Source organism: Luteibacter sp. HAY1-4A, from assembly GCF_056755355.1.
In genome coordinates, this window is sequence record NZ_JBNDHZ010000004.1 from 1 (window position 1) to 57,671 (window position 57,671).

45 protein-coding genes (1 of these 45 running past the window's edge) are annotated in these 57,671 nt (G+C 65.1%); 31 read left to right on the top strand and 14 right to left on the bottom strand.

Translation table 11 applies throughout. From position 1 onward, the window contains the following. Positions 1 to 88: 88 nt before the first annotated feature. Positions 89 to 3,106 (top strand): hypothetical protein, encoded by a 3,018-nt coding sequence (locus ACPYOD_RS01900; RefSeq protein WP_481300134.1) that lies wholly within the window; start codon positions 89 to 91, stop codon positions 3,104 to 3,106. 69 nt (positions 3,107 to 3,175) lie between these two features. On the opposite strand, the gene ACPYOD_RS01905 is transcribed toward ACPYOD_RS01900, so the two are convergent. Beyond that, on the bottom strand, positions 3,176 to 3,574 hold the full coding sequence (locus ACPYOD_RS01905) for a hypothetical protein (protein ID WP_481300032.1): 399 nt from the start codon (positions 3,572 to 3,574) through the stop codon (positions 3,176 to 3,178). 642 nt (positions 3,575 to 4,216) lie between these two features. On the opposite strand from ACPYOD_RS01905, the gene ACPYOD_RS01910 reads away from it, so the two are divergent. Both ACPYOD_RS01910 and ACPYOD_RS01915 read left to right on the top strand, forming a co-directional pair. Then, positions 4,217 to 4,972 (top strand): histidine phosphatase family protein, encoded by a 756-nt coding sequence (locus ACPYOD_RS01910; RefSeq protein WP_481300033.1) that lies wholly within the window; start codon positions 4,217 to 4,219, stop codon positions 4,970 to 4,972. Further along, positions 4,972 to 5,817 (top strand): NAD(P)H-hydrate dehydratase, encoded by an 846-nt coding sequence (locus ACPYOD_RS01915; RefSeq protein WP_481300135.1) that lies wholly within the window; start codon positions 4,972 to 4,974, stop codon positions 5,815 to 5,817. The genes ACPYOD_RS01910 and ACPYOD_RS01915 overlap by 1 nt, the downstream gene beginning before the upstream one ends. A gap of 148 nt (positions 5,818 to 5,965) precedes the next feature. On the opposite strand, the gene ACPYOD_RS01920 is transcribed toward ACPYOD_RS01915, so the two are convergent. Beyond that, positions 5,966 to 6,859 carry a LysR family transcriptional regulator gene (locus tag ACPYOD_RS01920; RefSeq protein WP_481300034.1) on the bottom strand — a complete coding sequence of 298 codons (894 nt, stop codon included), beginning with the start codon at positions 6,857 to 6,859 and terminating at the stop codon, positions 5,966 to 5,968. Between the two features lie 123 nt (positions 6,860 to 6,982). Between ACPYOD_RS01920 and ACPYOD_RS01925 the strand changes: the two genes are divergently transcribed. From ACPYOD_RS01925 to ACPYOD_RS01955, 7 genes are all read left to right on the top strand, one after another. Next, on the top strand, positions 6,983 to 7,411 hold the full coding sequence (locus tag ACPYOD_RS01925) for a (R)-mandelonitrile lyase (protein ID WP_481300035.1): 429 nt from the start codon (positions 6,983 to 6,985) through the stop codon (positions 7,409 to 7,411). Beyond that, complete coding sequence (locus ACPYOD_RS01930) at positions 7,408 to 8,115, top strand: carboxymuconolactone decarboxylase family protein (RefSeq protein ID WP_481300036.1); 708 nt, start codon at positions 7,408 to 7,410, stop codon at positions 8,113 to 8,115. The genes ACPYOD_RS01925 and ACPYOD_RS01930 overlap by 4 nt, the downstream gene beginning before the upstream one ends. 94 nt (positions 8,116 to 8,209) lie before the next feature. After that, entirely contained in the window at positions 8,210 to 8,713 is a 504-nt protein-coding gene (locus tag ACPYOD_RS01935; RefSeq protein ID WP_481300037.1) for a sigma-70 family RNA polymerase sigma factor, read from the top strand. A gap of 7 nt (positions 8,714 to 8,720) precedes the next feature. Further along, a complete protein-coding gene (locus tag ACPYOD_RS01940) occupies positions 8,721 to 9,698 on the top strand; it encodes a FecR domain-containing protein (protein WP_481300038.1) in 978 nt (325 codons plus the stop codon). An 83-nt stretch (positions 9,699 to 9,781) separates the two neighbouring features. Further along, a complete protein-coding gene (locus ACPYOD_RS01945; protein WP_481300039.1) occupies positions 9,782 to 12,208 on the top strand; it encodes a TonB-dependent siderophore receptor in 2,427 nt (808 codons plus the stop codon). Next, positions 12,202 to 13,317, top strand: a complete 1,116-nt coding sequence (locus tag ACPYOD_RS01950) for a PepSY-associated TM helix domain-containing protein (RefSeq protein WP_481300040.1) — start codon at positions 12,202 to 12,204, stop codon at positions 13,315 to 13,317. Before ACPYOD_RS01945 ends, ACPYOD_RS01950 begins: the two co-directional genes overlap by 7 nt. Then, positions 13,314 to 13,499, top strand: a complete 186-nt coding sequence (locus ACPYOD_RS01955; RefSeq protein WP_481300041.1) for a hypothetical protein — start codon at positions 13,314 to 13,316, stop codon at positions 13,497 to 13,499. The genes ACPYOD_RS01950 and ACPYOD_RS01955 overlap by 4 nt, the downstream gene beginning before the upstream one ends. A gap of 11 nt (positions 13,500 to 13,510) precedes the next feature. Here ACPYOD_RS01955 and ACPYOD_RS01960 read toward each other — a convergent pair whose 3' ends face one another. Beyond that, positions 13,511 to 15,802, bottom strand: coding sequence for a glycosyl hydrolase family 95 catalytic domain-containing protein (locus ACPYOD_RS01960; protein WP_481300042.1), 2,292 nt, complete (start codon positions 15,800 to 15,802; stop codon positions 13,511 to 13,513). Positions 15,803 to 16,127: 325 nt separating this feature from the next. Here ACPYOD_RS01960 and ACPYOD_RS01965 point away from each other — a divergent pair, with 325 nt between their 5' ends. The 4 genes from ACPYOD_RS01965 (at position 16,128) to ACPYOD_RS01980 (ending at position 20,932) form a co-directional block, all read left to right on the top strand. Beyond that, entirely contained in the window at positions 16,128 to 17,678 is a 1,551-nt protein-coding gene (locus ACPYOD_RS01965; protein ID WP_481300043.1) for a methyl-accepting chemotaxis protein, read from the top strand. Positions 17,679 to 17,780: 102 nt separating this feature from the next. Next, on the top strand, positions 17,781 to 18,287 hold the full coding sequence (locus tag ACPYOD_RS01970) for an SRPBCC family protein (protein ID WP_481300044.1): 507 nt from the start codon (positions 17,781 to 17,783) through the stop codon (positions 18,285 to 18,287). 15 nt (positions 18,288 to 18,302) lie between these two features. After that, positions 18,303 to 18,767, top strand: a complete 465-nt coding sequence (locus tag ACPYOD_RS01975; protein WP_481300045.1) for a (2Fe-2S)-binding protein — start codon at positions 18,303 to 18,305, stop codon at positions 18,765 to 18,767. Continuing rightward, positions 18,764 to 20,932: a xanthine dehydrogenase family protein molybdopterin-binding subunit gene (locus ACPYOD_RS01980; RefSeq protein ID WP_481300046.1), complete on the top strand. Its 2,169-nt coding sequence runs from the start codon at positions 18,764 to 18,766 to the stop codon at positions 20,930 to 20,932. The genes ACPYOD_RS01975 and ACPYOD_RS01980 overlap by 4 nt, the downstream gene beginning before the upstream one ends. Positions 20,933 to 20,935: 3 nt before the next feature. On the opposite strand, the gene ACPYOD_RS01985 is transcribed toward ACPYOD_RS01980, so the two are convergent. Continuing rightward, positions 20,936 to 21,919: a LysR family transcriptional regulator gene (locus ACPYOD_RS01985; RefSeq protein ID WP_481300047.1), complete on the bottom strand. Its 984-nt coding sequence runs from the start codon at positions 21,917 to 21,919 to the stop codon at positions 20,936 to 20,938. A gap of 166 nt (positions 21,920 to 22,085) precedes the next feature. On the opposite strand from ACPYOD_RS01985, the gene ACPYOD_RS01990 reads away from it, so the two are divergent. From ACPYOD_RS01990 to ACPYOD_RS02000, 3 genes are all read left to right on the top strand, one after another. Then, positions 22,086 to 22,952 carry a class II fructose-bisphosphate aldolase gene (locus ACPYOD_RS01990; RefSeq protein WP_481300048.1) on the top strand — a complete coding sequence of 289 codons (867 nt, stop codon included), beginning with the start codon at positions 22,086 to 22,088 and terminating at the stop codon, positions 22,950 to 22,952. 406 nt (positions 22,953 to 23,358) lie between these two features. After that, the gene (locus ACPYOD_RS01995; protein ID WP_481300049.1) at positions 23,359 to 26,235 is read left to right on the top strand and encodes a TonB-dependent receptor; all 2,877 of its coding nucleotides are present in this window, start codon (positions 23,359 to 23,361) and stop codon (positions 26,233 to 26,235) included. A 26-nt stretch (positions 26,236 to 26,261) separates the two neighbouring features. Then, positions 26,262 to 27,464, top strand: a complete 1,203-nt coding sequence (locus ACPYOD_RS02000; protein WP_481300050.1) for a glycoside hydrolase family 27 protein — start codon at positions 26,262 to 26,264, stop codon at positions 27,462 to 27,464. A 92-nt stretch (positions 27,465 to 27,556) separates the two neighbouring features. Here ACPYOD_RS02000 and ACPYOD_RS02005 read toward each other — a convergent pair whose 3' ends face one another. Continuing rightward, positions 27,557 to 28,342, bottom strand: a complete 786-nt coding sequence (locus ACPYOD_RS02005; RefSeq protein ID WP_481300051.1) for a CPBP family intramembrane glutamic endopeptidase — start codon at positions 28,340 to 28,342, stop codon at positions 27,557 to 27,559. A gap of 32 nt (positions 28,343 to 28,374) precedes the next feature. Then, positions 28,375 to 29,427, bottom strand: coding sequence for an alpha/beta hydrolase (locus tag ACPYOD_RS02010; protein WP_481300052.1), 1,053 nt, complete (start codon positions 29,425 to 29,427; stop codon positions 28,375 to 28,377). 123 nt (positions 29,428 to 29,550) lie between these two features. Between ACPYOD_RS02010 and ACPYOD_RS02015 the strand changes: the two genes are divergently transcribed. The 10 genes from ACPYOD_RS02015 to ACPYOD_RS02060 all read left to right on the top strand — a co-directional run bounded on the left by ACPYOD_RS02015 (position 29,551) and on the right by ACPYOD_RS02060 (position 40,452). Continuing rightward, positions 29,551 to 30,219 (top strand): MOSC domain-containing protein, encoded by a 669-nt coding sequence (locus ACPYOD_RS02015; protein ID WP_481300053.1) that lies wholly within the window; start codon positions 29,551 to 29,553, stop codon positions 30,217 to 30,219. Between the two features lie 175 nt (positions 30,220 to 30,394). Continuing rightward, the gene (gene gntA / locus ACPYOD_RS02020; protein ID WP_481300054.1) at positions 30,395 to 31,078 is read left to right on the top strand and encodes a guanitoxin biosynthesis heme-dependent pre-guanitoxin N-hydroxylase GntA; all 684 of its coding nucleotides are present in this window, start codon (positions 30,395 to 30,397) and stop codon (positions 31,076 to 31,078) included. Next, the gene (locus tag ACPYOD_RS02025) at positions 31,075 to 31,659 is read left to right on the top strand and encodes a DUF1989 domain-containing protein (RefSeq protein ID WP_481300055.1); all 585 of its coding nucleotides are present in this window, start codon (positions 31,075 to 31,077) and stop codon (positions 31,657 to 31,659) included. The genes gntA and ACPYOD_RS02025 overlap by 4 nt, the downstream gene beginning before the upstream one ends. Positions 31,660 to 31,736: 77 nt before the next feature. Next, positions 31,737 to 32,492, top strand: coding sequence for an EAL domain-containing protein (locus tag ACPYOD_RS02030; RefSeq protein ID WP_481300056.1), 756 nt, complete (start codon positions 31,737 to 31,739; stop codon positions 32,490 to 32,492). A gap of 61 nt (positions 32,493 to 32,553) precedes the next feature. Beyond that, positions 32,554 to 33,942 (top strand): cation:proton antiporter, encoded by a 1,389-nt coding sequence (locus ACPYOD_RS02035; RefSeq protein WP_481300057.1) that lies wholly within the window; start codon positions 32,554 to 32,556, stop codon positions 33,940 to 33,942. Positions 33,943 to 34,142: 200 nt separating this feature from the next. Next, positions 34,143 to 35,138 carry an SGNH/GDSL hydrolase family protein gene (locus tag ACPYOD_RS02040; protein WP_481300058.1) on the top strand — a complete coding sequence of 332 codons (996 nt, stop codon included), beginning with the start codon at positions 34,143 to 34,145 and terminating at the stop codon, positions 35,136 to 35,138. Positions 35,139 to 35,332: 194 nt separating this feature from the next. Continuing rightward, positions 35,333 to 35,995, top strand: coding sequence for an ABC transporter ATP-binding protein (locus ACPYOD_RS02045; RefSeq protein WP_481300059.1), 663 nt, complete (start codon positions 35,333 to 35,335; stop codon positions 35,993 to 35,995). After that, positions 35,988 to 38,501 (top strand): FtsX-like permease family protein, encoded by a 2,514-nt coding sequence (locus tag ACPYOD_RS02050; RefSeq protein ID WP_481300060.1) that lies wholly within the window; start codon positions 35,988 to 35,990, stop codon positions 38,499 to 38,501. Before ACPYOD_RS02045 ends, ACPYOD_RS02050 begins: the two co-directional genes overlap by 8 nt. Beyond that, positions 38,501 to 39,568, top strand: coding sequence for a lipocalin-like domain-containing protein (locus ACPYOD_RS02055; protein ID WP_481300061.1), 1,068 nt, complete (start codon positions 38,501 to 38,503; stop codon positions 39,566 to 39,568). Before ACPYOD_RS02050 ends, ACPYOD_RS02055 begins: the two co-directional genes overlap by 1 nt. Positions 39,569 to 39,678: 110 nt before the next feature. Then, positions 39,679 to 40,452, top strand: a complete 774-nt coding sequence (locus tag ACPYOD_RS02060) for a YkgJ family cysteine cluster protein (protein WP_481300062.1) — start codon at positions 39,679 to 39,681, stop codon at positions 40,450 to 40,452. 139 nt (positions 40,453 to 40,591) lie between these two features. On the opposite strand, the gene cydB is transcribed toward ACPYOD_RS02060, so the two are convergent. Together cydB and ACPYOD_RS02070 are read right to left on the bottom strand one after the other, a co-directional pair. Further along, the gene (cydB, locus tag ACPYOD_RS02065; protein WP_481300063.1) at positions 40,592 to 41,599 is read right to left on the bottom strand and encodes a cytochrome d ubiquinol oxidase subunit II; all 1,008 of its coding nucleotides are present in this window, start codon (positions 41,597 to 41,599) and stop codon (positions 40,592 to 40,594) included. A gap of 7 nt (positions 41,600 to 41,606) precedes the next feature. Further along, positions 41,607 to 43,025, bottom strand: a complete 1,419-nt coding sequence (locus ACPYOD_RS02070; protein WP_481300064.1) for a cytochrome ubiquinol oxidase subunit I — start codon at positions 43,023 to 43,025, stop codon at positions 41,607 to 41,609. 174 nt (positions 43,026 to 43,199) lie between these two features. Between ACPYOD_RS02070 and ACPYOD_RS02075 the strand changes: the two genes are divergently transcribed. Next, positions 43,200 to 44,297: a calcium:cation antiporter gene (locus ACPYOD_RS02075; RefSeq protein WP_481300065.1), complete on the top strand. Its 1,098-nt coding sequence runs from the start codon at positions 43,200 to 43,202 to the stop codon at positions 44,295 to 44,297. Positions 44,298 to 44,322: 25 nt separating this feature from the next. Here the strand turns inward: ACPYOD_RS02075 and ACPYOD_RS02080 are convergent, their stop codons facing one another. The 6 genes from ACPYOD_RS02080 to ACPYOD_RS02105 all read right to left on the bottom strand — a co-directional run bounded on the left by ACPYOD_RS02080 (position 44,323) and on the right by ACPYOD_RS02105 (position 52,027). Continuing rightward, complete coding sequence (locus tag ACPYOD_RS02080) at positions 44,323 to 45,450, bottom strand: histidine-type phosphatase (protein ID WP_481300066.1); 1,128 nt, start codon at positions 45,448 to 45,450, stop codon at positions 44,323 to 44,325. An 89-nt stretch (positions 45,451 to 45,539) separates the two neighbouring features. Beyond that, positions 45,540 to 48,014 (bottom strand): TonB-dependent receptor, encoded by a 2,475-nt coding sequence (locus tag ACPYOD_RS02085; protein ID WP_481300067.1) that lies wholly within the window; start codon positions 48,012 to 48,014, stop codon positions 45,540 to 45,542. A 108-nt stretch (positions 48,015 to 48,122) separates the two neighbouring features. Further along, the gene (locus ACPYOD_RS02090; protein ID WP_481300068.1) at positions 48,123 to 49,208 is read right to left on the bottom strand and encodes a FecR family protein; all 1,086 of its coding nucleotides are present in this window, start codon (positions 49,206 to 49,208) and stop codon (positions 48,123 to 48,125) included. Next, positions 49,201 to 49,719, bottom strand: coding sequence for an RNA polymerase sigma factor (locus ACPYOD_RS02095; RefSeq protein ID WP_481300069.1), 519 nt, complete (start codon positions 49,717 to 49,719; stop codon positions 49,201 to 49,203). The genes ACPYOD_RS02090 and ACPYOD_RS02095 overlap by 8 nt, the downstream gene beginning before the upstream one ends. A 160-nt stretch (positions 49,720 to 49,879) precedes the next feature. Continuing rightward, positions 49,880 to 51,169, bottom strand: a complete 1,290-nt coding sequence (locus tag ACPYOD_RS02100; RefSeq protein WP_481300070.1) for a carbohydrate-binding protein — start codon at positions 51,167 to 51,169, stop codon at positions 49,880 to 49,882. A 159-nt stretch (positions 51,170 to 51,328) separates the two neighbouring features. After that, the gene (locus ACPYOD_RS02105) at positions 51,329 to 52,027 is read right to left on the bottom strand and encodes a TetR/AcrR family transcriptional regulator (protein WP_481300071.1); all 699 of its coding nucleotides are present in this window, start codon (positions 52,025 to 52,027) and stop codon (positions 51,329 to 51,331) included. Between the two features lie 154 nt (positions 52,028 to 52,181). Here ACPYOD_RS02105 and ACPYOD_RS02110 point away from each other — a divergent pair, with 154 nt between their 5' ends. The 3 genes in view from ACPYOD_RS02110 to ACPYOD_RS02120 are tightly spaced (at most 28 nt apart) and all read left to right on the top strand, a layout consistent with a single transcriptional unit that may run on beyond the window. Beyond that, positions 52,182 to 54,350 carry a TonB-dependent receptor gene (locus tag ACPYOD_RS02110; protein WP_481300072.1) on the top strand — a complete coding sequence of 723 codons (2,169 nt, stop codon included), beginning with the start codon at positions 52,182 to 52,184 and terminating at the stop codon, positions 54,348 to 54,350. Positions 54,351 to 54,378: 28 nt separating this feature from the next. Continuing rightward, positions 54,379 to 56,607: a GH92 family glycosyl hydrolase gene (locus ACPYOD_RS02115; protein ID WP_481300073.1), complete on the top strand. Its 2,229-nt coding sequence runs from the start codon at positions 54,379 to 54,381 to the stop codon at positions 56,605 to 56,607. 20 nt (positions 56,608 to 56,627) lie between these two features. Continuing rightward, a protein-coding gene (locus tag ACPYOD_RS02120; protein ID WP_481300074.1) for a phosphatidylinositol-specific phospholipase C1-like protein crosses the window boundary here: on the top strand, positions 56,628 to 57,671 show its 5' portion. 84 nt of this gene lie beyond the right edge of the window; the window shows 1,044 of its 1,128 coding nt (coding positions 1–1,044); the start codon lies at positions 56,628 to 56,630; its stop codon lies beyond the right edge, outside the window.

A 57,671-nucleotide genomic window follows, 5' to 3' on the forward strand; every position in this document is an offset into this window, starting at 1 on the left:
CGACGAGGCGGAGCGAGGCATCAGCGGCCGGCACTGGCGCAAGACAGTGAATGAAGGTGACCGCAGTCAGGTGACTTACTTGGACGCCATGTTCCATCCGGTTTTGACCGAAACCTACCGGACCTCGGATGGGGGCCTGTTTGCGTCGACTGCGACGCGGTATGACTGGAAGGGCCGCACAACCTTCCGAGCCAACGCGCTCGACGGTGCACACGACGTATCCGGGTTCACCGACGGCGTATATACCGACTATGACGTCCTCGGGCGGGTCACGGCCACCAGGGAGCGGGCCGGGAATGCCGAATACACGACTACTCATGCGTACCTTGGCGGAGGCCGGGTCAAATCGACGGACCCCAATCTTGTCTCCACCACGAAGGCCTACCAGTCGTTTGAAGAGCCGTCCTTTGAGAATGCCGTTGAGGTTGATGCCCCGGAGGGCGTAACGCAACTCATTAAGCGCGACACCTACGGCCAGCCGCGGTGGATTTCCCAGGGTGGCATCCGAAAGGACATTTATTACGACGCGAACCACCGTGTATGCCGTACCCAGTCGCCGGAGGTAGGCAGCAACGTCGTAGCGTATGACGCTGAGGGGAACGTCGACTGGAGTGCATCGGGTGTTTCCATCACGGGAAGTGGCTGCGGCCTCGAGCAGGTTCCGGCCTCTGCAAGGACCACGCACCAGTACGACGAGCTCGGGCGGGTCACAACCAGCATCTATCCGGGGGTTACCGACTCGAGTTCACTGGTCTACGACAAGCAGGGCAATATTCAGTCCGAGTCGACATCGGGCCTGGTGGGTTGGACATTCGGCCGGAACCGGCACGGCCTGCTTACCACTGAACAACTTTCGGTCGACGGATGGGTCTGGACAATACGGTATGCCTATGACGCCAATGGTGCTTTGAGCAAAGTGACCTATCCGGATGGTGAGGAGGTCGCTTACGCGCCGGACGCCCTGGGCCGGCCGACGGCCGCCGGCCCATACGCCAGCGCGGTGAGCTACGCGCCGAATGGCGAGGTGGCGTCGTTCGGCCTCGGCAGCGGTGCGACGTACCTTGCTTCCCAGAACGACCGGAAGCAGCTCCGGAACTTCACCTTCGGCCGTGCAGGCGTGCCCGCCATCAGCGAGGATTACAGCTACGATGGCAACGGCAACGTCTTGGGAACCATTGATCAGTCAGGCTCGACTCGCAGAACGAAGGTGTTCACGTATGACGGACTGAACCGCCTCTCGACGGCGACTGCCAGCAACGCCTGGGGCACAGAGCAGTACGAGTACGACTCGCTCAACAACATACGGTCAGTTACACGCGGCACCGCAAAAAGCATCTACAACTTCGACGTAGCTAACCGTCTGGCGTCAATCGTCGCACCCGACGGGTCGCAACTTCACACCTTCGGTTATGACGAGCGGGGCAACACGACCGCGCGCGACACATCAACCCTGGTTTTCGACGGCGCCGATCGCCTTACATCCATCCAGGGGAAGGAGTCGTATGTCTATGACGCGGCGGGACGGCGAGTTAAGCGCGTCGTTGCGGGGGGCGCCACCACGTACTATGCCTACAACGCGGCAGGTCAGCTCCTGTGGCAGTACGATGCGGGAACGACCCAGGCGACCAACTATGTCTACCTCGGTTCGCGCCTGATTGCGAGTTCGCGAGGGTCGGCATCCGCCATTATCGGTTCGGTTGATGCCATCACATCCGGTGTCAACGCCGTGCTCACCGGTTGGGCTTGCGCGACAGGTATTCCCGCATCGATTGATGTCCACGTCTATGCAGGCGGGCCGGCAGGCACTGGAACCTTCGTAGGCGCTTATCACGCCAACGTGGCGAATGCGGAACGGCAGGCTGAACTTCAGGCCCAGTGCCACGCTGCCGGGTCTGCGTATCGGTTCTCGATTGGTTTTACCGATGCCGACCGAATCGCGTTTGGCGGCAAGACCCTGTATGTCCATGGGATCTCACCCGTCGGGAGTGCCAATCTGCTTCTCGGCGCGTCGGGGACCTACGCGATGCCGCCTTCGGTTTCGGCACCATTGGCACCGTCCACGGTGACCGCAACCATTTCAGGCGATTTGTCGACGTTGAACGTTTCGTGGTCCGCGAGTCCCAATACGACCTCCTACACCGTGGAACGTTCGCATAACGGTGAAAACTGGCCACAGGTCTATTCGGGAAGCGCGACAAGCGGAAGTTTCGGATCGGTCGGCGACGGCACGTATGCCTACAGGGTCAAGGCATGCAACGCGAATGGTTGCAGTGTCGCCACACAAAGCAGCACCGTCTCGTTGTGGCATACGCCTGGTGCGCCGGCATCCATCGCTGTGCAAAACCCGAGCACCGGTTCTGTAGCCATCAGCTGGCCCGGTGTAACTTACGCACAACAATATGTCCTGCAGCGGAGCACCGACAACGCAAACTTCAGTGACGTATGGATCGGTGCGGCCACGTCCACGACCCAGTCGTTTGGTGCGAGCGGAACGTACTGGTTTAGGGTCCGGGGTTGTAACAGCACGAATGGCACGATATGCGGTCAGAACAGCCCAAGTGCCGGCACGGTCGTCACCATCCCGCCGTCGCAAGCGCCGTCGATTTCCGTGCCCGCGACGAGTTCGAACGGCTGCTACAACGTGACGTGGGGTGGGGTCGCAGGGGCGACCTCCTACTCGATGCAGGAGCAGTTTAACGGTGGGGGCTGGACCAGTGTCGCCAACAACGGGTCCGGAACGCTTGCCATATGCGGCAAGGGAAATGGATCATACGGCTACCACGTTCAAGGCTGCAACGCGGGTGGGTGTGGACCGTTCAGTGGTACGGCGACCGTTACGGTGGCCCTCGCGCCACCGGCACCGTCGGGCGTCCAGACCATCAAGACAACAGCTAGTCCAAACATCTACCGCTTCCTTGGCGTCTGGGGTACGGTGACCGGGGCGACGCGATACGAAGTCCTGAGTGGCACCACGACCGTATACAGCGGGACAACTAATTCATATACGTTGCAAAGTGGCACGACAAGCTACCTGATGGGAACATATTATGTCAGGGCATGTAATGCATCGGGTTGTTCCGCATACGTGCGGTTTCCGTCGGCATGACCCGGCCGGAAATCTTTGGATCTACGGTTGCAGTTACTCCTAGCGAATGTCAGTTGTGCGTCACAAAGATCAGAGGCCCCGAATGGGGTGGAGCATGGCTTTCGCCAGAGCCTTTCCTAAGTAAAGGCGCTTGGTGCGGCAGACGTCGAACCCGGTGATCGTCAATGGCGCCATCCCGCGGTAAGTGACCGAGAGGTCTTCCTTGCATGCCTCTGTGTCACCGAAACGGACGGCGGCCTGGCCGCTTCTTCCACCGATCAATGGGCCACCTAGATCAAGGGCATGCCAACGGTGTATCCCTGAGGAAGCGGCCTCGATGGACGTCACCGTCCGGTCCGAATCGTTGATGAAAGTGACGAAGTGCGGCACTGCCTGCACGGACGTGACAAACAGCACGCCCAGGAACAGGAAGCTCGGTTGCGCCCATGAGCGCGTGCGGTAGCGGCGCGTACGATCGTGCTGGTCCATCGATATGACCTCCCTCTATGGTGTCACGCGGCGGCATGACGATGTGTTTGAGCGACGAGCGCCGTCGAGCAGGTGCGCGTCCTCGGCAGACCTGCAAGCTAGGGGTCGCGGATGGCGGTTTTGAGGCGGCTAACTGGCGGGGCAGCGACGCCGTGTGTCTGTCGTCTGCGCACTCACTGGCTACAGGCCTCCACGCACGGCAGGCTTCGCACGTGTCACTATCCACCGGGGGTAAAGGCATGACGACAAGGCAGTCTTTGCAAGCGGCATTTCTCTGTGTTCTATCGATCACCTCCTTGGCCGCGTGCGACTCAGCTCCTCCCGGCGTCGTTGACGACAGAAACAAGGTCTCGACAATTGAGTTCGAGATAGCGGGAGATTCTGTTCCGGCGCCGCGCTCGTTAGCTCTGATGAAACGACGATGACGTACCGGGTCTGGACCCTGATGCAACCGTATCTGGCAGCCGGGAAGTCAGCAGGCCCAAGGAGGCGGTGGACGCCATCCGATGCGATGGCGGAATCCATCCCGGCCTACCGTCCGGCCTCACCTGACCGTCATCAATGCGTCGGCGCATGCCACCCGATGCCGAACACAGACTTCACACCGCACCCGCAATCCTCCACCAAACAGTGGAGGCATCGATGGCGAAATCACCAGAGATCCACGGCAAGCTCTACGTTGTCCGGCACGGGCAGAGCGCCGGCAATGTACTTCGCGACCACGCCGAGGCGCATGGTGAGGATCTCATTGCCCTCAACAACCGGGACGCCGACACACCGCTGTCGCCCCTGGGCAAGGCGCAGGCCGACGCCTTGGGAGAGTGGCTTGCAGCCTTGCCCGATAGTGTCCGTCCGGACACCATCCTGTCCTCACCGTTTGTCCGCGCTCACGAGACGGCGGCCATCCTCGCAAATCGGCTCGGTATGGCCGATGCAGCTATCGAGGTCGACGAGCGGTTGCGGGAAAAGGAATTCGGCATCCTCGACCGCTATACCCGGAAGGGCATCGAGAACAAATACCCGGAGCTCGCTGCGCAGCGCTCGATGGTCGGCAAGTTCTACTTCCGTCCCCCAGGCGGGGAGAGTTGGTGTGATGTCATTCTCCGCCTTCGCAGCGTCATTGACGGCATCCGGCTGACCAAGCCGGACTGCCGGGTCCTGGTCGTTGGCCATCAGGTCATCGTCAACTGCTTCCGCTACCTTCTGGAAAACATGCGCGAAGACGACATCCTCGCGATCGACGCCGAAGGCGACTTCCCCAACTGCGGCTATGCCGAGTACGACGTCCAAAAAGGCCCGCCCGTGACATTCACCCTCCGTCATGGCCGGTTCGTGCCTCCGACTCTGGAAGCAGTGGATGTCACGACGGAGAGCGATGTACCGGCGGGGCCACGATGATGGAGGGCATCCGTGTCACACGCTCGCTGCTCCGTGGATGGCCACTTCCCGGGCCCGGAACCAGCAAGGAGGACCGGGGCCGGATCATCGTGGTGGGCGGCTCCCGCCAGGTGCCCGGTGCGCCCCTGTTGTCGGGCGAGGCCGCACTCCGGGCGGGTGCCGGAAAACTGATGCTTATGACCGGGGCACCGTGGGCGCTCCAGACCGGCCTGGCCATGCCTGAGGCTGGCGTTACAGGGGTAGAGGTTGGCGAGGATGGAGAACTTGGCGCGCTTGAGGCCGGCATGGTCGAGCTGGTGCGGCAGGCGGGTGCGGTGCTTGTTGGACCGGGTATGGCGACCGGCGCGTCCCCGGCCTCTTTCCAGATTGCTCGTGCCGCGCCCTTACTGGTTGCCGACGCCGGCAGCCTTCATGAGGACGCGTTACGGCCGGCTGCGGGCCGGCTGGTCATTACCCCTCATATTCCGGAAATGGCCGACCTCCTCGGCCTGCGTCCCGAAGAGGTGAGTCGGCGTCCGGCCGACATAGCCATTGACGCGGCGGCCCACTTCGAAGCCGTCGTCGTGCTCAAGGGACCGACGACGTGGATTGCGGCGCCCGATGGACGCCTGTGGGTTCATGAGGTCGATGCGCCGGGTCTTGGCACCTCGGGTTCGGGCGATGTACTTGCCGGTATCCTCACCGGTCTGCTCGCGCGCGGCGCCGATCTGGTCCAGGCGTCCGTATGGGCGGTCGCCGTCCATGGCAGGGCCGGCAGGATGGCGGCACGGCACGTCGGGCGCCTTGGTTTCCTGGCGCGCGAGACGCTTGGGCATATCCCGCGCATCCTCGACGGTCTCTCGTGACCGGAGACCTTCGCCGACGATGGCCTGGTGATGCTGACGGACGGTCGCATCGACGTGGGTGCTAAAGGGCGCTTGCTGTTACGGAATATCGCCATGTGCTTCGATGCGTATGCTCCGGCGGTCAACAGCAGCTCGCGCCTGATCTGATTCACCTGGTGAAACGCAAAGCCTCTACTACCACCCTGAACGCCGGACTCAATTGCCGCCGGCTAGGGTAATAAAGGTGATACCCGTCGAACGGCGGCAGCCACGCCTCCAGCACTGAAACCAGCGCGCCCGATTCGACCCATGGCTGCACCTGCTGAGTCGTGAGATAAGCCAACCCGAATCCGTCGAGTGCCGCCTGCAGCATGGGACGGATGCTGTTGAAGATCAGCTGCCCGTCGACGCGCACCCGCATCTCCTTGCCATCCTGTTCGAATTCCCAGGCATACAGGCCGCCATGGGTCGGCAGGCGGAGGTTGATGCACGCGTGCTCGATCAGGTCTTGCGGACGGGTGGGCGTGCCTCGTTGGGCCAGGTATGCAGGAGAGCCGACGACGGCCATGCGCATCGGTGGGCCGATGGGCAGGGCGATCATGTCCTTCGCCACGATGCCGCCGAAACGTACGCCGGCGTCGAACCGCTCGGCGACGATGTCGGTCAGGCCGTAGTCGGTGACGATTTCCACGTGGACATCGGGGTAGCTGGGCAGCACCCGGCGTAACGCCGGCCATAGCACGGCATCTTGCGCATGCTCGTCGGCCGTGAGGCGAACCATGCCGCTGGGCCGGTCGCGCAGCTCGCCCAGCGCAGCCAGCTGTGCATCGATGTCCTCGAACAACGGACCCAAACCCAGGAGCAGCCGCTCGCCGGCTTCCGTCGGCGTGACCGATCGGGTGGTGCGTGCCAGCAACCGCACGCCGAGGCGCTGTTCGAGGCCCCGCAGGGTGTGGCTCAGCGCGGACGGGGTAACTCCTAGCTGGGCCGCGGCTCGGGTAAAGCTGCGCGCGCGAGCCACGGCAACGAAGGCGGCAAGGTCGTTGAGGTTCGGGGCGGCCATGAGAGAGGCTCCGGGCGAGATTGCTGAGGCTACCTCACAAGAGCTTCAAGTAAACGGGGTCTTATTCATCAGCCGGACGGCGACTATCGTTGTGGTGTCCTTCTTTCGTCGAGCGAGGCCGCCATGCAACACATCATCCGAAACGGCGCCAAGGCCGCCATCCAGGGTCCCGCCACCTCCTTCACGGGCGCGGTGCGCATCGACTCGATCGTGCAGGCAAATGCCCCCGGACGCGCCGGCGTGGGCCTGGTCACCTTCGAACCCGGCGCCCGGAGCCATTGGCATACCCATCCGCTGGGCCAGCTGCTCATCGTGGTTTCCGGCAAGGGCTGGACGCAGTGCGAGGGTGGTCCCAAGCAGGAGATCCGCGCCGGCGACATCGTGTCCTGCAGCTGCCATCTGCGGCACTGGCACGGCGCGACCGACACGACCGCCATGTCCCATTACGCCGTCACCGAGTCGCTCGACGGAAGCAACGTCAACTGGCTCGAGCCGGTCACCGACGACGTGTTCCTTGCCCCGGTGGCGAACGACGGAGGATCGTCGGTATGACTTCGACGACTGCCATCGGCGCTGCCGATCGTAAGCACCTTGAAGCGGTGTCTCCGGCGCTGGCGCGCTATTCGACGGAGGTGCTCGACGAAGCCTGGACGCGTCCAGGCCTGGAAGCGCGCGACCGTAGCCTCGGCACCCTTGCCGCCTTGGTGGCCCGCCGACAGACTGGCGAGATGCCGACGCAATTCGCCCGCGCCCTCGACCATGGAGTGACGCCGGCGGAACTGTCGGAGGTCATTACGCACCTGGCTTTCTATGCGGGTTGGCCGAACGCCCTAGAAGCCGCGCGCGCGGCCCACGAAGTGTTTGCCGCGCGTGGCGTGACGGCAGACGCCTTGCCGCCCGCCACCATGGAGTTACTGCCACTCGACGAGGCGGCGGAGGCGAAGCGGGCCACTGCCGTGGCGGCGAACGCCGAAGCGGTGTCGCCCGCCGTCGTGCACTACACGGCCGCCGTGGTCTTTCGCGACCTTTGGTTACGCCCGGCCTTGCAGCCACGCGACCGAAGCCTGGTCACCGTGAGCGCGTTGGTTGCAGCGGGGCAGGTGGCCCAGTTGCCGTTCCACCTCAACAAGGCGATGGACAACGGGCTGACCCGAGAGGAAGCCTCGGAGTTGCTGACCCAGTTGATCTTCTACACGGGCTGGCCAAGCGTCTTCTCGGCTATTCCCGTGTTCAAAGAGGTATTCGAAGGGCGCTGAGCCGGGCTCCACATGGGTGGGTATCGACAGCTCTACGCCTTGCCTCATGCGTCTCAATATGCGCTAATGCGAACCATTCGCATTATTCGCAGCCATGTCCCCGGCCCAAAGCCTCCACCGCACCGTCGACGATCTCTACAGCGACCACCACGGGTGGTTGCTCGGTTGGATGCGCCGGCGGTTGGGCGGCGGGGCGCATGCCGACGATCTGGCGCAGGACACGTTCGTCAAGATCCTCTCGAAGCCCGACGCGATCGCCATTCGCGAGCCGCGAGCCTTCCTGACCACCATCGCGCAGCGGGTACTGGCCAATCATTATCGTCGCCAGGATGTCGAGCGTGCCTGGTTGGAAACGCTTGGTGCGTTGCCTGATTCCTCGGTGCCTTCGCCGGAAATGCAGGCCATGGTGCTCGAGACGCTCCTCGAGATCGCCCGGCGCCTGGACGGCTTGCCTCGTGCTGTACGTCGCGCCTTCCTGCTGAGCCAACTCGACGGCCTGGGCCATGCCGCCATTGCCGCCGAACTGCGCGTGTCCATAACGACGGTCAAGCGCTACATCGTGCGCGCCGGCCAGCAGTGTTACTTCCCTGAAGACTGACGCCGTGGTGTCCGACGCCGCCTCCGAAGCGACCACGCGCATCGCGCCGGCCATTGCCCGGCAGGCCGTGGAATGGATGGTGGAATTGCAGTCGGAAGGAGCGGACGCCGCCACGCGCGAAGCATGGCAGCGCTGGCTACATGCGCATCCGGATCACCTGCGTGCATGGCAACGCATCGAGGCGACGAATGACCGCCTGCAAGGCGTTCCCGCGCCGCTGGCCCATGCGGTGCTCGCCGCGCCGGAATCCCAAGGCCGCCGGCGCGCGTTGAAGACGATGGGCCTGCTCGCCGTCCTCGGCGGCGCGGGATGGATCGCCGGGAGCCGCGTGCCATGGCAGGCGTGGGTCGCAGACGAACGCACCGGGCCGGGCGAGCGCCGCACCGTCGTGCTTCCCGACAGCACGCGGGTCGTGCTTAATACCGACAGCGCCGTGGACGTCCGCTTCGACAGCGGCCAGCGCACGCTGCGCGTATTGCGGGGCGAGGTCATGGTGACCACCGGCCACCCGCCGGGCGACACCCGTCCGTTCACGGTCGAAACGGGGCAGGGCCGGTTGCGCCCGCTCGGAACACGCTTCGGCGTGCGCCTCGACGATGACACCACGCGCCTGTCCGTGTATGCCGGGTCGGTGGAAGTCAGTCCGCGCGATGCGGCCGGGCAGCGGATCGTCCTTGCGGGGCAGCAGGTACGTTTCACCGGGTCGGAGGTATCGCCCCTCGTTCCGGCCGACGAGAACGATGCCGCCTGGCTGGACGGCATGCTGGTGGTGCACGACATGCCGCTGGGCGACTTCGTGACGGAACTGGCCCGTTACCGTTCCGGCCATGTGGTCTGCGATCCCGCTGTCGTCGGCCTGCGGGTATCCGGTACCTATCCCCTGGCCGACACCGATCGCGTGCTCGCCATCCTCGGCAAGAGCCTGCCGGTGGCCATCGAGTACCGGACGCGCTATTGGGTGCGCGTCGTTCCTCGCGCCACCTGAGCTGTCGCCCACACCGGAGTGGTCTGTTTTCGATTCTCGCGTGACATAGAAGGCAACCGTCTTCGACGTTCCCCGGAATCCCCATGACACACCGTTCCACCCCGCGACCTTCGCCGCTCGCCCGCGCCATCGCTTCCCTGTGCCTCGGCGCGCTTGCCGCTGCCCTTCCGCTGGCCACCCGGGCCTGGGCGCAGGAAGCTGCCGCGGCGCCGACCTGGACCGTGCCCGCGGGTCCGCTCGACCAGACGTTGAACCGGTTCGGCCGGCAGGCGGGGGTACTGTTGTCGTACACGGGCGACCTGACACGCAACCTGCGCAGCGCCGGTGTCGAGGGGGCGATGGGCACGGACGAGGCGCTTCGCACGCTGCTCCACGGAACGGGCCTGGAAGCGGTCGCCCAGCCGGGCGGCGGTTATGTGCTGCACCGTGCCGACATCGTTTCCTCAGGCGTGGCGCCGCAGCCTTCCGAGCCGACGGAAACGCGACGTTCCGTCACGCTGGACGCGACGCGTGTCGTGGCGAGCACAGGCAGCTACGTTGCGCACCGTGCGTCCACTGGCGCGAAGACGGACATCCCGTTGATCGAACTGCCGCAGACCATCTCGGTGATCAGCCGGGAGCAGATCGATGCGCAGCAGGCGCAGACATTGCGCGCCGTACTGCGTTACGCGCCCGGCGTAACCATCAGCGACGACAACGACGACCGCCTGGACAGCATCAGTGCGCGCGGCTTCGCGCTCGACCAGTACCTGGATGGCCTGAAACTGCTCGCGGGCACGTGGGCCGTGCCGAAAGTGGAGCCCTACCTCATGAAACGCGCGGTCGTGCTGGAAGGCCCTGCCTCGGTACTTTACGGCCAGGCGTCGCCGGGTGGCATCATCGACGTGGTCAGCAAGCGTCCTACCGATGTGCCGCTGCATGAAGTGCAGTTGCAGGTCGGCACGCAGTCACGTCGGCAGGTGAACGCCGACTTCGGCGGCCCTCTGGGAAACAGCGGCAACTGGTCGTACCGGCTCACCGGTGTCGTCAGGGACACCGACCTGGACGCGAAGCATACGAAGGAGCGGCGCGTGGCGATCGCTCCCGCGCTTACCTGGAAGCCCGACGACCGGACACGGCTCACGATCCTGGCCAGCTACCTGCACGACCCGAACGGCGGCGTGTGGTCGATCCTGCCATACCAGGGAACGTTGCTGCCCAATCCCAACGGCCGCATCCCGCGCGATTTCTACACCGGCGACACCGGCTTCGAGTCGTTCAAGCGCACGCAGTACCAGCTCGGGTACGAATTCGAGCACGTGTTCGGCGAGACATGGCGTTTCCGCCAGAACTTCCGCGTGGCGCGCAACACCACCAACTACGAATCCGTGCAGGGACTCAACCTGCAATCCGACCTGCGCACCCTCAACCGGCAGACCTACATGTCTGACGAACGCCTGCGCACGCTCAACCTCGACAACCAGCTGGAAGGGCGCTTCGATACCGGACCGGTGGCGCATACGGTGCTGCTCGGTGCGGACATGCAGCGGATTCTCTGGGACAACTTCACGCGCTTCGGCGGTGCACCCACGCTGGACATCCTGCACCCGGACTACCGCCAGGCCATCGTCATACCGCCCCGGTTCCAGGACGCGAGCCAGGGGCAGAGCCAGTTCGGCGTTTACGCGCAGGACCAGATGCGCATCGATCGCTGGTCGGTGCTGCTGAGTGCCCGGAGGGACGCCTCGCGCAGCGACAACGACAACCACGTGGCGAACACCTGGACGCAGCAGACAGATCATGCGACCACGTGGCGGGCCGGCGTCACCTACCTGTTCGACAACGGGTTGGCACCGTATGCCAGCTACTCCACCTCGTTCCAGCCAACCTTGGGCACCGACGCCCATGGCCGGGCCTTCGTGCCCACCACGGGCAGGCAGAAGGAAATCGGTATCAAGTACCAGCCGCACGGGGTGGATGCGTACCTCGCGCTGTCGGCGTACGAACTCACGCAGCAGAACGTGTCGACAGCAGACCCGGTCAACGTCAACTTCAACATCCAGACGGGCGAGGTTCGCTCGCGGGGCATCGAGTTGTCCGGCACGGCGAGCTTGATGCAGGGTTTGAACCTGCGCGCGTCGTACGGCTACCTCGACAACGAGATCACCCGTGCGACCACCGCCATCCAGGGCAATCGCCAGGCCGACATACCCACCCACCAGGCGTCCGCCTGGCTCGACTACACCGTGCGCGATGGGTCGCTGGCGGGGCTCGGCTTCGGCGGCGGGCTGCGCTGGACCGGAAAGGCGTATGCCACCACGGCCAATACGGTAACCATGCCTTCGTACACGACAGTCGACGCCATGCTGCGTTACGACCTCGGACGCCTGAACGCGAACCTCGACGGCTGGCGTCTCGCGGTGAACGCCGCGAACCTGCTGGATAAGCGCTACGTGTCGTACTGCGCGGCCATCGGATGCCGCTGGGGGCTGCGCCGCAACGTCATGGCGACGGTGGCATACGCATGGTGAGGAACCTTCGTTCGTGGTCGCGTGTGCACACCTGGACCAGCCTGGTATGCACGCTGTTCCTGCTGCTTCTTTGCATCACCGGCCTGCCGCTCGTGTTCCATGAGGAGATCGATGCATGGGCCGCGCCCGCGGTGACGGCCTCTCCGCAGCCGGACGGCACCGCCGACGCGCCGCTCACGGATATCGTCGCTTCCGCGCAGTCGCGGTACCCGAAGGAATACATCCAGGCGATGTCGTGGAAGCAGGGCGGTCCGCATACCGTGATGGTATACATGGCAAAGGAGCCGCGTTCGGCGTTGAGCGGCTACCACGCGCTGTCCATCGACGCCCGCACGGCTGCGGTGCTCGACGAACCGCGGCCGCGCGCGCGGTTCACGCAATGGCTGCTCACCTTGCATCGCGAGCTGTTCGCCGGGCTGCCGGGCATGCTTCTGCTCGGCGTCATGGGCCTTTGCTTCGTCGTGTCCATTGTGTCGGGCATGTTGATCTACGGTCCGTTTACGCAGAAGGCCGGATTCGGCGAGATCCGACGGAACCGTTCGAAACGGGCGAAGTGGCTCGACCTGCACAATCTCCTCGGCATCGTGCTTCTCGCATGGACGCTCGTCGTCGGCGTCACCGGCGTCGTGAACACGTTGGCCGATCCGCTGTTCGCCTACTGGCGCACCGGTCGCCTGGCGGAGATGTTGGCACCGTGGCACGGCAAGCCCATGCTCGTGCCGTTGGTGCCGCTCGACGCCGCGGTGGCGGCGGCGCAGCGCGCGTTGCCCGGCACGAGTCCGGAAAGCGTCGCCTTTCCGTATTCGGCTTATGGCAGCCCACACCACTACATGATCTGGATGCAGGGAAACACGCCGCTCACCTCGCGCCTGCTGACCCCGGTACTGGTGGATGCGGAACAGGGTGACGTGACCGACGCGCAAGACCTGCCGTGGTACCTGCGCGCTCTGGAACTGTCGCGGCCGCTGCACTTCGGCGACTACGGCGGGCTGCCGTTGAAGCTGCTCTGGGCGGCCTTCGACCTGGTCACGATCGCCGTACTGCTCACCGGTTTGTATCTCTGGGGCGAGCGCCGCAAGCGTCCGCGTGGCGAAGGAGCGGTGGCATGAGGCTCCTCTCCCGGTCGCATGGCAGCGTATGGCGTTGGCCCGTCGCGCTGGCCATCCTTACGCTCGCGGGCCTGTTCATGGCGCTGTTGGGTAACAACGCACTGTGGCGCATCGGCTCATGGACTGCGTTGGCGGTACCGCTTTTGGTCATTGCCTGGAAACTCGGGGCAGCGCGGAAATAGCCGCTGCCCGTTCAACCGACGGTCACCGATTCACCCGGGCGAAGTACAAGATCCTTCTCCCACGCGCCGGATTTCAATCGCGTCCGCTCGCCGCCCACGCTGTGCACGGTTACCGACGTCACCTTCCCGTGCTTCCAGGCCAGGTCGACGCGGAAGCCGCCTCGTGCCCCGATACCCGTCACGCTCCCCGAGGCCGCCCATGCCTCGGGCAACGCGGGCAACAGCACGATCAAGCCGGGCCGCGACGACAGCAGCATCTCGAGCATGGCGGTCGGCGTGCCGAAGTTGGCATCGATCTGGAAGGCATCCGTGCCGTCGTCCAGCCTGTACATGTCGAACAGGTTCTGCGCCGTGCCATTGCTCCGGTTCTTCGATGGCGTGAGGTTGGTGCGGATAAGCTGGTAGGCCTTCTCGGCGTTACCAAGTCGCGCCCAGCACATCGCGCGCCACGCACATGCCCAGCCGTAGCCGCCCGTGCCTCGCGCCTCGAGCAGGCGGGTCACCGCGTCGATCAGCGCAGGTGGGCTGGCATCCTTCCGGATGCGATCGCCCGGGAAGAAGCCGACCAGCGGCGACAGGTGCCGGTGCTCTTTCTCGCCGAGATCGTCCGGCGTCATCCATTCTTCCAGCCAGCCGGTCTTGCTGCTCACCTGTGGCAGGTAGAGCCGCGCCTGGAGCTTCGTTATCGTCGCCGCATATTCGGCATCCTTACCGAGCAGTGCACCGGCCTGGCGATAATTCTCGAACAGGTCCCATACCCATTCCTGCGCATAGGTAATGCCCTTCGCATCGGTCGGACCCTGCTCGGGCGACCAGTCGGCATCGTCGATCAGCACGTCGCGCATATCGCCCGTCGCCGGGTCCTTCACGCTCACGGTAAGCAGCCGGGATTCCCAGAACTCGCACGCGCCTTTCAGCAGCGGGTAGATACGCGCCAGGTACGCCCGGTCCGGGTTGTACTGATAGTGCTGCCACAGGTTGTTGCACAACCAGGCATTGCCGGCGGGGTGCCAGCGCCAGCCGCCGTTGCCGTAGATGTTGGTGGAGATGCCGATGGTCCAGCCCGCGATCTTGCCGGAGCTGTTGCGGTAGCCGCTGCGCGGGTCGTTGAAGTGCTGCCGGGTGATCTCGGTCCACGCATCCACCTGGCTGAGGCAGTACTCGGTGAATGGGTCGAAGCACGACGGCAGCCCCGCGCGGTCGGGCAGCCAGTAGTTCATCTGGATATTGATGTCGTTGTGGTAGTCGGCCATCCACGGCGACAGGTTGCTGTCGATCCACGGGCCCTGCAGCCCGGTGGGCAGGCTGTTGCGGGAACCGGCGATGGTCAGGTAGCGGCCGTACTGGAGGTACGTGGCTTCCAGTTCCGGGTCCGGGGTGGAACCGGGTGCCGCCATGGCCTGGAGGCGCGCCCACGTATCCATGCCGCGCTGTGCCTTTGGCGAAGTGCCCAGGTCGACGCGCATGGTATCGAACAATGCGCGGTAGTCGGCCACGTGGGTGTGCAGCAGCACGTCCGGAGACAGCCGGGCGGCCGCCAGCGATTTGGCGATCGACAGCTGCAATGGAACGATCGACGGGTCCATGTAGTTCTTGGCGCCATCGGGCGTGTAATTGGTTCCACCGCAGACGATCACCGTGAGCGCGTCACAGTCCACAAAGTGGAGACCCCGCTCGTCCGCACCGATCCTGCCGGACCCCGCGACGGCCATGACGTTCGTCGCGTACTTCAGGCTGTTATCCAGCGTGCCGTGGAATCGGCTCGCAGCGGCGGGCTTGGACCACGGCAGGGCCTCCGCTTGCGGCGTATCGCCATGCATGCCATGCAGCGCGAGGGAGCCGCCGAAGGTGCCGCCACCGGTTTGCGAGAGGCGGACGACGATAGCGTCGTCCGGGTGACTGGCAAATATCTCCCATGCGTACCTGGCACCATCCTTCCGGTATGTCACGCGCAAGGTGCCCCGGTCCAGGTTCAGCTCACGCCGATAATCGGTGATGTGCGCCGCTTCGTGCCCGTCGATCGACAGGTGGAGCTTGGCCAGCATCACCAGGGCGCCGAAGTTCTCCGCGGTGTAGTCGAACTGGCCATCGTCGCCGAGCGTGACGTCGCGTTTCCCACGCCACATCGAGGCGTCGGTGAGGTAGAAGCAGGTAGACGCCGGATCGCCGCCTACGAGCGCGCCGAGGCGGCCGTTGCCGATGGGAAGGCCTTCGCGGAGCAGGTTCGCTTCCTGTGCCGGCGTGCCGTACCAGAGCATGTGCTTCGGCGACGTCGCAGGTAGGGGGCCTACCGGACGCTGCACGGGCTTGCTTTCGGCGAACCTGGGTAGGGCGAGCCACGCAGCGATGCCGCAAGGCCGCCGATCAGCTGCAGGAAGTGGCGTCGGCCTATGGGATCGGCATATGCCGGGCCGACGACGGTCTCTCGATCTTCATCGCTCGCCATTCGCGCTCCGGAGCCCCGATGAGTCCATTTGTTGGACAAATCAAATCTAAGCGGTGCGGGTCGGGATTGTCATGCTGCGCCGCAGCTTCTCGCTGGCCTATTCAAGATACGCATAGCAGCTATGGCTAAACACCGGCGCAGACAAGCCGATACGGCATCACCTTGTCACGGATGCCTCTACGATGCGATTCACGGTGGGACGCAAGATCTTCGCGGCGATGAGCGCCGGTTTCCTCATTGCGTTTGCACTCGGTGGCGTGGGCCTGTTGGCCCTTACGTTCACCTTTGGCGATCTCGATGCGATGTTCCACCGGAACCTGCTTCCCGTGGCCCAGGTGGGACACATACGGTCGGCGATCGCGACCGAGCGGGGCGCGGTAAGCCGGGCCCTGTTGTTCGGCACGCCCGGCGCGGCCGACGACGCCAAACGTCTCATCGCCTCGCTGGACCGCGATATCGACAAGCGCTGGGCCGCGTACCGTTCGGACAGCATGGCGTCGGCCGAAGGCACCGACGCGGCACGGCAATTCGAAGGTGCCCGGACAGCCGTGGCCCCGTTGATCGCGAAGACCCTCGCCATCCTGGGCGACGGCCATCGCCAGGAAGCGACCGACCTTGCGCTGCATGGCCTGGCCGCCGCTTTCGACGCCGAGAGCGCCGCCATCCTGCGCAACGTGACACTGGTCGAAGGCACCGCGGGGCAGCAGTTCAAGGCTGCCGAAGCGCGCCATGCGCGCACCTTTGAAATCAGCCTGGGGATCATCATTGCCGGCCTCGTCATCCTGTGCGTGGCCGGATGGCTGCTGTTCCGAGCCGTGATGACACCCCTGCGGGTCGCGAGCCGCCTCGCCGCCGATATCAGCCAGGGCACCCTGAAGCATGCGCTCAGCGTGGTGGGCAACGACGAGCTGAGCGACACCTTGCGTTCGCTGGCCACCATGGACGACACGCTCGCCACGGTGGTCGAACAGGTCCGCGAAGGTGCGCGAAGTGTGTCCATGGCGGCAGCGGAGATTTCCCACGGAGTGGACGACCTGTCGCAGCGGACGCAATCGCAGGCGGCGGCGCTGGAGGAGACGGCCGCGTCGATGGAGCAGATGGCCGCGTCGGTACGGCAGAACTCCGAAGGCGCGCGCACCGCCGAGGCCGTGACCAAGGCATTGCGCGAGGATGCGAAGCGGGCCGCGGACATCGCGCACTCCGCGGAAGATGGCATGCGGCGCATCCAGGAGGCCGCGACCAGCATCTCCGGTATTGCATCGTTGATGGACGAGATAGCGTTCCAGACGAATCTGCTGGCCCTCAACGCGGCGGTGGAGGCGGCACGTGCCGGCGAGCAGGGCAGGGGTTTCGCGGTCGTGGCGGCCGAAGTACGCCAGCTCGCGCAGCGCAGCGCCAGCTCGTCGCGCGAGATCCGCAAGCTCGCCACCGATACGGGCGAAAGCGTCGCGCATGGCGCGGAGCTGGTGCGCTCGACCGGCCGCTCGCTGGAGGCGATCCACAGCGGCAGCTCACGCGTCGCCGATATCGTCGCGGAGATCGCCGCGGCGTCGGGCGAACAGGCTTCGGGTGTCGACCAGGTCGTCCAGTCGGTATCCGCACTCGACGAGATGACCCAGCAGAACGCGGCGTTGGCGGAAGAGGCGAGCGCGGCCAGCCGGGCGTCGCTGGAGCGGGCGAGGGAGCTGACCCAACAGGTGGCCTTTTTCCGCTTCGTCGAACCGGAGGAATGAGCCCCGCTCATTTCCCACCTGCAATCAATTCACTTCCCGCGGGCGCGCGATGCGGCCAACATCGTCGTGCTGGAACGGTTCCGGTGATGAAGGCTGCTTCCTGTGGAATGCCACGATCCCCACATCATCGAAGCGAGTGTGACGATCGGGCGGCCTGTCCGGACCGTGTACGCGTTCTATCGGGATTTCAACAACCTGCCTAGCTTCCTGGGTGACGTCATGGCGGTAGAGTCGATCGATCCATCGACCACGCGCTGGACGATCCAGGGCCCGTTGAAGATAGCCTTCCGCTGGACGATCGAGGTGACCGAAGAGGTCGAGAACACCCTGATCCGTTACCAGACCGTTGCCCATCCGGCGCGCCGGGTCCGCTGGGACATACATTTCGCACCGGGCCCCGATACCGGCGAAACCGTGGTGCGCGAAGCGATGCATACGCCGCTAGGGTCCACGGGCCTGAAGCTCCTGGCCTGGATCGGCAAGCCGGCGGCGAAGGAAGTGGCGGCCAACCTGCGCCGGCTGAAGGAAGTGCTGGAAACGGGCCAGGTCCGCGACCGCAGCTATGCGGTGCCGGGGAAATTTCCACCGTCGGATGCGACGTCCATCTGAGATCCAGGGGTTCTCATGTCCTTCTCCCTTACCGTCAACGGCACGAGCCACGAGGTCGATGTCGACGACGACATCCCCCTGTTGTGGGTGCTGCGCGACGTGCTCGGTCTCACCGGTACCAAGTTCGGTTGCGGTGTGGCGTTGTGCGGCGCATGCACCGTGCAACTGGACGGTGCGCCGGTGCGCTCATGCGTGCTTCCCGTGCGCGCAGCCAGCGGCCGATCCATCACCACCATCGAGGCCATCGGCGAGACGCCGCAGGGACGCGCCGTGCAAACGGCATGGCTGGAACTCGACGTGATCCAGTGCGGCTACTGCCAGTCGGGCCAGATCATGTCCGCCGCCTCGCTCCTTGCACAGAAACCAAAGCCCACCGATGCCGACATAGACGCGGCGATGTCCGGGAATGTCTGCCGTTGCGGTACCTACAAGCGGATCCGGGCGGCCATCCATCGCGCCGCGGAAGGACAGTCGACATGAGCGCCACCAACCTGGACAGCCCGCGCCGCCGCGATTTCCTGCGCACCGGGGCCGCCGTGGGCGGTGGCCTCCTGCTCAGCCTGGTCTTGCCATCTGCCGTCCGTACGTCCTGGGCGGAACCGGCAGCCCAGGAGTTCGCGCCCAACGCGTTCATTCGCATCGACCGCGACGGCCTCGTGACCCTGGTGATGCCGATGGTCGAGATGGGGCAAGGAACCTATACGTCGCTGCCCATGCTGCTTGCCGAGGAACTGGAGGTTGGTCTCGACCAGGTGCGGCTGGAGCATGCGCCCGCCAACGATGCCCTGTATGGCAACGCCATCCTCCATGTGCAGTCGACCGGTCTTTCGTCGTCCGTGCGTGCCTTCTGGACGCCGTTACGCCAGGCAGGCGCCACCGCACGCATGCTGCTGATTGCCGCCGCGGCGAAGCAGTGGCACGTCGATCCCGCCAGTTGCACGGCACGCCACGGCGTGGTGTCGGACGCTGCCGGTACGCGCCACTTGTCCTATGGCGCCCTGGCGGAAGCGGCAGCCCGCCTCCCGGTGCCCAAGCCGGACAGCGTGGTCCTGAAAGACCCCAAGGACTTCACGCTGATCGGCACGCCGGCTCGCAGGTTGGACACCAGCGGAAAGGTGAACGGCCAGGCCAGATTCGGGATCGACGCCGCGGTTCCCGGAATGAAGGTCGCCACCTTGGCGCAGTCGCCCGTCTTCGGTGGCAAGGTGAAGTCCGTGGATGAAAAGGCCGCATTGGCGGTCAAGGGCGTGCACCAGGTCGTGCGTCTCGACGACGTCGTCGCCGTCGTGGCCGACCATATGGGCGCGGCAAGGAAGGGACTGGCCGCCGCGGCCGTGCAATGGGACGAAGGCGTCCATGCCACGGTAGGGCAAGACGACATCGTGAAGCAGCTGGTCGATGCCTCGGTGAAGCCGGGCGTCGTCGCGCGCAACGATGGCGACGCCCAGAAAGCCCTGGCGAGCGCCGCACAGCGGCTCGATGCCATCTACGAGGTGCCCTTCCTCGCCCACGCGGCCATGGAGCCGATGAACTGCACCGTCCATGTGCGCAAGGACGGGTGCGACCTCTGGGTCGGCACGCAGGCACCCACGCTGACCCAGGGACTGGTCGCCCAGGTCACCGGACTGCCGCCCGCATCGGTGCAGATCCACAACCATTACATCGGGGGCGGGTTCGGCCGGCGTCTCGAAGCGGACGGAAGCGTGCTCGCCGCGCGGATCGCGCAGCATGTCGACGGCCCCGTGAAGATCGTCTGGAGCCGCGAGGAAGACATCCAGCACGACATGTACCGGCCCCACTACTACGACCGCCTTTCCGCAGGCCTCGGTGCCGACAGGAAGCCGGTCGCGTGGACCCATCGCATCGCCGGCTCGTCGATCATCGCCCGCTACCTGCCGTTTCTCTACAAGAACGGCTACGACTTCGACGCGGTGGAGGGTGCGGCCGAACCGCCCTACGCGATTCCCAACATCCACGTGGACTATGTTCGCGTGGAACCGCCGGGCATTCCCACGGCCTTCTGGCGTGGCGTCGGCGTGACGCACAACGTGTTCGTGGTCGAGTCTTTCCTCGATGAACTCGCGCACGCGGCGAAGCAGGATCCGGTGGCGTATCGCAAGGCGTTGCTGGGCAAGAACCCGCGGGCACTGGGTGTGCTGACCCTGGCGGCCGAGAAGGCCGGATGGGGCTCGCCGCTGCCGAAAGGCCGGGGGCGAGGCATCTCGCTGCAGTTCGGCTTCGGCAGTTACCTCGCGCAGGTTGCGGAAGTGGATGTCGCCGCCGACGGGACCGTGCGCGTCCACCGCCTCGTCTGTGCCATCGACTGTGGCCTGGTGGTGAATCCGGATACCGTCGCGGCGCAGATGGAGGGCGGCTCGCTGTTCGGCCTTACCGCCGCGCTGTACGGCGCCATCACGTTGCGTGGCGGCCGCGTGGAACAGAGCAATTTCCACGACTACCGTCCGATGCGCATGAACGAAACACCGCTCATCGAAACCCATATCGTGAAGAACGCCGAGGCGCCCGGCGGCATCGGCGAAGCCGCTACCGCCATCGTCGCGCCCGCCGTGACGAACGCGATCTTCTCGGCGACCGGCAAGCGTGTCCGCAAGCTGCCCATACAGGCGGCCCTGGCCGCCTCATAGCGATCAGGCCGTGGCGTCCCGCAGGTAGCCGGTTGCGCGCCGCAGTACCGCATGCAGCCATTCGTGCGAGTCGTCCCCCGTCAGGCGGTCATGCCATAGCGAGGTGACGTCGAAGCGCTTCGTGGCATAGGGCAGCTCGTGCACGCCGATCGCATGAGTCTGCGCGAGCACCGTCGCCAACGGCCGCGGAACGATGGCCGCAAGGTGTGCGTCTTCGTGGAGAAGGGAAGGGATCGCCAGGAAGTGGGGCAGGGAGACGGCGATGCGCGGCGCCCTGGCGCATTCCGTGCGGGCGCGTTCCAAGGAGAGCCTGTCGTACATCTCTGACCGCCGCGCCAGGCCGCGCTCGGAGATGTAACCGTCCACGGCGCCATCCTGGTCGCCCCCCAACGAAACGACCACGAGCGAATACGCCGCAAGATCCTGCATGGTCACGGTGCCGCGCGGGGGCGGCACTCGGGTGATCAGCACGTCGTCGTAGTCGAACAGAAAGTTCGAATGAAACCTCGGGGCCGCCGTGGAGAAGGTGCCGATCGCGATGTCGATCCTGCCAAGGTCGAGTTGTTCGGCGAGGTCGATACGGGTGGACGGCCGAATGACGATATCGACGTGGGGCGCCTCGACGGCCAGGATCTTCAGCAGGTGCGGCATCACCACGGTCGTCATGAAGTCGCTGGCGGCGATCGTGAATACCTTGCTCGACGTGGCGGGATCGAACTTCTGCAGGCCTATGGTGGATTCGAGCGAGGCCAGGGCCTGCCGCACCGCATCGGCGAGGGCCAACGCTCGCGCCGTGGGCTGCATGCCCGTGACCGTGCGGACGAAAAGTTCGTCGTCCAGCGTTTCGCGCAGCCGCTTCAGGGAATGGCTGACCGCGGACTGGCTGAGGAACAGTTTCTGGCTGGCGCGCAACACGCTGCGTTCCTGCATCACGGCATCGAAGACGCGAAGCAGGTTGAGGTCGAAGTTGCTGAATGTACCCGTCATGCCGCGAACCCGGCTCGTTTCACATGTTGCATCGGATGCATGTGGCCCCTGAAACAGTTTCACTTCCATGCGGCCCGAGGAATGCCGAAGATACGACGATGGTAGTCGATTCCTCCGGACGAAACCTTGTCCATAACGCGCGTGTCGTCGCAGCAGCGGAGTTACCATGCTTGACCTGAAACTCACCCTCGAGCGCGCGGAAGAACGCGGTGTCGCCGTTGCGCACTTCAATGTGTCCGACTTGGCGGTCCTGAAGGCGGTTGCGTCGTCCGCCCGTGAGTTGTGCTTTCCCGTCATCGTGGGCGTGTCCGAAGGCGAGCGGGAATTCGTCGGGGTCCGGCAGATTGCCGCATTGATCCGCAGCATCAGGGAAGAATTCGACTTCCCGATCTTCCTGAACGCGGATCACACCCACTCGCTGGCGAAAGCGATCGAAGCCGCGAAGGCCGGTTTCGACGCCGTGGCCTTCGACGGTTCCGCCATGCCTTTGGAAGAAAATGCTGCCAAGACCCGTCAGGCCGTCGAGGAACTCAAGTCGATCAATCCGAAGATCCTGGTCGAAGGGGAGATCGGCGACATCGGTTCGGGATCGGAAATCCACGACAAGGCGCCCGATCTGTCGAAGAGCCTGACCACGCCCGAAGAGGCGGCGCAGTTCGTCGAGTCCACCGGCGTGGACATCCTGGCGCCCGCGGTGGGCACGCTGCACGGCATGTTCCGCCTGGCGCCGGGGCAAGCCCCTCCGCACCTGGACATCGACCGCATCGGCAAGATCAAGTCCCGCACCGGGGTGTTCCTGACCCTGCACGGCGGGTCGGGTACCGCCGACGATGAGTTCACCCAGGCCATCGCGGCCGGCATGAACATCGTCCACATCAACACCGAACTCCGCATCGCCTGGCGGCAAGGCCTCGAAAAAGGCTTGGCGGAGCGTCCGACCGATGTAGTGCCTTACCGGATACTGCCGTTCGCCGTGGATGCGGTGACTCGGGTGGCTTCCGCACGCATGCGCTTGTTCAACGGCAAGCATTGAGCCGGCCCGCGGCATGGTCCGCGGTTAGCAGACGGCTACCTTCATGACGGCTCGCCCGTGGCATATGTCGCGGGCGCGATGCCGTCTTTTCCGATATCCGGTTCGTCGGCAGCCCCGATGCCTGCCCGGCAGGGCGAAGCCTGTCAGGCCAATTGTTGGACAAATGAATCTAAAGTAAGCAGATCGGACTTGTCATGCTGCGCCGCAGCTTGTGGCCGCGAAGAAGCTGGGCAACGATGAATAAGTAGGACAAATTGCGGGAGCTGCAAAACCGCTCTGCCAATATTCGGGGTGACGGGGAACAACGAGGCTTTGTGGTGCCGTCGTGGGGATCGGCACCGGTGAGTTTCGTGCGGCAATCCGTGTGTGCTCACTGGGGTTTTCCATAAAGTCGGGGAGGGTAGCCGTGCAGCTGACGAAACTGGTTGTGGCAATGGGTGTCGCGTGGATGGTGGGTTACGGGGCACCGGGCCTCGCGCAGACAGCGCCGGATGCGTCTCCGGCGGGAACACAATCTACCCCGCCGCCGGCGAAGGCGGCCAAGCCCGCCAAACCGGGTACCGCCGAGGGCGAAGACAAGAAGGTAACCGAACTGGGCGCGGTGGCGGTCACCGGCCAGCTGGCGGCGCTTCAGCGCGCACAGGCCATCAAGCAGGACTCCGTTAACGTCGTCGATTCGATCTCGGCGGAAGAAACAGGCAAGTTCCCCGATCCCAACGTGGCCGACGCGCTCCAGCGCGTGCCGGGCGTGTCGGTGAACCGCAGTGGCGGCGAATCCAGCCAGATCGCCGTGCGCGGCTTCGGTCCCGAATTCGTGGCCGTCACCATCAACGGACGACCGATGGCCACCGCCTCCGGTTCCCGTGCCTTCAACTTCGACGTGCTTCCGTCGGAAATCATCAGCGTCGCCCAGGTCAACAAAACCTCGTCGGCCGACATTACCGAAGTCGACATCGGCGGCGTGGTGGACATCCAGACGGCGCGGCCGCTGGACTTCAGCGGCTACCACGGGGCGTGGAGCGCCGCGGGCGTCAACAGCAACCTCACCGGCGACTGGAAAGGCAAGACCACGCCCAAGGCCTCGGGCCTGTTCGGCTGGACGAACTCCGACCACACGTTCGGTTTCATGGGTTCGGCCTGGTATTACAAGCGCAAGGACACCCAGCTCAATACCCAGGCCAACTCGTGGTACGACGACCAGAACATCTCGCAGCTTTCCAACCTCAGCAATCCGAATTACACGAACGTCGCGGTGCCGGAAACCCTGGCGAGCAACGTGCTGGACGAGACGCGTGTCCGCAAGGGCGTCAGCGGCGCCATCGACTGGAAGCCGATCGACCGCCTGACGGTGCAGTTCGACACGTTGTATTCGAGCTACAAGGTCGACCCGTTCATCCACTATTTCGGCGAATACGGCAACACCGGCGACATCCAGTCGCTGACGACCGACCCGAACGGCACGGTGCTCAATTTCGTACGCAATGGTTCGGGTCCGAACGTCATGGCGAACGACTATGTGACGTCGTATACGCCCAGCTACGAGAAGAGCTACCAGAACGGCTTGAACCTCGGCTTCGACATCGACGAGTCCACCAAGCTGAGCCTTGACGTGTCCAGTTCCAAGGCCTGGAACAAGGAAAGCCCGAACGGCTACTTCCTGGTGGTGGGTGCGAAGAACTTCGGTACCAATCCCACATGGACCAACGGTGGCGACAGCCAGCCGCCGAGTTATTCGAATATCCTCTCGCCCACCGACACCAGTCTGCTCAAGGCGCACTGTTGCAATGCCGGTTCCGGCAACGACGTGACCAACAAGATCGACAACTACCAGATCAAGCTGGACAAGGCCTTCAATGACGGCGTGCTCTCGCGGTTGGTGGCCGGTGTGCAGTACACGAAGGAGTGGGTGAAGTCGGTCAGCTGGGGCACGCCGAACAGCATCCTCTGCAATGCCTACTGCGGTTACTCGGTCGATGTGCCGGCGGACGCCATCGGCGCGTACATCTACAAGGCGCCGCCGAAGATCCACGGCGTCTCGTCGCCGGGCCAGCCGTCGGAATTTATTCAGTACGATCCGCGCGCGTACCTGAGCTGGCTGGCGTCGCCCGCGGCATACAACCAGCTGACGCCCGAGAAGCGTGACGCGCTCCTCGCAGGCCTCGCGGCCAACGGGGGTACCTTTGACGCGATACCCAACCCGGGTAGCTACAACAATGTATCGGAGAAGGAAAAGTCCGCCTTCGCGAAAGCCGTATTCGAAGGCACGATGTGGGACATGCCCTGGGCCCTCGACGTGGGTGCGAGGTACCTGCATGTGGCCTCGACGTCCACGGCAGTCAACCAGCCGCCGATCGCGTACCGCATCGACCCGAACGACACGAGCAATGGCCAGGTCACCTATGGCCCGCTGGAGCCGCAGTCCGCCGATGGCGGTTACCACAAGTGGCTGCCGTCGCTGAACTTCAAGTGGAACCTGCTGGACAACCTGGTCTACCGGTTCTCGTGGTCCAAGACGCTGACGCCCCCGGCGCTCAGCAACCTGTACTACAACACGAGTTTCGGCACCCGCCCGAATTCGCTCACCATATCCCGGGGCAATCCGCAGCTTCAGCCGTACAGCTCGCGCAATTACGACATGGGCCTGGAGTGGTACATCGACGACGCCAGCTATGTCGCGTTGGAAGGGTTCTACAAGAAGGTGAGCAACTTCAGTACCTTGGTGAGCACCCCGGTGCCGTTCCTCACCAACGACAACACCGGGCAGCCGTTCATCTGGTCGCTCACCCAGCCGATCAACCTGAACTCGTCGAACATCTACGGCGCGGAAGCCACGGTGAACTACCAGTTCAAGAACCTGCTGCCGGATCCGTTCGACGGCCTGGGCGTGGCGTTGAACTACACACGAGTCAAGAGCAGCACGAACCTGAGCCCGGGTCTCATTGCGGCGTCGGGCAAGTTCGCCGTGCCGGGCATCGGCGATTCGGCCAACGCCAGCGTCTATTACGAGAAGGGCCCGGTGCAGGTGCGCGTGGCGTACAACTGGCGCGGCAAGTACCTGGAAAGCCTTTCGTACGGTGCGGGTGCCACGCCGGCCACGCGCAGCGACTACGGCCAGGTGGACCTTAGCGCGAGCTACGCGGTGGACAAGCACCTGTCGATCTTCGTGTCCGGTACCAACCTGACCCACGAGCACCTGTACGACTACTCCGTGTACCGCAACCGCTTCCTCTACGCCGAAGCGGACGGCACGGTGTACACCGTCGGCTTGCGGGGGACGTTCTGATGGGGGCGGCGATGCGAGGTCGAACGATGAGCGATACCCTGGCAAGCGTGCTGCGCGGCGCGGCGCTGTGTGGCGTCATGGCCGTGGCGGGTATCCTCGCCACGCCGGCGCAGGCGGACGAAACCTCGTCGGCCCTGCCGCAGATGGGTTTCAACAACTGGAACTCCACGCACTGCCGCGCGGAGTTCGACGAAGCGATGATCCGCGGCATTGCCGACAAGTTCATCAGCCTGGGGCTGCGCGATGCCGGTTACCAGTACGTGAACATCGACGACTGCTGGGCGAACTGGCAGCGTGACAAGGACGGCCGTCTCCAGCCGAACCCGAAGCGATTCCCGAGCGGCATCGCCGCGCTGGCCGACTATATCCACGAGAAGGGCCTGAAGTTCGGCCTGTACTCCAGCGCGGGCACATCCACGTGTGAGCCGTTGCAGGAGAACCGCGGTTTCCCCGGCGGCCTCGGCCACGAGAAGGAAGATGCGAAGACCTTCGCGTCCTGGCACGTGGATTACCTCAAGTACGACAACTGCAACAACCAGAAGGTGGACGCGCGCAAGCGCTACACCGCCATGGCCGAAGCGCTGCGCAACAGCGGCCGGCAGATCTTCTTCAGCATGTGCGAATGGGGCGAGAACAAGCCCTGGCTCTGGGCGGGCAAGCCGCCGGTAGACGCCGGCTCGTGGCGTACCACCGGCGACATCAGCGACAACTACGCCTCGATGCTGAAGATCTTCAAGGAGAACGTGGTCCTCGACCAGTACGCCCGCCTGGGCCACTGGAACGATCCGGACATGCTGGAGGTCGGTAACGGCGGCATGACGGACGTGGAGTACCGCAGCCACTTCAGCCTGTGGTCGATCATGGCGGCGCCGTTGCTCATTGGCACCGACCTGCGCACGATCAAGCCCGAGGCGCTGAAGATCCTGCTGAACAAGGACGTGATCGCCATCGACCAGGATCCGCTGGGCGTGCAGGGCAAGCAGGTGCGCGATGCCGACGGCATCCATGTCATCGTGAAGCCGCTCAAGGACGGCGGTCGCGCCGTGGCGGTCTTCAACGAAGGCGACAAGGCGAAAGCCGTGACCGTGGCCGCTACCGAGATCGGCCTGAAAGCCGGCGGCAGCTACACCATGCGCGACCTGTGGGCACACACCGATGCGAAGGGCGATGGTTCGATCAAGACCACGCTGGAACCGCATGCCACGGTGATGTACCGCATCAGCCAGTGACGCGGAAGGTCGACCGGGCAAACCAGCCCGGTCGATCGCTTCCCATCAAGTACTGCCGCGATGGGCAGCGATGACGTAGCTGCGCTTCGCGGCTACGCGCGCTCCGAGCGCCGCCAAGCCACCCATGCAGCGGCGGCCACCAGAAGATTCAGCAGCATCATGCCCGCCCATATCGTGGGCTGTGATGCAGTCGAGGCATCGGCCTGGAACACGGGTTTCCATAGCGATCCCGCGCTCGTACGCAACCACGCGTCCTGACCCAGGTTGTTCGCGATGTGAAAGGCGGCGACGAACGGCAGGCTACGTGTGGCCAGCATGAGGCAGCCGTACATCACGCTCGACGATCCGACGACGAGCAGGCCGGCCAGCCAGGGCACGCCACCGGCGACGTGCACCCCGACGAAAATGACGGTGGGTACGAGCAGTGCCGTCACCGGACCGTAACGGCCGCGCAGGCGGTCCATGCCGTACGTGCGATACCCCACCTCCTCGGCGATACCCATGCCCACGCTGGCCAGGGTGCCGAAGACGAACGCCGTCCAGGCGAAGCCGTCGTTGACGGTCCAATGGAAGGGCACGACGAGGAATACCGGCAGCGACCAGGCCGCGGCAAGTGCGAGACCGGCGGCCAGGCCACCAAGGCCGAAGTGCCACGAGCCCCACCTAACGCCGTAGCGCGCCCACCCGAATCCGGCTCGCCGGAGGTACATCCAGGTGACCGCCACCACCAGACACATCACGAGCAGGCACTTCACGAACCAGGCGACGGACGGCCCCAGCCTCGCCGGCACGACAAGCGCGGCGATGAACGTCCCGCCGAACGCCATGAGGGCGACAAGCGCAAAGTATCCAGCGATGTGAAGCAGCGGTTTGGCCACTCGTCCCGTGCCCTCCTGCGTACCGACGCTGCTTACGACCGAACCAGCGGCAGGATCTTAGTCTTCAATACTCGAAGCTGCGCGTCCACCATCGGCGGATTCGGATCGTGCCCTACCTTGTCCAGCAGGATGTATTCCTTGGCGGGCGCCTTGATCCGGTCGTAGTAGCCCTTGGTTACCGACGGCATCGTGAGCAGGTCTTCCTTGCCTTGAATGATGAAGATCGGCATGGGAAAGCTGGTGCCCAGTGCGGGCAGGTCCACTTTGGACAGGAGGCCGTCGCCCTTCATGCCGACGAGCTGCACATACGAGTAGTCCTCGCCATCGGTATACGCCGCCTTATAGGCGTCGGTGGTGTATTGCGCGGGGAACTGCCACCAGGCATCCGGCGCCGGTAGGGTGGTCTTCGCTTCATAGCGGCGGAGGATGCGTCGCACGATGCCGAAGGCGCGGGGATTTTCCCAGGGCGGCGGGCCGAGGGTCTCGAGCGAAGCGATGGCGTCCTTGTCGCCCGCGGCGCGGGTCAGTTCGAGGATGCGCCCGTAGGTGGCCGTCTGGTTGTCGCGGTAAGCGACCATCTGCGAGGTGCCTTCATAGGCGGCGAACAACGCTGGCTTGCGCTTGAGCATGTTCACCGCCAACGCGGAGCCCCACGAGCCACCCACGAGGATGACCTGCCGCTTGCCGAGGCGGTGGGTGGCGTAGCTCGCCACTTCCACTCCATCGTCGGCCATGCGGGCCATCGTGAGCGGTGTATTCGCAGTATCAGGATTGCGTTCAAACGTCTTGCCGGCGCCGCGCTGGTCCCACTGAACCAGCGTGAAGTCCTTCTCCCAGGCTCCGTACAGGTTCTCGGCGAACGGCGTGGACGGGTTGCCCGGACCGCCATGCACGATCAGTACGACGGGATTGCTGCAGTCCTGTCCATGGATAACCACCCACTGGTCGATACCTCCGATGCGAACGAACCCTTCCTCGGCGATTTTCTGGCCCGGTTTGCAGGCCGCGGGCGTTTCCGCGGCCACGGCGCACAAGGGCGCCACCATCGCCGCGGCCAGACCGGCCGCGAGCATCCACTTCTTCATCGTTTCCCCTGAGCATTCCCCGTTGTGACACGGACAGTAGGGCTTGCGCCTGGGAAAAGCGAGGGTCCGGCGGCGCCATTCGCACATTCCCATGACGCGCCCTTTTGGCGGGATAATCGTCCGATGAATCCGTCATTCCCCATTGGCAACGTACTCGTCGGCGCCGTAGCCCTGCTGGGCGATTCCGGAAAGCCGAGCGCCATCCACAAGGTGCCCACGGAGCGTCCCGTCCGGGCGACGCGTACCGGGTTCGACATCGACCACCAGGCCGACCTGAAGAACCATGGCGGCCTTGAGAAGGCCATCCACCATTACCCGTTCGACCACTACGAAGGATGGCGTCGCGAGATCGGTCCGGTCCCGGTTCTCGAGCGGCCCGGCGCGTTCGGGGAGAACCTGTCGACCCAAGGGCTGACGGAACGGGACGTAGCCGTCGGCGACGTGTTTCGCCTTGGCTCGGCAACGCTCCAGGTAAGCCAGGGACGCCAGCCATGCTGGAAGCTCAACGCCCGCTTCGATGTCGAGGACATGGCGTCGCGTGTGCAGACGTCCGGCCGCTCGGGTTGGTATTACCGTGTTCTCGAGGAGGGCGACGTGTCGCCCGGCGATGTGCTGGAGCGCATCGACCGTACGACGCCGGAGTGGACCGTCGAGCGGGTGTGGCACGCGCTCTACGTCGAGCGCCACGATGCGGAAGCGCTCACGGTACTGGCTGGCCTGTCGACGCTGGCGGAAGGGTGGCGGCGGCTCGCCGGCCGGCGTGCCGAGGCGATCGCGTCGAAGGGGCCTTGATCGCCGGTGTAGGTAGCGTGACTGCAGCGAGAAGGTGCCTGATTCTCGTGGCTGTATCCAAGCTTCGATCTAACCTTTTCTGACTGAAGGTTTATGGAGGTCAATACGGCCTTCAACTTGCCTGCCAGGGCAGTTCACACACATAGCGTCACCGTCTCCTGCAAAGGAGATCGACATGAACAGCGATGAACGACATAAAGCCCTGCGTGAGTTCGACGAACACTTGTCCAGTCCCTCGTTCCCCTGTTTCGCGGGACAGACGGCGCAGCAGCGGGGCCATGTGACGCACCTGTTCGCCGGCGCCATGGGGTGTCCGGCCGACGATGCGAAGCTCGCGGCAGGCATCGCGGACTTTGCGAACCGGGAGAAGCCCGAGCATGTCTTCGCCAGCCTGGTGGTGCATTTCTCGGACTCGACGACGATGTCCGAGCAGCTTTTCGAGCGGCTGCTGTTCGCCCGGCTCCAGGGCATCCACGAGGCGGATGCACGGCATCATCCCTGGGATCCTTCGGTGAGCACCGATCCGGAAGACCCGGCTTTCAGCATGAGCGTGGGTGGAAAGGCGTTCTATGTAGTGGGCCTGCATCCGGGTGCATCCCGCCGAGCCCGCCGCCTTGCGCACCCCGCGCTGGTGTTCAACCTGCACGAGCAGTTCGAATTCCTGCGCCGCGAGGAACGCTATGCTCGCCTGAAGACCGCCATCGTCGAACGGGACATTGCCTTGAACGGTTCGGCCAACCCCATGCTCGCCGTGCACGGGTCCATTTCCGAGGCGCGGCAGTACAGCGGCAGGCATATCCAGGGCGAATGGCATTGCCCCTTCCACGCCGGCAACGCACGCAAGGACAAGGCAGCATGACCACCGCGACCATTCCCCCGCAGAGCGGCACGGCGTTCACGCTTCGGGCGGGACAGCGCCTTACGGTCATCGATCCCGAAGGACAGCAGGTCAGTGACCTCATCGCCTTCAACGCCATGGACACCGACGAGTGGCTGTCGAGCGGACGAACGCTCGACTACGCGAGCAAGTTCCTGCTCTCCACCGGCGACATCCTTTACTCCAACCGGAGTTCGCCGATGCTGACGATCGAGCGGGACGACGTGGGGCGGCACGACTTCCTGCTCGCTCCTTGCTCGAAGGAAATGTTCGCGAAGTTGTACGGGCACACCGAGCCCCATCGCGGCTGCTTCGGCAACCTCGCTGCCGCCCTCGAACCTTTCGGTATCGGGCCGGACCGCATACCGACGGCTTTCAATGTCTTCATGAACGTGCAGGTGGACGGCGCGAGCGGCAGGCTGTCGGTGGAACCACCGCTCAGCAAGGCTGGCGACAGTACGGTGTTCCGGGCGGAAATGGATCTGGTGGTGGCTCTTACGGCATGCTCGGCGGGCCAGTCCAACAACTTCCGTTTCAAGCCGATTCAGTACCGCGTGGAGTAGTGGCACGTCAGGGCTGAAGTTGCGACGATGGGGCATCGTCCCGGCGGTAGTACATTCGACAAAGGGGGAAGCCGGCCATGACAACTACGCTCTGCAAGGGTTGCGGGGATGCCGCTGAGGTCGCCCGCCGCATCACGATGGCGTTCCAGCCGATCGTGGATGTGGACACCGCAACCGTCTTCGCCCACGAAGCTCTGGTGCGGGGAACGAACGGCGAATCGGCCGGCGACGTGCTGGCGTCCGTGGCGCACGAGAACCGCTACGCCTTCGACCAGGCCTGTCGCATCGTCGCCATCCGCACGGCCGCCGCGGTCAACCCACCCGGCCTGCTGTCGATCAATTTCCTGCCCAATGCCGTGTACGTCCCGGAGCATTGTCTCCAGGCCACCTTCGCGGCTGCACGGGAAGCCAACTGGCCGCTGAGCCGCGTGATTTTCGAGGTTACGGAACACGAGGAGGTCATCGACCACGACCATCTGGTCGACATCCTCACCACGTACAAGGCGCACGGCTTCCTTACCGCCATCGACGACTTCGGCGCTGGGTTCGCCGGAATGAACCTGCTGGCCGACTTCCAGCCCGACCTCGTGAAGCTCGACATCGGGCTCGTGCGGGGCATCGGTGCGAACCGGCCGCGACAGGTCATCGTCCGTCATCTCGTCGACCTCTGTGCGCAGCTGAGTGTCAGGCTGCTTGCGGAGGGCGTGGAAACCATGGAGGAGTACCGGGCGCTTCGGGATATGGGTATCGGGCTCCAGCAAGGGTTCCTCTTCGCCAGGCCGGCGTTCGAAGCGGTACCCACTGTCGCCTGGCCCGAAGACGCCGCCGCCTGAGCGGGCCAGGGTGCTGTCCCGCTTCGCGCGACCTTGACCCGACGCGGGCAACTATCGGGGCATGACTGCTCTCTGGTGGCTCGCCCTGACTGGCGCTCTCCTGCTGGCGACTTCATTCCTGTCGGGATGGATTAGCCGCGGGCCGGTCACCACGTTCGCGATCTATCTCGTCGTGGGTATCCTCATTGGGCCTGACGTGCTGGGCCTGACGAAACTGCCGCTGTCGCGCGAGCACATCCATTGGTTGCACCTGGCGACCGAGGCGGCGCTGGTGGCGTCGCTCTTCGTCACCGGCCTGAAGCTGCGCCTGCCGTTCCGGGACCGGGGTTGGGTCATGGCCATTCGGCTCGCCTTGCCGGCGATGGTGCTGACGGCGGCGGGAGTGACCGCCGTTGTGCATTTCGGTTTCGGCTGGCCGTTCGCGGCCGCGCTGGCGTTGGCCGCGGTCGTGAGTCCCACCGATCCCGTCCTCGCATCGCTGGTCTCGGTGGACGACGCGCGTGACGACGATCCCCTCCGCGTGGCACTTTCCGGCGAGGCGGGTCTCAACGACGGTACCGCGCTTCCCTTGCTCTTCCTCGCCTTCGCGCTGATGGAGCCAGGGGCGGACGTGACCGGCGTGGTCATGCACTGGTTCACGGTCGACGTGCTCTGGTCCCTGGCGGGCGGCCTGGCGATCGGCCTGCTCGGAGGATGGGGGCTCGGTTACGTGGGCACGCATCTTCGCTTTACCGCGCGCGATGTGGCACCAAGCGACTTTCTCGCGCTCGGCATCATGGTGGTGGTGTACGCGGTGAGCCGCATGCTCGATGTCTCGGGCTTCCTTGCGGCGTTCGCCGCCGGCGTGGGTCTGCGGCGGGTGGAACTGCGCGTGAGTGAGCGCACCGATCGCGAGAAGCCGAAGGAACCGGCGGCATCCGACACGCCGGCGGAGATGCGGATCAATCCCAACGAGCGGGCGCAGGCCAGTGTGGATCATCCCGCCGAGTCGGTGGGATGGGTCGTTTCGGACGCCTTGTCCTTCGGCGAGACCATCGAACGGCTCATCGCCGTGGCTCTCGTGCTCGCCGTTGGTGTCGCGGTGCTGCCGGCGGTGAACTGGGACGGCGTGATCGTCGCAGGGGCGTTGTTGCTCGTGGTCCGGCCCTTGTCGACGTGGATCGCCACCGCAGGATGCCGGCTACCCTGGCAGCGCAGGCTGCTGATCGGCTGGTTCGGCATCCGCGGGCTCGGCAGCCTGAACTACATGGCCTTTGCCGTGGTGCACGGGCTGGTGGGTGTCTCCGTGCCCGCCTTCGAGAGCGTCGTACTCACCGTGGTGGCGATGAGCATCGTCATCCACGGCATCAGCGTGACGCCGTTGATGCAATGGCGGGAACGCGCCATCGAAGCCGCGAGACGGCGCGACGGGCGCGAGCCTGTTCGCGACGGTCTCGAAGACCGCTCGTAACCTTCGAACGCACGCTTGGGGAAATGAATCGCGCAAATCGGGAATTTGCCGATGTGAGCGGGATCAGGCTGTCGCGATAGTGCTTGCCCGGGCACGGTATGCCGGTCCGGCAATCCGGTGGGGAAGACGTTGCCAGGCACCGGCCGGCATCGATCGCCTCATCGCACTAACTGATCCACCCCATCGAAAGGATCCCTTCCATGACCGTCAAGGTTAAACGACTCATCATCTTCGGTGACAGCCTCTCGGATATCGGCGTCAAGCGCGATAGTCCTACCGGCATGTTCGCCTCGCTGTTCGGCTTGATGCGTACCAATCAGGTCAAGCGCTTCAGCGACAACAGGAACTGGACTGATTTCATCTGGGAGTGGGCGGGCGGCAGCCCATTGATCACGGTGGACCAGGCCACGTCGATCGCCGCCGCGGCGCCGCATTTGCGCTGGAGCGCCAATAGCAGGAATGGCTCGCCGGCGAGGGATCCCGTCTACTACGCGAATTACGCCGAAGGCGGCGCCATGGGCGGTTCCGACCGCAGCAGCACCGGACTCGGGTATTTCAGGGAGCAGGTGGCTAAGTACACGCAGGACCTGAAGGCGTATCCCTTGAAGCCGGAGCATGGAGCAGGGTTGTACCTCATCTGGTTCGGCTTGAACGATCTGGTGACGAACGAACGCGACAAGTCAGACATGGCCAAGGTCGGCCAGGAGATGGCACGCATCTGCGAAGACATCGTCAAGCTCGATCCGAACGCGGCCTTCCTGTTCGGCAACCTGCCCGACCCGCAAGATGCGGTCCGCTACTACGGGAAAGAGGCGACCCAGAAGGTCATCGACTTCTCCACCGGCTCGCTGAACTTCGGGCATGAACTCGCGAAGCACATCAACGAGGATTTCCCGAAGAACAATCCGTCCGGCATCGTCGACATCTACACGCCGATGTACCACGTCTGCAGGAACCTCGACGCCTACGGTTTCATCAAGGAAGCGCAGCCGAAAGGCATCGAAGTGCGTTATGGCGCACCGCCTAAGAACCAGCGCGCTGCGTTCTGCACGACAACGAGCGACGAAGCCCATCCCACCGAAGAGGTCTACAAGGTCATTGCCCAGATATGGGCGACCGAGATCAAGAGGCACTTCGAACTTGGAGAATTGGGCCGCGCGGCCGACGCCACCTTCGTCGTCAAGGGAAACAACTGAAAACCGCATTCGGCAATGACACATCCCGGCCCGGCGAACCCTGTCGCGGCTCGCCGGGCCGATACCTTCGGGGCCTTCACCTTCGCGGCCTTGCGCCCAAGTGTCCGTATTCGCGCATCGTCCGCGGACGTGCGTGCACGAATCCGTTCGATTTGCCGGGGTAAACTGCTGTCCTTTATGCCAGGGAACTCCGGATGCTGAACGTCAAAGGTCTCGTCAAGACGGTGCCCGGCGGCCGGACATTGTTCGAGGGCATCGACCTGGCGCTGGCACCCGGCGAATTCGTCGCGATCATGGGCGAGTCCGGCGCGGGCAAGTCCACCCTGTTGAACCTGATCGCCGGGCTGGATTCGCCCGATGCCGGCAGTGTCCATATCGCGGGTACCGATATCGCCAGTCTCGATGACGACGGACGTACGCGGCTTCGCCGTGACCGCATCGGGTTCGTGTTCCAGGCATTCCACGTACTGCCGCACCTCGACCTCGCCCACAACGTGGCACTGCCTCTGGCGTTGCAGGGTGTCGAGGCGGAGGCCTCGCTGCGTGCGGCCAGCACCATGCTCGCATCGGTCGGGTTGGGAGGGCGCGACGAGGCGTATCCGCGCGAACTTTCCGGCGGCGAGTTGCAGCGCGTGGCTGTCGCGCGTGCGCTCGTTCACCGCCCGGGGTTGATCCTCGCCGACGAGCCCACGGGTAACCTGGACCCCGACACGGCCGCGCACACGCTCGGCTTGTTCGTGGAACAGGTGCGCGACGCCGGCGCCGCAGTGCTGCTGGTCACTCATTCCGCCGTGGCTGCCGCGGTGGCGGATCGCACGCTCGTGCTTTCGCCTGCCGGCCTGGCCGACCATGGCTGAGCCGCGGCTGCTTCCACTGGCGCGCCGCTGGCTGCTGTGGAGCGAGTGGCGAGCCTATCCAGGCCGGGTCGTGGCGGCGTTGCTCGCCATCGCACTCGGTGTCGCCCTGGGCTTTGCCGTGCACCTCATCAATGCCTCGGCACTGGGCGAGTTCGACAAGGCGGTGCGCTCGGTCGACGGCGCGGCAGACCTGACCGTGCGATCGAAGAATGCCTTCGGATTCGATGAAGCGCTGTATCCGCGCATGGCGCGCATGCACGGCACAGCGGTATCGCCGGTGGTGACGGTCGCCGCGACCCTCGACGGGAAAACCCAGGTCTCGCTCGAGGGCATCGACGTTTTCCGCGCGGCACCCATGGGGCAGGGCACCACGATGGGTGGGTCATCGGGATTCGAAGGTTTCCTCAGGGGGCGGTCCATTTACCTCTCCGCTTCCGCGCTCGCTGCCTCGGGACACAAGTTGGGTGAGTCGACCGTCGTCGAGGCAAACGGCCATGCGTTCCGCGCGGACATCGCCGGTACGCTGCCTGCCGCTGCGGGAAACCGGTCGGCCGTGATGGACATCGCAGCGGTGCAATGGCGATTCGGCATGCTCGGCCGGCTGCAGCGCATGGATATCCGGGTCGAGCGCGATGTCGATGTCGCGAAGACGAAGCAAGCCATCGCGGCAATGCTGCCGCCGGATGCCATCGTGGTCGACACCGCCGGCGAGGCCGCCCAGAACGACAGCCTCTCGGCCGCTTATCGCGTCAACCTCGACATGCTCGCGCTCGTGGCGCTGCTAACCGGCGGTTTTCTCGTGTATTCGGCGCAGTCGTTGTCGGTGGCCCGCAGGAATGCGCAGTTCGCGCTGCTGCGGGTGCTGGGCATGGAGGCGCGCAAGGTACGTGGGCAGGTGCTGACCGAGGCGATCCTGCTCGGCGTCGTGGGCGCCGGCGCGGGCATCGCCCTGGGCCTGGCCCTGGCATCGCTCGCGCTGAAGCTGCTTGGCGGCGACCTCGGGGGCGGATACTTCACGGGCGGCACGCCGCAGCTCGTTTTTGCCCCGTGGGCAGCGGCCATCTTCGCCTTGCTCGGCGCGGCGGCGGCGGTGTTCGGCAGCATGGTGCCGGCGCTCGCGGCGGCGCGCGCGGCACCGGGCATCGCCATCAAGAACCCCGGCGACATCGTCGATCCGCGTGTTCGCGTTCGGCCGTGGACGGCCGTCGCCTTGCTGGCATGTGCGGGCGTCGCCTCGGCGCTGCCGGCTGTACGCGGCGTCGCGGTCTTCGGCTATGTGGCGATGGCCATGCTGCTCGCGAGCGGCGTCGCCCTCATGCCCTGGCTCGCGCGTGCCCTCGTCTCGCCGTTACGCGGCCTGTCGCCCGAGGCGGTGCCGTTCCGGCTTGCCATCGCGCGCCTGTGGGGTGCGCCGTCGCAGGCGTCCGTGGCGCTTGCCGGCATCCTCGCCGCCACGGCCCTGACCGTGGCGATGGCGGTGATGGTAAGCAGCTTTCGCGAGTCGGTAGACCGGTGGTTGGGTGACGTGCTGCGGGCCGATATCTACATCCAGGCGAACGATACGGCGTCGGGTGGATTCGCTGCGACGACCCAGGCGCGCATGCGCGCCGTACCCGGCATTGCATGGATGGGCGTGCTGAAGGAAACCCCGCTGCGCTTCGACGAGCGGCGGCCTCCGGTGGCGCTCCTTGCGCGCACGCTGGACGGACCGGGCGCACAGCATTCGCTGCTGGGCCCGGAAGCACCGGTTCCTCCGGACGCGGTGGCCGCATGGATTTCCGAACCGGCGTCCCGCGTCTACGGCTGGAAACCGGGCGACCGGCTCACATTGCCCTTGCCTGGCACGCCCAAGGTCACGATAGCCGGCGTGTGGCGCGACTATGCCCGTCAGCACGGCGCCATCGTGGTCGATGAGCGCGCCTATACGCGCTGGACGGGCGACGCTACGCGCACGTCCGTATCGGTCGTCGTTGCCCCCGGTGCCGACAGCGATTCCGTCGTCGCCGGCTTGCGTGCGGCCGCCGGCAGGGAAGGGATCGAGTACACCATCGGTCGCCCCCAGGAGATACGACGTAAGGCGCTGGAGGCGTTCGACCGCAGTTTCCTCATCACGTACCTGCTGGAAGGTATCGCGGTGTGTGTGGGCCTTGCCGGCGTGGCGGCGACTGTCGGCGCGCAGGTGCTGGCACGCATCCGCGAGTTCGGCATGTTGCGCCATGTGGGCGCTACCCGCGGCGAACTCGCGCGGATGCTGCTGATCGAAGGCGCGCTGTTGGGTGGTGTCGGCGGCATCGCGGGTGTGGCGCTGGGGCTCGCCATGAGCCAGGTGCTCATCCATGTGGTGAACCCCCAATCCTTCCACTGGACGATGGACACGGTCCTTCCATGGCCCTTCCTTGGCGGTGTCGTCGCGACGCTGGTCGTCGCCACCGCGGGCGTCGCACTCGCCGTCGGCCGCAGTGTGCTTTCCACGGATGCGGTGCGCGCGGTGAGGGAGGACTGGTGATGCGGGCACGATCGCTGCTGTCGGTGCTGCTGCTCGTGACGGGCGTCGGTCTTGCGGGCGAGCGGGTGATCTTTCCACCGGTGCCCCACGAGGCGCCGGTGAGCTTGCCGCGCGACCATGGCGCGCATCCGGCCTACGGGCTGGAGTGGTGGTACATCACGGGTTGGCTGGCCACGAAGAGCGGCCCGGTTGGATTCCAGATCACCTTCTTCCGCCGGCGCATGCCGTTCAACGATGGAAATCCGAGCCGCTTCGCTCCCCGACAGTTCATCCTCGCCCATGCCGCGCTCGCCGACCCGGCGAAGGGGCACCTCGATCACGCTCAGCGCTTGGCACGCGAAGGCTTCGGGCTGGCGGAAGCGGTCACGAACGACACGAACGTGTCGATCGACGACTGGCAACTCGTGCGGCAGCGCGATGGGCGCTTCACCACGCATTTCGGCGGCGCCGACTTCACGCTGGACCTCACGCTCACGCCTACGCAAGCTCCCCTCTTGCAGGGCGATCGCGGATATAGCCGGAAGGGGCCGGGTGAGGGCGAAGCCAGCGCCTACTTCAGCGTGCCGCACCTGTCGGTCGAAGGCCGGCTGATGCGCGGTGCGGACATCGAAACCGTGAAGGGCACCGCGTGGCTCGACCGCGAGTGGTCGTCCAGCCTGCTCAATCCGCGTTCCGTGGGCTGGGACTGGGCGGGACTCAACATGGACGACGGCAGCGCCGTCACCGTCTTCCGGGTACGCGATGCGGATGGGCATCCGGTGTGGGCGGGTGGAAGCGTCCGCAAGGCGGATGGCTCGCTGTCTATCCTGCGGCCGGAGGACGTCGCCTTCGAAACCCGGCGAGTGTGGCGCTCTCCGCGCACGAGCGCGGCCTATCCGGTGGAAACGACCATCCGGATCGCCACGCCGGCCGGAACGAAACGCTATGTCGTGCAGCCGCTGATGGACGACCAGGAACTGGACACCACGTCCTCCGGAGGCCCCGTCTATTGGGAGGGTGCAGTGCGGGTGCCCGGTGGACGCGGGTACCTCGAGCTTGTGGGTTACGGCGGCAAGGTAAGGCTCTGATGCGCCGTGCGCGAGAACTTGCGCGGGCGCCGATGTAACCTTTGCACCGGCCGCGACGAATGGTTTGGGCAGACTGCCGTTCGCCGGACGTAACCAGCCCAGGGGCCCCGATGACCATCCATTTTTCATGCACCATGTGTGGCCGCTGCTGCCACGGGCTGCGCCTGCCCATCGGTGTCGACGAGGCCATGGCGTGGTTGCGCGACGGGGGCAACGTGCAACTGTTCTGCGAGGCCATTCCATGGCCCGAGGAACCGCCGTCGGACAATCACCTGGCCTGGTACAAGCGCCGCCGTTCCTTCGCCGCCACCAGCGGGCAGCTTCCCGTGCGCATCATCGTGTCGTTGATGGCCGTGTTCGAAGGCGCCTGTCCGAACCTGCAACCCGACATGCGTTGCGGCATCTACGAGCGGCGGCCGCGCGCCTGCCGTGTGTATCCCGCCGAAGTGAATCCGTTCTTCGCGTTGGATCGCGAGGCGAAGCTGTGTCCGCCGGAGGCATGGCAGAGCGTGGAAGTGCTCCAGTCGGACGACGGCAACTGGCGCGACCCCGAGGTGGCGGGTGCCATCGTGGGCATGCGCGAAGCCGACGCGCGCGATGCCGAGGTCAAGGCGCGCCTTTGCGCGATCCTGGGCATCCTGTCGAGCGGGTTGTCGAACGAGGGCGTGGTGATCCACGCACCGGAGAACGCAAGGTTGCTTGCTGCCCTGGAGGCTGCGACAACGGGTGCCGGGGAGCAACAGCCCCAGGCATGGCACATCGTGTCGCACCGGCGCGCGACGCTCGACCTCCTGCAATCCGCAGGCACCGCCTCCCTGGCCTCGACGGCGTTGGAAGGTACGGCGAGTTTCCTGGGCTTCGTCGCTGGCGACGTGTCGGCATGAACACTGGCGGGAAGCGTGCTTCCCGCTCAGCGCGGCACAAGGAGACGAAAGAGCAGCGCTATCAGGCCCACGGCCACGACGCCGCCCACATAGAGCGCAACGAACCAGGCGGCCTGCCGCCAACGGCTGCGCGCATGCATCAGTGGTACCCCGGATCGTCGGCGCGCACCTTCCCCCGGAACACCCAGTAGGCCATGGCCGTGTACACCAGGATGATGGGAACCACGATGGCCGCGCCCACCAGCGTGAACAGCTGGCTGGAGCGAGGCGCGGAGGCCGTCCAGATGTCCAGCGACGGCGGCACGATGTTGGGGAAGATGCTGATGATCAGGCCCGTGTAACCGAGGAAAAGGATGCCCAGGGTCAGCAGGAACGGCGTGCGGTCGGCACCGCGGCGCAGGGCCCTGAGGATGCCCACGAGACACGCCAGGACGAGCACCGGAACCGGCAGGAAGTAGAACAGGTTCGGAACCGTGAACCAGCGCGTCGCGACGGCTTGCTGGCCCAGCACCGTCCACAGGCTGACGACGCCGATCGTCACGCCCAGCACGAGCGTCAGCGGACGCATCAGCACGCCCATGCGACGGCGCAGTTCGCCTTCCGTCTTCATCAGCAGCCAGCCGCAACCGAGCGTGGCGTAGGTTACCGTCAGGCCGATGCCCGCGAAGAGATTGAACGGGGTGAACCAGTCGAAAGGCCCGCCCGCGAACTTGCCGTCACGTACCTCGATGCCTTGCAGGAGGGTACCGAGGATCACGCCCTGCGCGAACGTGGCGACCCCGGAGCCGGCGATGAAGGCCAGGTCCCAGAGGTGCTGCGTGCGCCGCGCCTTCGCCCGGATCTCGAACGCCACACCACGGAAGATCAGCCCGCACAGCATGGCCACGATGGGCAGGTAGGTAGCGGGCAGCAGGATGGAATAGGCAAGCGGGAAGACGGCGTAGAGTGAGGCGCCGCCGAGCACCATCCATGTCTCGTTCCCGTCCCACACCGGTGCGACGGTGTTGAGCATGACCTGGCGTTCGCCTTCGCGGTCGAAGAAGGGGAAGATCAGGCCGATGCCGAGATCGAATCCGTCCAGCGCCACGTAAAGGAAGACGCCGAAGCCGATGATGGCCGCCCAGATGACTGGCAGGTCGATGGTCATTGGCTTGTCACTCGTCGATGGGGTCGGTGGGCCGCGAAAGCGGGCGATGGTCGAAGCGTTCCCTGCCGCGGCCGGTGTCGGCCGCCTCTTCGTCCGCCTCGTCGCGGGGGAGGTCGGGCCCCTTCGCCATGAGCTTCAGCATGTAGTAGATGCCTGTGCCGAAGACGAGGAAATACACCATCACGAAGATCATGAGCGAGGTGCCCACCTGTTGCACGGTGAGCGCCGAGACGGCATCCCGTGTACGCAGCACCCCGTACACCACCCATGGCTGGCGCCCGGCTTCGGTGGTGACCCAGCCCGCGAGCAGCGCGATGAGGCCCGTCGGCCCCATGCATAGCGCGAAGCGCTGGAACCAGCGTGTTTCGTAGAGCCGCCCACGCCGCCGCAGTGCGAGCCCGAGGAGGGCCAGCAGCAGCATGAGGAGGCCCATGCCCACCATGATGCGGAAGCTCCAGAACACGATGGTCGAATTGGGCCGGTCTTCGGGCGCGAAGGACTTCAGCCCCTGGATCTCGCCATCCCAGCTATGCGTGAGGATGACGCTGCCCAGGTGCGGTACCTGCAAGGCGTAGCGCGTGGTCTCGGCCTCCATGTCGGGCCAGCCGACGAGGTTGAGCGACGTGCCGCCTTTTTCGGTTTCCCAGATGCCTTCGATGGCCGCGATCTTGGCAGGCTGGTACTCACGCGTATTCAGGCCGTGGGCATCGCCCACCGCAACTTGTATCGGCACTACCAGCAACAGCATCCACAACGCCATCGAGAACGACTTGCGGATGGCCGGATCCTTCCGCCCGCGCAGCAGGTGCCATGCGGCGGTGGCGCCGACGAGCAGGGCGGCGACGATGAACGCCGCCAATGCCATGTGCACAAGGCGATAGGGGAACGACGGATTGAAGACGATCTTGAACCAGTCCACGGGAACGATCCTGCCGTCGACCAGCGCATGTCCCTGCGGCGTCTGCATCCAGCTGTTGGACGAAAGGATCCAGAACGTGGAAATGAGGGTGCCGATGGCGACCATCAGCGTGGCGACGAAGTGGGCACGCGGGCCCACCTTGGTCCAACCGAAAAGCATGATGCCGAGGAAGCCGGCCTCCAGGAAGAATGCCGTCAGCACCTCGTAGGTCAGCAGGGGCCCGGTCACCGAGCCCGCCACCGTGGAGAAGCCCGACCAGTTCGTACCGAACTGGTAGCTCATCACCACGCCGGAAACGACCCCCATGGCGAAGCCGACCGCGAAGACCTTCGACCAGAAGAAGAACAATTCCTTGTAGACGACCTTTCCCGTCTTCAGCCACAGGCCTTCGAGCACCGCCAGGTAGCTGGCCAGGCCGATGCTTATGGCGGGAAAGATAATGTGGAATGACACCGTGAAGGCGAACTGCCAGCGTGCCAGGAGTAGCGCCGTGTCGGGAACGTGCATGGGTTTCTCCGTCTTGCGCACAGTCTAGGCCGCTGCGGGCGCCGGACATGCCGGCGCGACACTTTGGCGCGCGGACGATTGTCGCAGTACGGAGGGGGCTGCCGGCTAGTAGCGGCTTACCCTGGCGGCGGGAATGTTAGGATCGGACTGGTCAACCGGGTCGGGGAGGCAGGCATGGCATCGTGGCACGGCGAGCGGTTCCTTCTCGTGAGCCTGGTTACCTGCGCAGTCTTCCTTGTCGCCCCCCGGACGCTCCTTGCCGGCATGGAGTCGCCGGCGCGCCTGGCCGCCGTTTTCGCCTGGTTGTTCTTCGTCATCCTCGGTTCGGCGGTGGCGGTGGTTCGCCATGCCGAACACCTTGCCCACCACCTGGGCGAGCCGCGCGGCACGCTGATCCTCACCCTGGCGGTCACGTCGATCGAGATCATGAGCATCGCTGCGGTGATGCTTCACGGTGCGAACAACCCCACCTTGGCGCGCGACACGCTCTTTTCGGTGACCATGATCGTGTTGAACGGCATGCTTGGACTGGCCCTGCTGCTGGGCGGTCTGAGACACCGCGAGCAGACTTACAACCTGCAGGGCGCGAACGCCTACCTGGGCCTGATCATCCCGCTGGGCGTGCTCGGCATGGTAATGCCCGGGTTCGCACGCGACCCGTTGCAATCGCACCTCCAGTTGTCTCAGCAGTTGTTCCTGGCGCTGTCCGCGCTGGGCCTGTACGCCACCTTCCTGTTCCTCCAGACGCGTGCCTTGCGCGGCTACTTCGTGGCGACCGGGCCGGCCCCTTACCAGGAGCGGCCCGAGCGCACGGCCGGCAGGGGGCCGAAAGTAGCCGCGTTCTTCCTCGTCGCGTACATGGTCCCGGTGGTCTTCCTCGTGGACAAGCTGGCCGTGCCGGTGGACTACGTGGTGGAAACGATGGGCGCTCCCGCGTTGCTCGGCGGGCTGGCCATGGCCATGCTCGTGGCGCTTCCGGAAGGATTGGGCGCCATCCGGGCTGCGGGTCGCAACGAACTGCAGCGATCCGTGAACGTATTGCTGGGCTCGGTGTTGTCGACGATCGGCCTTACCATTCCCGCCATCCTGATCATCGGCCGTGTCACCGACCATCCGGTGGAACTGGCGCTCGGGGGTACCGACCTCGTCCTGTTCGTGCTGACCCTTTTCCTTTCCGTGGTGACGTTCTCGAGCCCACGCACGCATTTGCTTCAAGGCGCGGTGCACCTTCTGGTGTTCGCGTGGTTCGTGTTCTTTATCTTTGCGCCGTAAGGCTCGCGAATGGCCTTGCCGCAAATTAGTGCGTTGCTTTCAGGGCTGGTAGTGTCGCCTCGACGCGCGTTGTGTCCAGGGCCCGGTCGACGATGGCCTTGAACTCCGCTGCCGTGCACTCGCCGATAGCGCGGCAACCGGCTATCCGCACCGGCAGCGCTTTCATGTCGGAATAGCGATTGATGCGAAGTTCAAGCATCGATGGCATCAGGCTGCGTATGCGGACCACGCTTTGTCCATCGTGGTTGGTCAGCGAGAACAGGAGCGCGCCGCCTGGCGGGTAGTCGTCAGGGCGCCTGGGGTCGTGCCAGTCGAGACCGAGGACGCCGGCGACGTTGGCCAGGTTCGTGTCGTGGCCTACCAGGACGACGACGCCCTTGCGCGATGCGAAGAGCGATTCGACGCCGGCGGGCTTGGCGGGAGCCAGACCGAGCGTGGCGGCGATGTGGGCGACGAGGTTGGAGCTGGCCTGTGCGGCGGCGGGCATGGCCTTCTTCGTCGCCGCGAACTGCTCGTTGTGCAGGGTGATGAGGCGACCGAGCAGGTCGACGCCGCCGCGGCCGAAGGCGACATTCTCCATGACCATGCCTTGGGCGAAGGCGAGCATGAGGTTTTCGCTCAGGGTGCCTGCGAGTTTCATCGCCTTTTCGGGGTCGGCGGGGAGGAGGCGTTTTCCGTCGCGTTTGGCGATGGTGGAGCAGGTGGCAGGAATGCAGCCGAGGAGGGTGGATTGGAGTTCCGCCAGGGCTGAAGGCGGTTGCGGGATGCTGTCGCGCACAGGGCGCGCTTCTGCGGAGGATGTGTCGTCTTCGGATTCGCGGTAGTGGAAAAGCGGGTTGTTCGATGAGCCCTCGGTGGCCTTGTAGCCCGTGGTGCAACCAGGGGTAAGCCCCTTGAGGAGGGCTTCGCTGCTTTCGCGGTTGCGGGGCGTGCTGTCACCTATGACGACGAACGTCGCGGCGTCGGGGCAGGTGTCGCCGAGGAGGCCGTCGGCGGTGAATTGGTCGCGCAGGCGGGCGCCGATCCCCGTCATGCCCTCCCTCCCGTGCGGCGTGAGCATGCCGGGCGCGACGGGCCAATCCGGCCAGGCGGCGTTCGCATAGTCCGCATAGTTCGCCGACGGCTTCGTTGGTGAACGGACGCCGTGGCGCATGAGAACCACCTCGAGCCTCACCTCATCCTCAGCATAGGCCGCCGAGGACAGGAGGGCAAAGGTGGCGACGAGAAGGGAAGGGAGAATCTTCACAGCTTCACCGACAGGTCGAGGAATATGCCGCGGCCAGGCAGGCCGAAGTACAGCGGATCGCCGCTCACCGCCTGCGTTCCCGCATAGCCCGTGAACTTGTGCACGTTGAAGAGGTTGTTCACGTCGACGCTGATCGAGAAACCCTTCGTGCCTGCCGGCCCCTTGTCGGTACGATAGCCCGCGGCGGCGTCCACGGAAAAATACCCGGCGATGCGCTCGTCATTGCGGAACACCAGGTTGCCGTCGTCGTCGGTGGTGTTGTCGACACCGTACTGATGGCCGAGGAACTTGCCCATCAGCGAACCGAAATAGCCGTCATCGCCGCTGTACAGGAGGCCCATAGCGGCCGTGACCTTCGGCGTCCCCGCAATCTGCACGTCGCCGCCCTTATAGGTGGCCTTGTTGTAGCTGGCGTTGCCGTAGAGGCTGAGGGCGTGGGTCAGCGCCCAGGTGGCTTCGAACTCCGCGCCTTTGTAGATCGCGCCTCCGCCATTGACGAACGTGTTCTCCTTGCCATTGTCGGTGGCGACTTCGGTTTCGGAGATGTAGTTCGAGAAGTCGATGTAGTACACATCGGCGCCGAAGGTGAGCTCACGGGCGGCGTAGGCCGTACCGAGCTGGTAGTTGCGCGTGGTTTCCGGCGACAGTCCGCGCGATCCGTTCACCTGGATCACATCGATGGGCGGCGCGAGGAAGCCCTTGGCGGCTTGCGCATATGCGCTCCAGGAATCGCTCAGGCGGTCGTGGACGCTGATCGAAGGCAGGGTGGCACGATAGGTCGCCTCTGCGTCCAGCGGCACGGGCGGCGACACCTTGTTGAGCGGCGCGTCGATGCTGCGCGTCACTTCGGAATAGCGCACGCCAGGACTCACGGTGATGTCGTCGGTGGCTTTCCAATCGTATTGCACATAGGGCTGCACGGTATCCGTCCGGTCACTGAGCACATAGTTTTCCATGGGGCCGTACTTCGTGCCGGTCTTCTCGCCCGTGGTCAGGTCCAGAGGGTACTGGTAGCGCGCGTCCAGGCTGCGCTCGAGCCAGATACCGGTGAGGAAGGTGCCGGGGCCGAGGTCGTGGCCCAGGCGAAGCACATTGCCGAACGCATGGAAGCCGGAGTCGGAGAGCTTGCCCGGTATATCGGCGGGGGCAGTCGAGACCTTCTTGCCCTTGGCGTTGTAGAAGGTCACGCCGTTGTGCGCGGGGTCGATATCCGACGCATCGGCCGCCTTGCGGGCCCAATGGTCGAAACTGTTGTAATACACCTTGTCGTCGAGCTCCCAACCGGCAAGCGTGGTGGCGAGGCCCAGGTAATTGAAGCTGGAATAATAGGCCGCGTTGTTGGCGCCCTTGTAGTTCTGCACGCCGGGGTCGTCGCCCAGTCCGAAACGCCAGCCGAAGCGGTCGATCTCGTCCCGGGTCGAGCCCTGCACGGTGTTCTGGTGCTCGCGGTTGTAGCTGGTGACGAAGGTGAGGGTGGTGGCGTCGCCGAGTTGGCTGATCGTCTTCACGAAAACATGGTCGCGCTTGTCGTCGGTGCCCTTCAGGTACGTGTCGCTCGATTCCTTGGAAACGTCCGCGAAGATGCGTGTACGGCCTATCGACTCGTCGGCCGCCACACCACCCGCGCGCGTGTTCCAGCTGCCAACGGTGAGATAGGGCGTGATGCCGGGCTCGTCGGACGGATCGCGCGACCGCAGTGCGATGGTGCCGCCGAAGGTGGCGTTGCCGATGGTGCTGCCGCCACCCGGGCCGCGGTCGATCTCGGCCTGGCCCAGCACGTGGTTGTTGAAATAGGCGGAGGTCGTGTGGTGGAGGTCGCTCGCGTCGCCGAACGGGATGCCGTCGAAGGTGATGTTGAACTGGCCATCCTGGAAGCCGCGCAGGCTGATGCCTTCGTTCTTGCCGAGGCCGGGGCCTTCCGGCGAGGTGACGGTGATGCTGGGCGCGTACTTGATGATGTCGTCGAAATTGGCGTTGAAGCGCAGGCCGTCGCGGATGAAGCGCTCGTCGATCACGGAGGTCGGCTGCGTGGCGTCCAGCGGTGGCGCGCTGGGTGCCAAGGTATCCACGGCGTTGGCGTGGACGCTCACGGGAGCGAGGTCGCTCGCCGGGTCACGGGTGTCGATGGGCGGCAGCGCGGTGTCGGCGGCGGCCCGGCCGGCGTGGACGTTTCCCGGGACGATCTGCACTGTGGTCGGCGTGACGAAACGGTAGGTCCGGTCGGTACCGCGAAGGAGGGCGGCCAATTGCCGTTCCGCGGAAAGCCCTGCCGGGGCTGCCGCGCTCCTTGCACCGGCGGGCACGCCGGCGTCGTACACCACTTGCCAGCCGGTATCCCTGGCGAACTGGTCCAGCGCCTGGGCAAGCGGCATGGCGGCGATGGCGGCTGTGGAAGCGGGAGCCGCGACGGCGGAGAACGAGGCGCCGGCCGCCAGGGCCAGCGCGATGTGGAACGCGAGGGGGTGACGCATGGACGACTTCCTTGGATGGTGGGCTTGGGGACGGCGATGTTCCGTCCGACACCATCTGAAGAGTCCCCGCGCGGCAAATCGGGTACCGCGAGTTCGGTGAATTTTTTCTTACAGCCGCTTTCCGTCGCGGGCCGCCACGAAGCGAATATGTTCCGCATCGTGGATCACCGCCACGCCGGGAAGACTGCCCAGGTAGCTCACGAACGCCGCCGCATCCCGCGCGTGGAAAACGCCACTGATGCGCTTGGCCGCCAGCTTCGGGTCCTCGATGGTCAGCGGCCGCGGCGTGTATGCGTTGAAGCGCCGGGCTACCTCGGCCACGGTTTCGTCATGGAACCGGAGTTCTTCGGGAAGCCAGGCCGCGGTAGTGGCTTCGACATGGGCGCGGGACACGAGCCTGCCATCGGTCGAGATCGCGGCGCTGTCGCCGCCGGCGAGTTCCACGATGCGCCTGGGCCGCGAGCCATCACCGGCAAGGCGGCGTGCGCGATCGAACCACGGCGATGCCGCGTCGAAGACGGCCACGTGACCACTTACCACCGAAACTTCCGTGGTGTCCGCGCCGCGGCTTACGTTGAATACGGTGCCGATATCTTCGATCCGCTGGTTGCCCGCCTCCACGGTCATCGGACGTTGCTCGTCCTTGCCGATATCGAACGAGGCATTTCCCGTCAGCAGTGCGATGCGGCGCGATCGGTCGTCGAACGCCACATCCACGGCGCTGTCTGGTGCCAATTGCAGCCGGGTGTCGTCGGGGAGCGTGACCGTGCGGATGTCGCCGCCATCCGCGGTATATCGTACGGGCGGCGCCTTCGTTCCGGGCCATGCGACGAGGAAGGCGACGGAAGCCGCGAGCACGACCGTCGCCGCAATGGCGCCGACGCGCAGAGCCGGCCGCCGCCCGCCACGGCGCGACGCTGGACGTTCTCTCCGTTCGGATGCGGCGTGCAGAGGCACTACGCTGGGTTCGTTGGCCGCCAGCTCGCGCAGCGCGTCGCGCGCGGTAGCGTCCATCGCGGTGGCGGCACGCAGGTCGCCATGCAACTGCGCAATGGCGAGGTATTCGGCCACGTGCTGCGGCGATCGGCGCAGCCAGCCGGCGAAGCGCTCATGCGTTGGTGCGTCGTCCGCCGCATCGCGCAGGGTCAGGTACCAATCGGCTGCTTCTTCGGTGAGCCGCTTTCGGTTATTCATAGCGAAGCAATCCTTGCCGGCACGCGGCCAGTCCCTTGACGATGTATTTCTTCACCATGTTGGGTGAAATGGAGAGCTCGTCGGCGATCTGCCGGTACGAGAGGTCGTCGCGATAGTGAAGCACCAGCACGGCGCGGCATTTCGGGGAAAGCCGTCCGATCAACGTGCCAAGGCGCTTTCGCCGCAACTCGCGGTCTATTGCGAGGGCGGCATCGCATGGCGTGGAAAGGCGTTCGATGACCTCTTCCAGTCCCTCGCTGCTCACCGGCGCACGGGACCGCATCTGCGCATGTTCCTTCACCAGGTTGGCGGCCACGGTGAAGAGATAGGCTTCGGGGTTCCTCACTTCGGACGCACCTTCCTGGCCAGTCCTGAGCAGGCGCAGGTAGACCTCCTGTACGAGATCCTGTGCATCCCAGCGGTGGGCGACGCGGCGAAGGAAGTAGTTGGCAAGCGTAGGGCTTTTGTCTGCCAGAAGGCGCGCCCAGCTCTGCGGCGTCTCGGTCGGCACGGTGGCTCCAGGTTCGTGCGACGAGCCTAGGCGCCGATCATGGCAGTTTTGTGAAACCGCGCTCCGTGGGAGTCGCTTCGGCGGCGATGCCGCGGCAGCGGACGGGCTTGCCGTGAGCATCCTATCGCCGCTGAAGCGGCTCCCACAGGAGTTCCTCCGTTTATTTGCCCAGGTTGCTCAGGAACCGCTTCGTGTACTGCAGCACGGTCGTGCTCGGCACCGAGTTGCAGGTGGGCGAGGCGAAGCCGCCGCCGCAGGGGTTGTCACGGTCCAGCGACCAGAAATGCACGCCCGCGAGCTTGTTCGTGGCGGCATAGCTGGTGACGGTGTCGATGTCGGCGATGGTGAAGGTCTCGCTGGCGACATCGTTGACGCCGATCATGGGCGTGATCTCGATCTTGGTCAGTGGAATGCCATAGGTGTGCTGCAGGTTCTTCACCGCCTGGACGGCGGACTGTCCCATGTCGCAGCTGCCGTTCTTCACCACGCAGATGCCGGGACCGGCGCTGCCATAGTCCATCGTCATGAGGTTGATGGTGTAGTTCTTCAGGCCCGATGCCTTCACGGCCCGCACCACGGCGTCGCCGGTGGCATTCACACCGCCGTAGCTGCCGTCCGATGCGGCCAGCGTGGCCAGGGTGAACGAGAAGCGCAGGTTGGGGTACAGGCTCTCGGCGTATACGGCATTGCTCACCAACGCATTGAGTTGCGCAGGCGACTGGCCGCCCTCGATGTCGAAATCGACGCCGACCATGTGCGGCCCCATGTAGCGCGAGAGGAAGTTCGCCATGCCTGTGGCGCTGCCGCAGGTGAAGACGCCGGCCTGGCCGCCGGTGGAAACGACGTAGTTCACCCCGGCGTTGTTCAGCCGCGAGATGTTGGCACTGGCGAACGCCGCCGCGGGAACCCCGCCCCAGTTCTCGCTGCCGCATTCGCCCGTGGCGAAAGCGAGCGTGATCGCGCCGAGATTGGGCACCTGCGTGGACACCAGGCTGCCGCTTCCCACCACGGGAAGGCGGGTGCCGGTCACCATGGTCGACATGATGTTGGTGTTCCAGTCGAGGTTGATGGTGATGTCCTTGTACGGACTGAACAACAGGTCGCCCGAAGTGGGGGGCGGATTGTCGGGCGGGTTGTCTGGTGGGTTATCGGGTGGCGTGTCGCCGCCCGTACACGAACCCTGCGACGTCCAGGGCTGGCCGGATCCGCTGCCGCCGTTGTTCGTGGCCGGGTCGTTGCCCTGGGTCCACCAGTTGGCCACGTAGTTCACGCCGTTCTCGCTGGCCGTGTTGCCGGCCGTATAGACCTTGCTCGCCTCCCACGCCGCCGCGCAGGTGTCTGCGGCGTGCGCCTCGTGTACGGGTACCACGAGGGAAAAGGCGAGGGCGGTGGCCAGCCCGAGGGATGTCTTGATGAGCATGAGCGCCTCCAGTTCGAGTGTGATGGGCAAGCGTCCCTGCTTCGTCGATCGACTGCGAAAGCGACTCCGGTTTAGGCTTCGATGACAACGTTGTCTATTGGGCAAATGGCGAAATGTGACGCACTGCGCGCGAAAATCGATACGCATATTCGGCGTTGCTGACAACGAAGGACATTTTGCATCGCAGCATCAGGCGCGCGTGTAGCGGGCCTCGCCTTCGACGAATTTGTCGTAGTAGCGCACGACCATCTCGGCCACTTCGGTGTTGATCCGGTCGCCGTCCATCTGCGGGTTGTCGACCACCATTTCCGTCGCGGCGTACATCACTTCCGTGGACAGGCGCATGGCGATGCGCAAGGCGTTTTCGTCGGCATGCGGATAGCGGTCGCGCAGGCCCTGGAAGGTGGTTTCGGCGACGTCGTCATGCGAGTCGAGGCGGATATGCCGAAGCGTGGGCACGGCGCGAAGCGCGCGCATGATCCACACCGCACCCGGGAAAGCGAGCGTCGCGGCGTTGATGGCGGCCTGCATGTCGCGCAAGCCGCGGATGGATGCGTCGCGTGACCCGTCGTAATCGAGCTGCTTCTCCTTCTCCAGCCACGCCCGGTACGCCTCGTTCTGGCGCTTCATCAGGCGCTCGCCCAGTTCCTTGATGATCGCGTACTTGTTCGGGAAGTACCGGTACAGGGCAGGGGGCGACAGCCCGGCCTCCTCGCAGATGAGGTTGGTGGACAGACGCTCGACGCCGACGTCGCCAAGCAGTCTCGCCGTGACCTCGAGGATCAGTTCGAACGTTTCCACGGAGCGTTGCTGCACGGGCTGCTGCTTCGTTCCCAGGGGGATGGCGGATCGTTTGCCGGACGCCTTCCCGGGCGTGACGCGTTTCATGCGGTGTCCTCGTCAAGTGGTTGTCACAGATGAACAGTAGCGTTCACTACTGTTTTTAGCCAGCCCCCTCCCCACAACCCGACACCGTCCATTCGGGCTCCTTGAGCCGGCCGTCAGGCCGCCTCGCGCCTGAAAAAGCAGGAGTTTGCCCACGATGCGTCACGCAGTACGACTTGGCCTTGGCCTCACCGCCCTTGCCGCAGCCACCGGCGCCCTCGCCGAGGAGAACACGACCCGGACCACCAACCTGCAAGGGGTGGCGGTCTCCGCATCGGTCGACGACCCGAACCTTGCGCCGCCCGGCACGGCTGCCGCGCTGGCCCCTTCGCAGGGCAGCCTCTTCGAAATCGAACCGCAGTCCGTGCTCAGCCGCAGCTACATCCAGACGATCGCCACCCCGAAAGCCGACTACCTGGCGCTGCTGGAGCTCACGCCTTCGGCGGTGAACGCATCGCCGAACGGCGCGGGGCTTTCGAGCAAGAGCGCCACGGTGCGTGGCTTCCAGGACGGCGAGTACGACGTGACCTTCGACGGCATCCCGTTCGGGGATCCCGGTGCGTTCGGTCACGCCACCACGGCGTTCTTTCCCGGCCCGTCCCTGGGTAAGGTGGTGGTGGACCGCGGTCCCGGCACGGCCAGCAACCTGGGCAACGCGACCTTCGGCGGCACCGTGGCGCTTTATTCGGCGCCGACGACCGACAAGCCGTCGGGACAGCTGTCCACCATGTACGGCAGCGGCGCGACGTGGCAGGTGGCCGGCGAAGGCAATACCGGCACCATGAACAAGATTGGCACGCAGGCGTCGGTGAACTACAGCCACCTGGAGTCCGACGGACTGATCGACAACGCGGGGTTCCGCCAGGACAACGTGCTGTTCAAGGTGAAGCAGCCCTTGGGCGACCGCACCACCTTGACCCTCGTGGCCGACTACAACAAGGTGAAGTGGAACACGTTCACTGCGCAGCCGAAGAAGCAGACCGACCGCTTCGGCCTCGAGTTCGGCGGACTGAACCGCGATCCGTCATCGCAGGGTTACTTCGACTACAACATCGACGACCGTCACGCCGACTTCGAATACCTCCAACTGCACGGCGATTACGACAGCTGGCGCTTCGACAACAAGTTCTATACCTATGGACTGCGCGACAGCGGTCCCGGCGGCGTCGACCTGCTCGGCAACACGCCGAACAAGGCGCTGCTCCCGAACGGCGGCGTGCCCGGTGCGATCAACCACAGCCGTTACCGCGCCGCCGGCGACATGCTGACGGTGGAGAAGGACGTGGGCAGCGGCTGGCTGGACAGCACCTTGCGCGCCGGCATCTGGGCCGAGCGCACCTACCAGGTGCAGGACCAGGTGACCGTGGATCTTTCCACGATGACACCGCACGTACTCGCCGGCACGCCCAACGCGAACATCATCGATACCAACCAGCACACCAATACGACACAGAGCTACTTCGAGGTGGAGTGGCGCCCGATCGATAACCTCAGCATCGTGCCCGGCGTGAAGCAGATCGTGTTCGACCGCACGCTGGACGGCGTGTCCAACTTCCTCCCTGTGGGTGGCGCGGGGCATTTCGCCACCACGCTGGCCGCGCTGGCCGCCAATTACCGCATCACGCCGGGGCTGGCCGTGTATGGCCAGTACGCCGAGGGCTTCCAGGCGCCGAAGGTGAACATCCTGCAGGGCAACGGCGGGCACGTCGATCCCCAGCAGACGAAGAACTATCAGGCCGGTGTGGTGTGGAAGACGCCCACGACGGTGGCCGACCTCGACGTGTACTACATCGACTTCGCCAACCTCGTGACCAGCATCGACGAGCCGATCGGCCCGGGCGGCTCGCTGGTGAGCGTGTTCACTAACCAGGGCGGCGTGATCTACAAGGGTGTGGAAGGCGAGTTCACCCACATCCTCGGCGACTCGGGCTTCAGCTTCACCGCCAACGGGAGCATCAACACCGCGTACTCGAAGGCCACCCACCGCCAGATCTCCAATGCACCGGAATCCACGGCCGACATGGGCTTCATCTACGACAGCGGCCCGCTCTACGGCTCCTTCCTGGTCAAGTACGTGGGTACGCGCTTCACTGGCGTGGGCGAGACGGGCGCCGAGAACTACAACCCGAACACGAAGCTGCCGACCTACAACTACACCAACTTCAACATCGGCTACCGCTTCACGCCTGACCTCAGGCTGCAATTGTCGACCAATAACCTGTTCGACCACCGCACGCCGATCCAGGGCAACGGTGCGGCCAAAAACCCCACGTACTATTACCTGGCGGCGCGCAACTACACCGCGCAGCTGACCTATACGTTCTGAGGTCCTCTTGATGCGAACTCCCGGTTTCATGGTGCGACGCGTCCTCGCCGTCGCCATCGCCTCCCTCGCCATGGCGGCACCCGCCGCCATGGCTACCGATCACGTCGGTGACGTCGATCCCTTCATCGGCACCGACTGGTTCGGCGACATCTTCGCCGGCGCGACCGTACCGTTCGGCATGGTCAAGCTCGGACCCGACCTGCACGGCTATGGCCAGCGGAAGGGCTTCCAGAGCGTCGGGGAGATCCGCGGCTTTTCCCACCTGCACCTGAGTGGTGGTGGCGGCAAGTACGACAACATCCGCGTGGCCGCCAGCACGGGGCCGCTCGAGCCCGCGGATTTCCACTCGCCGCGCGCCGGCGAAACGGCGAGCCCGGGTTACTACGCGGTCGAGCTTCCGCGTTACGGGGTGAAGGCCGAGCTGACCGCCACCCGTCGTACCGGCATGCATCGCTATACCTTCGCCAGGGACGGCGAGGCGCACGTGACGCTCGACCTGGACCTCCTCTTCAAGGGCAAGGGCGAGGAGACCCAGCAGTTCCTGGGCGGCGACGTGCGTGTGGTGTCGCCGACGGAAATCGCCGGTATGGGGCGCTACATCGGCGGCTGGAACGAAGGCGGCGAGTACGACGTGTATGTAGACCTCATCGTCGATACGCCGTCGTCCGGCGCGCGTACGTGGCTCGGCAAGGAACTTGGTGCGGCGCCTTCGGCGCACGCGCCCGACGACATGCCTATCGGTGCGGCGCTCGATTACCAGGTGAAGGCCGGGCAGGTCGTGCAGGCGAAGGTCGGCATCTCCTTCGTCAGCCAGGCGCAGGCACACGCCAATGCGGTGAACGAGATCAAGGGCTGGAATTTCGACGGCGTGCACCAGGCCGCCGTCGCCGCGTGGAACAAGGCGCTGGGACGGATCGAGGTGAGCGGCGCGGACGACGAGCGCCGGCGCATCTTCTACACGGCGCTGTACCACACGATGATGATGCCTTCGAACCACACGGGCGAAAACCCGAAGTGGAAGTCGACCGAGCCGTATTACGACGACTTCCAGGCCATCTGGGACACCTTCCGCAGCCAGGGGCCGCTGCTGACGCTGATCGCGCCGGACGTGCAGCGCGACATCGTCCGCTCGCTGGTCGATACCTTCCGCCATGCCGGCTACATGCCGGATGCTCGCGTGGGCAACGACAACGGCCGCACGCAGGGTGGCAGCAATGCCAATGTGCTGGTGGCCGATGCATATGTGAAGGGCCTCACCGGCATCGACTACGCCACCGCGTTCAAGGCGATGCAGAAGGATGCGAACGTGGCGCCGGAGAACCCGCGCAGGGAAGGGCGCGGCGGACTGGATACGTATAACCGCCTTGGCTATATCGCCCAGCCGACCGAGCGCGCGGGCTCGCGCACCGTGGAATATGCGTACGACGATTTCGCGATCGCCGAAGTGGCCTGCGGCCTCGGCCACGCCGACGAAGCCCGGCGCTACACGAAGCAGGCGGGCAACTGGGCGAACCTCTGGGATGCCACGGACACTCACGAGGGCGTCACGGGCTTCCTCCGCCCGCGCAACGCGGACGGCAGCTGGGCGCCGCAATATCTCGTCCGTCGCGGCACCTGGCCGGACTTCTACTATGAAGCCGACCTGTGGACGTATTCGCTCTACGCGCCACAGGATGTGCGCCAGCTCATCGCGAAGTCCGGCGGTAACGAGGCCTTCGTGAAACGCCTGGACACGACCTTCGACAACCTGCATTTCGACATCTCCAACGAGCCCGGCTTCCTCATCCCTGACCTGTACCTCTGGGCCGGTCGTCCGGACCGCACGTCCGATCGCGTGATCACCTTCCTGCGCCGCGCCTTCGGCTCGGATCGCGGCGGCATTCCGGGTAACGACGATTCCGGCGCAATGTCCAGCTGGTATGCGTTCCAGTCCATGGGGTTCTATCCAAACGCGGGGCAGGACGTGTACCTCATCGGCACACCATCGTTCGGCGACTCGACGATCGACCTGGGTGGCGGCAAGGCCTTCCGCATCCATGCGGAGAACTTCACGGCGGACGACACGAACCGCTACGTGCAGTCGGCGACGCTCAACGGCAAACCCCTGGACACCGCCTGGTTCCGCCACGGCGAGATCGCCCATGGCGGCACGCTGGACCTTGTGATGGGTCCGAAGCCTTCGAACTGGGGCACGGCCACGCCGCCGCCGTCGTTGTCCGACGAAGGCTTCGTGCTCTGCCAGCGCCAGTCCCACTGACCCATTCGAGAGACTTGTCCATGTCGATTCTTCGCTCGTACTCGCTGTGCATGGCCGCAGCCTCGTTCCTGGTCGTCTCCGCGCCCTTGCTCGCCGCGGATAACGTCAGGATCAACCAGATCCAGGTCATCGGTACGCATAACAGCTACCACGCGGGCTTCGCTCCCAGCGCGCGCCGGGTAATGATGAAAGAAGCGGCGCAGCAGTTCGCCGCGATCGATTACAGCCATCCCTCGCTTACGAAGCAGCTCGATGACGGAGTACGCCAAGTGGAACTGGACGTCTTCTCCGACGCGAAGGGCGGGCTGTACCTCGACCCGGTGATCGACCGCATGATCGCGCTCAACGGCCTGCCGGCCGATCCGCCCACCGCGGCCCCGGGAACCTGGGAAAAGCCGGGCTTCAAGGTCATGCACATCCAGGGTGTCGACCAGCGCAGCACCTGCCAGCCGTTCACGGCCTGCCTGGAGGAACTCCGCGCATGGTCGAAGGCGCACCCGCGCCACGCGCCGCTGTTCGTGCTCGTGGAGACGAAGCAGGAACCGTTGCAGGCGAAGATTCCGACGGTGACGCCCGAACCGTTCACCCCGGCGGTGTTCGATGCGCTCGACGCGGAGATCGCCTCGGTCTTTTCACGCAATGAAATGGTGACGCCCGACGACGTGCGTGGCCAGCACGCCACGCTCGACGAGGCGGTGCGTTCCGGCGGATGGCCGACGGTGGACCAGGCGCGCGGCAAGATCGTGTTCCTGCTCGACCAGCGAAAGATGGAGCCGGTATACACCGATGGCCATCCCGCCCTGCGTGGGCGCCTGATCTTCACCAACGCCACGTCGGGAGCGGAGGATGCCGCGTTCACCGAGTGCAACGAGTGCTCGGCGAAGGACATCGACGCGCTGGTGAACCGCGGCTACATCGTGCGTGCCCGCACCGACGACCCGGCCCAGGGCCAGGGCCTGAAGAACGACGGGACGCGGCGCGACGTCGTCCTCGGCAGCGGCGCGCAACTCGTGAGCACGGACTACCCGGCGGGTGAGCCGTCTTCCGCCGGTTACGCCGTGGGC

Coding starts and splice junctions, on each gene's coding strand:
- gntA (WP_481300054.1), top strand. CDS start 30,395: ATGAACAGCGATGAACGACATAAAGCCCTGCGTGAGTTCGACGAACAC.
- ACPYOD_RS02115 (WP_481300073.1), top strand. CDS start 54,379: ATGGTGCGACGCGTCCTCGCCGTCGCCATCGCCTCCCTCGCCATGGCG.
- ACPYOD_RS02090 (WP_481300068.1), bottom strand. CDS start 49,208: ATGAATAACCGAAAGCGGCTCACCGAAGAAGCAGCCGATTGGTACCTG.
- ACPYOD_RS01985 (WP_481300047.1), bottom strand. CDS start 21,919: ATGACGGGTACATTCAGCAACTTCGACCTCAACCTGCTTCGCGTCTTC.
- ACPYOD_RS02000 (WP_481300050.1), top strand. CDS start 26,262: ATGAGCGATACCCTGGCAAGCGTGCTGCGCGGCGCGGCGCTGTGTGGC.
- ACPYOD_RS01915 (WP_481300135.1), top strand. CDS start 4,972: ATGGAGGGCATCCGTGTCACACGCTCGCTGCTCCGTGGATGGCCACTT.
- ACPYOD_RS01910 (WP_481300033.1), top strand. CDS start 4,217: ATGGCGAAATCACCAGAGATCCACGGCAAGCTCTACGTTGTCCGGCAC.
- cydB (WP_481300063.1), bottom strand. CDS start 41,599: ATGACCATCGACCTGCCAGTCATCTGGGCGGCCATCATCGGCTTCGGC.
- ACPYOD_RS02030 (WP_481300056.1), top strand. CDS start 31,737: ATGACAACTACGCTCTGCAAGGGTTGCGGGGATGCCGCTGAGGTCGCC.
- ACPYOD_RS02010 (WP_481300052.1), bottom strand. CDS start 29,427: ATGAAGAAGTGGATGCTCGCGGCCGGTCTGGCCGCGGCGATGGTGGCG.
- ACPYOD_RS02035 (WP_481300057.1), top strand. CDS start 32,554: ATGACTGCTCTCTGGTGGCTCGCCCTGACTGGCGCTCTCCTGCTGGCG.
- ACPYOD_RS01920 (WP_481300034.1), bottom strand. CDS start 6,859: ATGGCCGCCCCGAACCTCAACGACCTTGCCGCCTTCGTTGCCGTGGCT.
- ACPYOD_RS01955 (WP_481300041.1), top strand. CDS start 13,314: ATGAGGCTCCTCTCCCGGTCGCATGGCAGCGTATGGCGTTGGCCCGTC.
- ACPYOD_RS02105 (WP_481300071.1), bottom strand. CDS start 52,027: ATGAAACGCGTCACGCCCGGGAAGGCGTCCGGCAAACGATCCGCCATC.
- ACPYOD_RS01975 (WP_481300045.1), top strand. CDS start 18,303: ATGTCCTTCTCCCTTACCGTCAACGGCACGAGCCACGAGGTCGATGTC.
- ACPYOD_RS02080 (WP_481300066.1), bottom strand. CDS start 45,450: ATGCGCCACGGCGTCCGTTCACCAACGAAGCCGTCGGCGAACTATGCG.
- ACPYOD_RS01965 (WP_481300043.1), top strand. CDS start 16,128: ATGCGATTCACGGTGGGACGCAAGATCTTCGCGGCGATGAGCGCCGGT.
- ACPYOD_RS01990 (WP_481300048.1), top strand. CDS start 22,086: ATGCTTGACCTGAAACTCACCCTCGAGCGCGCGGAAGAACGCGGTGTC.
- ACPYOD_RS01930 (WP_481300036.1), top strand. CDS start 7,408: ATGACTTCGACGACTGCCATCGGCGCTGCCGATCGTAAGCACCTTGAA.
- ACPYOD_RS02075 (WP_481300065.1), top strand. CDS start 43,200: ATGGCATCGTGGCACGGCGAGCGGTTCCTTCTCGTGAGCCTGGTTACC.
- ACPYOD_RS01935 (WP_481300037.1), top strand. CDS start 8,210: ATGTCCCCGGCCCAAAGCCTCCACCGCACCGTCGACGATCTCTACAGC.
- ACPYOD_RS02045 (WP_481300059.1), top strand. CDS start 35,333: ATGCTGAACGTCAAAGGTCTCGTCAAGACGGTGCCCGGCGGCCGGACA.
- ACPYOD_RS02040 (WP_481300058.1), top strand. CDS start 34,143: ATGACCGTCAAGGTTAAACGACTCATCATCTTCGGTGACAGCCTCTCG.
- ACPYOD_RS02050 (WP_481300060.1), top strand. CDS start 35,988: ATGGCTGAGCCGCGGCTGCTTCCACTGGCGCGCCGCTGGCTGCTGTGG.
- ACPYOD_RS01980 (WP_481300046.1), top strand. CDS start 18,764: ATGAGCGCCACCAACCTGGACAGCCCGCGCCGCCGCGATTTCCTGCGC.
- ACPYOD_RS01905 (WP_481300032.1), bottom strand. CDS start 3,574: ATGGACCAGCACGATCGTACGCGCCGCTACCGCACGCGCTCATGGGCG.
- ACPYOD_RS02055 (WP_481300061.1), top strand. CDS start 38,501: ATGCGGGCACGATCGCTGCTGTCGGTGCTGCTGCTCGTGACGGGCGTC.
- ACPYOD_RS02085 (WP_481300067.1), bottom strand. CDS start 48,014: ATGCGTCACCCCCTCGCGTTCCACATCGCGCTGGCCCTGGCGGCCGGC.
- ACPYOD_RS01945 (WP_481300039.1), top strand. CDS start 9,782: ATGACACACCGTTCCACCCCGCGACCTTCGCCGCTCGCCCGCGCCATC.
- ACPYOD_RS01950 (WP_481300040.1), top strand. CDS start 12,202: ATGGTGAGGAACCTTCGTTCGTGGTCGCGTGTGCACACCTGGACCAGC.
- ACPYOD_RS02060 (WP_481300062.1), top strand. CDS start 39,679: ATGACCATCCATTTTTCATGCACCATGTGTGGCCGCTGCTGCCACGGG.
- ACPYOD_RS01925 (WP_481300035.1), top strand. CDS start 6,983: ATGCAACACATCATCCGAAACGGCGCCAAGGCCGCCATCCAGGGTCCC.
- ACPYOD_RS01900 (WP_481300134.1), top strand. CDS start 89: ATGTTCCATCCGGTTTTGACCGAAACCTACCGGACCTCGGATGGGGGC.
- ACPYOD_RS02015 (WP_481300053.1), top strand. CDS start 29,551: ATGAATCCGTCATTCCCCATTGGCAACGTACTCGTCGGCGCCGTAGCC.
- ACPYOD_RS02025 (WP_481300055.1), top strand. CDS start 31,075: ATGACCACCGCGACCATTCCCCCGCAGAGCGGCACGGCGTTCACGCTT.
- ACPYOD_RS02070 (WP_481300064.1), bottom strand. CDS start 43,025: ATGCACGTTCCCGACACGGCGCTACTCCTGGCACGCTGGCAGTTCGCC.
- ACPYOD_RS02110 (WP_481300072.1), top strand. CDS start 52,182: ATGCGTCACGCAGTACGACTTGGCCTTGGCCTCACCGCCCTTGCCGCA.